At 56.4% G+C, this 57671-nt stretch carries 48 protein-coding genes and 1 pseudogene (2 of these 49 running past the window's edge); 20 read left to right on the forward strand and 29 right to left on the reverse strand.

Annotation, left to right across the window (positions count from 1 at the left end):
• The 4 genes from BMW97_RS14455 to bglX all read right to left on the reverse strand — a co-directional run.
• On the reverse strand, positions 1-885 hold the 5' portion of the coding sequence (locus BMW97_RS14455; RefSeq protein WP_045908662.1) for an ABC transporter ATP-binding protein. It extends 66 nt beyond the left edge of the window; only the first 885 of its 951 coding nucleotides appear in the window; its start codon is at positions 883-885; the stop codon falls past the left edge of the window.
• Entirely contained in the window at positions 878-2035 is a 1158-nt protein-coding gene (locus BMW97_RS14460; RefSeq protein WP_045908663.1) for an ABC transporter permease, read from the reverse strand. The genes BMW97_RS14455 and BMW97_RS14460 overlap by 8 nt, the downstream gene beginning before the upstream one ends.
• A gap of 12 nt (positions 2036-2047) precedes the next feature.
• Positions 2048-2965: a glycine betaine ABC transporter substrate-binding protein OsmF gene (locus BMW97_RS14465; RefSeq protein ID WP_021241490.1), complete on the reverse strand. Its 918-nt coding sequence runs from the start codon at positions 2963-2965 to the stop codon at positions 2048-2050.
• A 147-nt stretch (positions 2966-3112) separates the two neighbouring features.
• Positions 3113-5410: a beta-glucosidase BglX gene (gene bglX / locus BMW97_RS14470; protein WP_045908664.1), complete on the reverse strand. Its 2298-nt coding sequence runs from the start codon at positions 5408-5410 to the stop codon at positions 3113-3115.
• Positions 5411-5599: 189 nt separating this feature from the next.
• Here bglX and dld point away from each other — a divergent pair, with 189 nt between their 5' ends.
• On the forward strand, positions 5600-7348 hold the full coding sequence (dld, locus tag BMW97_RS14475) for a D-lactate dehydrogenase (protein WP_045908665.1): 1749 nt from the start codon (positions 5600-5602) through the stop codon (positions 7346-7348).
• Positions 7349-7460: 112 nt separating this feature from the next.
• Positions 7461-8015 carry a GNAT family N-acetyltransferase gene (locus BMW97_RS14480; protein WP_045908666.1) on the forward strand — a complete coding sequence of 185 codons (555 nt, stop codon included), beginning with the start codon at positions 7461-7463 and terminating at the stop codon, positions 8013-8015.
• Positions 8016-8111: 96 nt separating this feature from the next.
• Here BMW97_RS14480 and pbpG read toward each other — a convergent pair whose 3' ends face one another.
• Positions 8112-9035 (reverse strand): D-alanyl-D-alanine endopeptidase, encoded by a 924-nt coding sequence (pbpG, locus tag BMW97_RS14485; protein WP_090392958.1) that lies wholly within the window; start codon positions 9033-9035, stop codon positions 8112-8114.
• Positions 9036-9202: 167 nt separating this feature from the next.
• The gene (locus BMW97_RS14490) at positions 9203-9790 is read right to left on the reverse strand and encodes a Yip1 family protein (protein WP_023312454.1); all 588 of its coding nucleotides are present in this window, start codon (positions 9788-9790) and stop codon (positions 9203-9205) included.
• A gap of 157 nt (positions 9791-9947) precedes the next feature.
• Between BMW97_RS14490 and BMW97_RS14495 the strand changes: the two genes are divergently transcribed.
• Positions 9948-10520 carry a DedA family protein gene (locus BMW97_RS14495; RefSeq protein ID WP_008500905.1) on the forward strand — a complete coding sequence of 191 codons (573 nt, stop codon included), beginning with the start codon at positions 9948-9950 and terminating at the stop codon, positions 10518-10520.
• Between the two features lie 429 nt (positions 10521-10949).
• Here BMW97_RS14495 and BMW97_RS14500 read toward each other — a convergent pair whose 3' ends face one another.
• The 8 genes and pseudogenes from BMW97_RS14500 to BMW97_RS14535 form a co-directional block, all read right to left on the reverse strand.
• Positions 10950-11714, reverse strand: coding sequence for an SDR family oxidoreductase (locus BMW97_RS14500; protein ID WP_023615867.1), 765 nt, complete (start codon positions 11712-11714; stop codon positions 10950-10952).
• A gap of 50 nt (positions 11715-11764) precedes the next feature.
• Positions 11765-13183 (reverse strand): multidrug resistance outer membrane protein MdtQ, encoded by a 1419-nt coding sequence (gene mdtQ / locus BMW97_RS14505; RefSeq protein ID WP_090392960.1) that lies wholly within the window; start codon positions 13181-13183, stop codon positions 11765-11767.
• Positions 13184-13384: 201 nt separating this feature from the next.
• Entirely contained in the window at positions 13385-14779 is a 1395-nt protein-coding gene (locus tag BMW97_RS14510; RefSeq protein ID WP_045908670.1) for a glycoside hydrolase family 1 protein, read from the reverse strand.
• Between the two features lie 12 nt (positions 14780-14791).
• Positions 14792-16752: pseudogene (bglF, locus tag BMW97_RS14515) on the reverse strand (PTS beta-glucoside transporter subunit IIABC); the annotation flags it as partial.
• A 29-nt stretch (positions 16753-16781) separates the two neighbouring features.
• Positions 16782-17615 (reverse strand): BglG family transcription antiterminator LicT, encoded by an 834-nt coding sequence (licT, locus tag BMW97_RS14520; RefSeq protein ID WP_023616723.1) that lies wholly within the window; start codon positions 17613-17615, stop codon positions 16782-16784.
• 166 nt (positions 17616-17781) lie between these two features.
• Positions 17782-19071, reverse strand: a complete 1290-nt coding sequence (locus BMW97_RS14525) for a carbohydrate porin (RefSeq protein WP_254783057.1) — start codon at positions 19069-19071, stop codon at positions 17782-17784.
• Between the two features lie 359 nt (positions 19072-19430).
• Positions 19431-20363, reverse strand: coding sequence for a tRNA dihydrouridine(16) synthase DusC (gene dusC / locus BMW97_RS14530; RefSeq protein WP_045908673.1), 933 nt, complete (start codon positions 20361-20363; stop codon positions 19431-19433).
• Positions 20364-20425: 62 nt separating this feature from the next.
• Complete coding sequence (locus BMW97_RS14535; RefSeq protein ID WP_045908674.1) at positions 20426-21202, reverse strand: AraC family transcriptional regulator; 777 nt, start codon at positions 21200-21202, stop codon at positions 20426-20428.
• A 59-nt stretch (positions 21203-21261) separates the two neighbouring features.
• Between BMW97_RS14535 and BMW97_RS14540 the strand changes: the two genes are divergently transcribed.
• From BMW97_RS14540 to BMW97_RS14565, 6 genes are all read left to right on the forward strand, one after another.
• Positions 21262-21972, forward strand: coding sequence for a type 1 glutamine amidotransferase (locus tag BMW97_RS14540; RefSeq protein ID WP_045908675.1), 711 nt, complete (start codon positions 21262-21264; stop codon positions 21970-21972).
• A gap of 184 nt (positions 21973-22156) precedes the next feature.
• A complete protein-coding gene (locus BMW97_RS14545) occupies positions 22157-22552 on the forward strand; it encodes a CidA/LrgA family protein (RefSeq protein ID WP_045908676.1) in 396 nt (131 codons plus the stop codon).
• Positions 22549-23244, forward strand: coding sequence for a CidB/LrgB family autolysis modulator (locus BMW97_RS14550; protein WP_045908677.1), 696 nt, complete (start codon positions 22549-22551; stop codon positions 23242-23244). The genes BMW97_RS14545 and BMW97_RS14550 overlap by 4 nt, the downstream gene beginning before the upstream one ends.
• A 129-nt stretch (positions 23245-23373) precedes the next feature.
• Entirely contained in the window at positions 23374-24258 is an 885-nt protein-coding gene (gene cdd / locus BMW97_RS14555) for a cytidine deaminase (protein ID WP_045908678.1), read from the forward strand.
• 127 nt (positions 24259-24385) lie between these two features.
• Positions 24386-25102: an outer membrane permeability protein SanA gene (gene sanA / locus BMW97_RS14560; RefSeq protein WP_008500918.1), complete on the forward strand. Its 717-nt coding sequence runs from the start codon at positions 24386-24388 to the stop codon at positions 25100-25102.
• Positions 25103-25226: 124 nt separating this feature from the next.
• Positions 25227-26615: a glutamine synthetase family protein gene (locus BMW97_RS14565; RefSeq protein ID WP_090392962.1), complete on the forward strand. Its 1389-nt coding sequence runs from the start codon at positions 25227-25229 to the stop codon at positions 26613-26615.
• A 50-nt stretch (positions 26616-26665) separates the two neighbouring features.
• On the opposite strand, the gene mglC is transcribed toward BMW97_RS14565, so the two are convergent.
• The 7 genes from mglC to BMW97_RS14600 form a co-directional block, all read right to left on the reverse strand.
• Positions 26666-27676 (reverse strand): galactose/methyl galactoside ABC transporter permease MglC, encoded by a 1011-nt coding sequence (mglC, locus tag BMW97_RS14570; protein WP_008500921.1) that lies wholly within the window; start codon positions 27674-27676, stop codon positions 26666-26668.
• Positions 27677-27691: 15 nt separating this feature from the next.
• On the reverse strand, positions 27692-29212 hold the full coding sequence (gene mglA / locus BMW97_RS14575) for a galactose/methyl galactoside ABC transporter ATP-binding protein MglA (protein ID WP_008500922.1): 1521 nt from the start codon (positions 29210-29212) through the stop codon (positions 27692-27694).
• A 79-nt stretch (positions 29213-29291) separates the two neighbouring features.
• Positions 29292-30290: a galactose/glucose ABC transporter substrate-binding protein MglB gene (mglB, locus tag BMW97_RS14580; protein WP_008500923.1), complete on the reverse strand. Its 999-nt coding sequence runs from the start codon at positions 30288-30290 to the stop codon at positions 29292-29294.
• Between the two features lie 295 nt (positions 30291-30585).
• Positions 30586-31608, reverse strand: coding sequence for an HTH-type transcriptional regulator GalS (gene galS, locus BMW97_RS14585; protein ID WP_032675202.1), 1023 nt, complete (start codon positions 31606-31608; stop codon positions 30586-30588).
• A gap of 155 nt (positions 31609-31763) precedes the next feature.
• Entirely contained in the window at positions 31764-32921 is a 1158-nt protein-coding gene (gene yeiB, locus BMW97_RS14590) for a DUF418 domain-containing protein YeiB (RefSeq protein WP_090392964.1), read from the reverse strand.
• A gap of 19 nt (positions 32922-32940) precedes the next feature.
• Positions 32941-33609 (reverse strand): GTP cyclohydrolase I FolE, encoded by a 669-nt coding sequence (gene folE / locus BMW97_RS14595; RefSeq protein WP_008500927.1) that lies wholly within the window; start codon positions 33607-33609, stop codon positions 32941-32943.
• Positions 33610-33711: 102 nt separating this feature from the next.
• Positions 33712-34860: a YbfB/YjiJ family MFS transporter gene (locus tag BMW97_RS14600; protein WP_045908681.1), complete on the reverse strand. Its 1149-nt coding sequence runs from the start codon at positions 34858-34860 to the stop codon at positions 33712-33714.
• A 138-nt stretch (positions 34861-34998) separates the two neighbouring features.
• Here BMW97_RS14600 and fghA point away from each other — a divergent pair, with 138 nt between their 5' ends.
• A complete protein-coding gene (gene fghA / locus BMW97_RS14605; RefSeq protein ID WP_045908682.1) occupies positions 34999-35826 on the forward strand; it encodes an S-formylglutathione hydrolase in 828 nt (275 codons plus the stop codon).
• A gap of 103 nt (positions 35827-35929) precedes the next feature.
• Here fghA and cirA read toward each other — a convergent pair whose 3' ends face one another.
• The 3 genes from cirA to yieE all read right to left on the reverse strand — a co-directional run bounded on the left by cirA (position 35930) and on the right by yieE (position 40619).
• A complete protein-coding gene (cirA, locus tag BMW97_RS14610; protein WP_090392967.1) occupies positions 35930-37900 on the reverse strand; it encodes a catecholate siderophore receptor CirA in 1971 nt (656 codons plus the stop codon).
• Between the two features lie 224 nt (positions 37901-38124).
• Entirely contained in the window at positions 38125-39594 is a 1470-nt protein-coding gene (locus tag BMW97_RS14615) for an amino acid permease (protein ID WP_008500931.1), read from the reverse strand.
• 158 nt (positions 39595-39752) lie between these two features.
• Positions 39753-40619: a DNA-binding transcriptional regulator YeiE gene (gene yieE / locus BMW97_RS14625; protein WP_090392969.1), complete on the reverse strand. Its 867-nt coding sequence runs from the start codon at positions 40617-40619 to the stop codon at positions 39753-39755.
• Between the two features lie 97 nt (positions 40620-40716).
• Here yieE and BMW97_RS14630 point away from each other — a divergent pair, with 97 nt between their 5' ends.
• Both BMW97_RS14630 and nfo read left to right on the forward strand, forming a co-directional pair.
• Positions 40717-41763, forward strand: a complete 1047-nt coding sequence (locus tag BMW97_RS14630; RefSeq protein WP_045908685.1) for a YeiH family protein — start codon at positions 40717-40719, stop codon at positions 41761-41763.
• A 64-nt stretch (positions 41764-41827) separates the two neighbouring features.
• On the forward strand, positions 41828-42685 hold the full coding sequence (gene nfo / locus BMW97_RS14635) for a deoxyribonuclease IV (RefSeq protein WP_045908686.1): 858 nt from the start codon (positions 41828-41830) through the stop codon (positions 42683-42685).
• Positions 42686-42732: 47 nt separating this feature from the next.
• Here nfo and fruA read toward each other — a convergent pair whose 3' ends face one another.
• From fruA to fruB, 3 genes are read right to left on the reverse strand one after another with little or no spacing between them, the layout of a single operon-like run.
• Entirely contained in the window at positions 42733-44418 is a 1686-nt protein-coding gene (gene fruA / locus BMW97_RS14640) for a PTS fructose transporter subunit IIBC (protein ID WP_063622106.1), read from the reverse strand.
• A 16-nt stretch (positions 44419-44434) separates the two neighbouring features.
• On the reverse strand, positions 44435-45373 hold the full coding sequence (gene fruK / locus BMW97_RS14645) for a 1-phosphofructokinase (RefSeq protein WP_045908688.1): 939 nt from the start codon (positions 45371-45373) through the stop codon (positions 44435-44437).
• Positions 45373-46503, reverse strand: a complete 1131-nt coding sequence (fruB, locus tag BMW97_RS14650) for a fused PTS fructose transporter subunit IIA/HPr protein (protein WP_063622107.1) — start codon at positions 46501-46503, stop codon at positions 45373-45375. Before fruB ends, fruK begins: the two co-directional genes overlap by 1 nt.
• A gap of 361 nt (positions 46504-46864) precedes the next feature.
• On the opposite strand from fruB, the gene setB reads away from it, so the two are divergent.
• Positions 46865-48046 carry a sugar efflux transporter SetB gene (setB, locus tag BMW97_RS14655; protein ID WP_045908691.1) on the forward strand — a complete coding sequence of 394 codons (1182 nt, stop codon included), beginning with the start codon at positions 46865-46867 and terminating at the stop codon, positions 48044-48046.
• Here setB and BMW97_RS14660 read toward each other — a convergent pair.
• A complete protein-coding gene (locus BMW97_RS14660) occupies positions 48043-48297 on the reverse strand; it encodes a YkgJ family cysteine cluster protein (protein WP_045908692.1) in 255 nt (84 codons plus the stop codon). The genes setB and BMW97_RS14660 overlap by 4 nt on opposite strands.
• 164 nt (positions 48298-48461) lie before the next feature.
• Here BMW97_RS14660 and yeiP point away from each other — a divergent pair, with 164 nt between their 5' ends.
• Positions 48462-49034, forward strand: a complete 573-nt coding sequence (gene yeiP / locus BMW97_RS14665; RefSeq protein ID WP_008500940.1) for an elongation factor P-like protein YeiP — start codon at positions 48462-48464, stop codon at positions 49032-49034.
• A 117-nt stretch (positions 49035-49151) separates the two neighbouring features.
• On the opposite strand, the gene uxuA is transcribed toward yeiP, so the two are convergent.
• Positions 49152-50342: a mannonate dehydratase gene (gene uxuA / locus BMW97_RS14670; RefSeq protein WP_045414639.1), complete on the reverse strand. Its 1191-nt coding sequence runs from the start codon at positions 50340-50342 to the stop codon at positions 49152-49154.
• A 205-nt stretch (positions 50343-50547) separates the two neighbouring features.
• Between uxuA and BMW97_RS14675 the strand changes: the two genes are divergently transcribed.
• From BMW97_RS14675 to BMW97_RS14700, 6 genes are all read left to right on the forward strand, one after another.
• Entirely contained in the window at positions 50548-52014 is a 1467-nt protein-coding gene (locus BMW97_RS14675) for a mannitol dehydrogenase family protein (protein WP_045908693.1), read from the forward strand.
• Between the two features lie 122 nt (positions 52015-52136).
• Positions 52137-53123: a CobW family GTP-binding protein gene (locus tag BMW97_RS14680; protein ID WP_045908694.1), complete on the forward strand. Its 987-nt coding sequence runs from the start codon at positions 52137-52139 to the stop codon at positions 53121-53123.
• Positions 53124-53156: 33 nt separating this feature from the next.
• Positions 53157-53858 (forward strand): phosphatase PAP2 family protein, encoded by a 702-nt coding sequence (locus BMW97_RS14685; RefSeq protein WP_175481445.1) that lies wholly within the window; start codon positions 53157-53159, stop codon positions 53856-53858.
• Positions 53859-54285: 427 nt separating this feature from the next.
• Complete coding sequence (gene mepS / locus BMW97_RS14690) at positions 54286-54855, forward strand: bifunctional murein DD-endopeptidase/murein LD-carboxypeptidase (RefSeq protein WP_008500946.1); 570 nt, start codon at positions 54286-54288, stop codon at positions 54853-54855.
• A 127-nt stretch (positions 54856-54982) separates the two neighbouring features.
• Positions 54983-56539, forward strand: coding sequence for a cyclic di-GMP phosphodiesterase (locus tag BMW97_RS14695; RefSeq protein WP_045908696.1), 1557 nt, complete (start codon positions 54983-54985; stop codon positions 56537-56539).
• Between the two features lie 74 nt (positions 56540-56613).
• Positions 56614-57671, forward strand: the 5' portion of a protein-coding gene (locus BMW97_RS14700) for an extracellular solute-binding protein (protein ID WP_045908697.1). 748 nt of this gene lie beyond the right edge of the window; the window shows 1058 of its 1806 coding nt (coding positions 1-1058); the start codon lies at positions 56614-56616; the stop codon falls past the right edge of the window.

A 57671-nucleotide genomic window follows, 5' to 3' on the forward strand; every position in this document is an offset into this window, starting at 1 on the left:
CGCGCCCCGGGCATCCGCAACGGGCAATACCTCGCACTGGCGTGCGACAAACGCGGAGAGCGCATCCCGCAGGCTCATCTGCGCCTGCAGCGGTTCGCCGCTCACCGGCACCGCATCCCGACGCATATAGTCGCTGACCGTTCGCAGGGAGAGCAGCCTGACGCCCAGTTCGCTGCGGCCAAAAAACTCGCGCACAAAGTCGTTCTTCGGCCAGGTTAATAGCTCTAGCGGCGAGCCCTGCTGCACCACTTCGCCATGATCCATCAGCACCAGATGGTCAGCCAGGCGCAGGGCTTCATCAATATCGTGCGTCACAAGTACGATCGTGCGTCCGAGAATGCGGTGAATGCGGGTCATCTCCGCCTGCAGCGCCCCGCGCGTAACCGGATCCAGCGCGCCAAAGGGTTCGTCCATCAGCAACACCTGCGGGTTGGCCGCCAGCGCGCGCGCCACGCCCACGCGCTGCTGCTGCCCGCCGGAAAGCTGGTGCGGATAGCGATCGCGCAGCGCGGGCTCGAGCCCCAGCAGAGACATCAGCTCATCAACACGATCGGCGATTTTCGCCCGCGACCATTTTTCCAGCTGCAGCACGGTGGCGATGTTCTGCGCCACCGTCCAGTGCGGAAACAGGCCGATAGACTGAATGGCATAGCCCATCCGACGGCGCAGCTCCAGCACCGGCAGGCTGCGGATCTCTTCCCCGGCAAAGCGAATCAGCCCGCTGTCATGCTCAACCAGCCGGTTGATCATCTTCAGCGTGGTGGACTTGCCCGACCCCGAGGTGCCTATCAGCACGGAAAACGCTCCCTCGGCAAAGTTCAGGTTCAGGTGGCTCGCCGCCGGGCGACCGGCAAAGGTTTTACTGACATCATGAAATTCAATCATTGGCTCTTCTCCCGAGTAGCGCGAGCCATAAGGCAAACAGTGCGTCGACGACCACCGCCAGCGCAATCGTGGGCACCACGCCCAATAACACCAGATCCAGAGCACTGCTCAGCAGCCCCTGGAACACCAGTGCGCCAAAACCACCCGCGCCAATCAGCGCCGCAATCACCGCCATGCCAACGGTCTGGACCGCCACCACCCGCAGGCTACGCAGCAGCAGGGGCAGCGCCAGCGGGAGCTGAATTTTCCAGAAACACTGCCGCGCGCTCATTCCCATCGCATGGGCGCTTTCCAGCACGTCAGGTGCGACCTGGCCTAAACCTGCGACCACGCCGCGCACCAGCGGCAGCAGGGCATACAGCACCAGTGCGATAAGGGCGGGCGTTAGCCCCGTCCCGGCAACACCGAGCGTTCCGAGCACCGGGAATGACTTCACCAGCCCGGCCAGTGGCGCAATCAGCAGGCCAAACAGCGCAACGGAAGGAATGGTCTGGATAACGTTGAGCACGGCAAAAATCCCGCCCTGGCGTGAAGGATGGCGATAGCACCACATGCCAAGAGGGATCCCAATCAGGAGCGCCGGAACGAGCGTACCGAAGAGGATCGTCAGGTGCTGCGCGAGGGCATCATCAAACACCTCCTGACGGTTGGCGTACTCTTTTAACAGCGAGAGGTTGTTCAGTTCCCCGCTGAACAGCAGGAGTAAAGGAATACACCATATCTGCGCATTGAGCACCCAGCGCCAGACGGCACTGGCGATGAGTCGACGAATGGCATCGCTGCAGGCCAGCAGGCAGAGCGCCAGCCACAGCCACAGGCCGCTGCCGATAGTGGTTCTCGCCAGCGGACTTTCCGCCGAGGCCATATGCGTCGCCGTCAGCCCGGCGCTCCAGAACAGGAGGATAAACAACCCTTCAGAGAGGAACAGCGTCAGCCACTGCGCCGGGCGTCCCTGCCAGAGCGACAGGATCACCCACGCGCCCAGCGATGCCACAAGCCACCCCGGCGTAAACGACCAGACCTGCCAGAGCGCTTTGCCCTCCCCCGACATCAGGCGGTTTGGGGCAACGTTGACAAACGGTAACGCGACCGCTGCGATGGCCACACAGGCCAGCAGCAGCAGGACGCGGTTATGACATTTTATTGGCACAGCCTTTTCCCGTTACTTCACAAGCCCTTGTTGCTTCAGGAAGTCGGCGGCCACTTTTTTGGCATCCAGTCCCTCGACGGCAATGCTGGCATTCAGCTGCTGCAGCGTTTTTTCATCCAGCTTTTCGAAAACCGGTTTGAGCCATTCTGCAATGTCCGGGTACGCTTTTAGCACCGCCTCGCGCACCACCGGGGTCGGCGCGTAAATCGGCTGTACGCCTTTTGGATCGGTCAGGGTTTGCAGGCCAAGCGCCGCCACCGGGCCGTCGGTGCCGTAGGCCATTGCCGCGTTAACGCCAGAGGTTTGCTGTGCCGCCGCTTTGATGGTCACCGCGGTATCCCCGCCCGCCAGCGAGAGCAGCTGAGCCTGGTCGAGCTTGAAGTCGTAGGCTTTTTCGAACGCCGGGAGCGCATCAGGACGCTCGATAAACTCCGCGGACGCCGCCAGCTTAAAGTCGCCCTTCTCTTTCAGGTAGCGGCTGAGATCCGCCAGGGTGGTCAGCTTCCCTTTCTCCGCCACGTCCTTGCGCACGGCGATAGTCCAGGTATTGTTGGCCGGCGCCGGGGTCAGCCAGACCAGTTTGTTCTGTTCCGCGTCGAGTTTTTTAACTTTCTCATATCCGGCTTTGGCGTTTTTCCATGCCGGATCGTTTTCATCTTTGAAGAAGAATGCGCCGTTGCCGGTGTATTCCGGGTAGATATCCAGCTCGCCGGAGGTAATTGCGCCGCGCACAACGGGCGTGGTGCCGAGCTGGACTTTATTGACCGTTTTCACGCCGTGACTTTCCAGCACCTGCAAAATAATATTGCCGAGCAGCGCGCCTTCGGTATCGATCTTTGAGCCCACCTTTACCGGCTCCGCCGCCTGTAACGGCAGGCTCAGCGCCGCCAGTAACACCGCAGATCCCAACATCCCCTTTGCAATCGTCATTCCGCTATCCTCATTTTTTTGCTGCCTTTTTCAGAGGCTTGAGAGAAAAGCGTAGCTTAAAACGGCGGAATTAACCGTCAAAATGCCTTTTTAGCATAAGGTAAGACGCCTCCCCCGCAGGACGGGGGGAGGCAAAGGAGGGAAAGGTTACAGCAGCTCGAACTCGCCTTTATTCACGCGGGCGGAGTCCACGCCGATAAAGACGTTAAATTTGCCCGGTTCCGCATCATATTTCATCTGCTGGTTCCAGAACTTCAGCGCATCCACGTCGATCGGGAAGCTGATGGTTTTGGTTTCCCCCGGCTTCAGGTTGACCTTCTCAAAACCGCGCAGCTGTTTCACCGGACGGCTCATCGACGCGGTGACATCCTGAACGTACATCTGAATCACCGTTGCCCCTTCGCGCTTGCCGGTGTTGGTTACCTCAACGCTGGCGGTGACGTTGCCGTCACGCTTCAGGCTCGGCGACGACATTTTGACGTCAGAAACCTTGAAGGTGGTGTAGCTCAGGCCGTAACCAAACGGATACAGCGGGCCGTTAGCTTCGTCAAAGTAACGAGAGGTGTACTTGTTCGGCTTGTCGGCGTTGTACGGGCGACCAGTATTCAGGTGGCTGTAATAGACCGGGATCTGCCCGACGGAGCGCGGGAAGGACATCGGCAGCTTGCCCGACGGGTTGTAATCGCCAAACAGCACGTCGGCGATGGCGTTACCGCCTTCGGTACCAGCGAACCAGGTTTCCAGGATGGCGTCAGCCTGCTGGTCTTCTTTCACCAGTGCCAGCGGACGACCGTTCATCAGCACCAGCACCAGCGGCTTACCGGTGGCTTTCAGGGCGGCGATCAGATCGCGCTGGCTCTGCGGAAGGGTGATATCGGTCCGGCTGGAGGCTTCGTGCGCCATACCCTGCGCTTCCCCCACGACCGCGACAACGACGTCAGACTGCTTCGCGGCGTTCACCGCCTCGTCAATCATCTCCTTCGGCGTGCGCGGATCGACCTTGACCGCTTCCTCATACTGGTTGAGGAAGGTCACGATGTCTTTATCGTTGGTGATGTTCGCCCCTTTGGCGTAAACCACTTTGGCGTTTTCACCGACGGCACTCTTGATACCGGTCAGCACGGTCACGGACTGGTCAGCCACGCCCGCGGCAGACCAGCTGCCCATCACGTCGCGCTTGCTGTCGGCCAGCGGCCCCACCACGGCAATGGTGCCGGATTTTTTCAGTGGCAGCGTGTCGAGGCGGTTTTTCAGCAGCACCAGGCTTTCGCGCGCCACGTCACGCGCTTCTTTGCGGTGCAGGCGGCTTTCTGCATTGGTATCTGCCGGGTCAGACTCTTTCGGACCCAGGTGGCTGTACGGATCGTTAAACAGCCCCATGTCGTATTTCACGTTCAGCACGTGACGGGTGGCATCGTCCAGCTCCGCCATCGTCACTTTGCCGCTCTTCACCAGCCCCGGCAGGTATTTGCTGTAATACTCGTCGCTCATGCTCATGTTGATGCCGGACTTGAGCGCCACGCGCACCGCGTCTTCCGGGTCGGAGGCGGTACCGTGTTTGATTAGCTCTTTAATCGCGCCGTGGTCGGAAACGGTGATGCCCTTAAAGCCCCACTGGTCGCGCAGCACGTCTTTCAGCAGCCAGGAATCAGAGGTCGCAGGCGTGCCGTTCAGCGAGTTCAGCGCCACCATCACCGCGCCGCTGCCCGCATCCAGACCGGCCTTGTATGGCGGCATGTAGTCGTTGAACAGGCGCTGCGGGCTCATGTCGACGGTGTTGTACTCTTTACCGCCCTCCACCGCGCCGTAGGCCGCGAAGTGTTTGACGCTGGTCATCACCGAGTAGCGGTCCGCCGGGCTTTTGCCCTGCATCGCTTCCACCATGGTTTTACCCATCGTGGAGGTTAAATACGTATCTTCACCAAAGCCTTCCGAGCCGCGGCCCCAGCGCGGATCGCGCGAGACGTCCACCATAGGCGCCCAGGTCATGTTCAGGCCGTCGTCCGCCGCTTCATAAGCCGACACGCGCCCGACGGTTTTCACCGCGTCGAGGTTAAAGGAGGAGGCTAAGCCAAGGCTGATGGGGAAGACGGTACGCTGGCCGTGCACCACGTCATAGGCAAAAAACAGCGGAATTTTCAGGCGGCTGAGATCCATCACCTGGTCCTGCATCTTGCGGATATCCTGGCGGGTGACGGTATTAAAGATGGCCCCTACCTGCCCGTCTTTGATCATCTCGCGGATGGCCTCTTTCGGGTTATCCGGGCCGACGCTGATCAGACGCAGCTGGCCGATTTTCTCATCGACCGTCATTTTCTTGAGCAATTCCGTGACAAACGCATCCCGCGCTTCAGGCGTGAGCGGGTGATTGCCAAACAAATCCTCTGCCAGCGCAGGTTGCAGCGCCAGGCTGACGGCGACACCTACAGAACATAGCCATTTCATGTCGTTTTACTCTCTCATCAATAACCGCCGGACGATCTCGGCCATACCGTGCGAAAAGCGCAGTGTGCCACAAACCCTCCGATCGTTGCAGGGTTATTCTCTGATTTTTCTCGTGAATACTCGACCGCTTAACAGTTAATCGCGCTATGCTTTACAGCGAGAAATTTGCCCCACCACAAGGAGTGGAAGATGTCTTCTGTTCGAACTGACGATAACAAAACATTTATTAACGAACTGTCGCGCCTGGTTGGCTCCTCTCACCTGCTTACCGACCCGGCTAAAACCGCCCGCTACCGCAAGGGCTTCCGCTCCGGCCAGGGCGAGGCGCTGGCGGTGGTTTTCCCCGGCACGCTGCTGGAGCTGTGGCGCGTGCTGAGCGCCTGCGTCGCCGCCGACAAGATTATTTTAATGCAGGCGGCCAACACCGGCCTGACCGAAGGCTCTACGCCGAACGGCAATGATTACGATCGTGACATCGTGATTATCAGCACCCTGCGACTCGACAAGCTGCATCTGCTGGATAAAGGCGAGCAGGTGCTCGCGTTCCCCGGCACGACGCTCTACTCCCTCGAAAAAGCGCTTAAGCCGCTGGGCCGCGAACCGCACTCGGTGATCGGTTCCTCCTGCATTGGCGCCTCGGTGGTCGGTGGGATCTGCAATAACTCCGGCGGCTCGCTGGTACAGCGTGGCCCCGCCTACACCGAGATGTCGCTGTTTGCCCGTATTGACGAAAACGGCAAGCTGACGCTGGTGAACCATCTGGGAATCGATCTTGGCGTGACGCCGGAACAGATCCTCAGCAAGCTCGACGACGATCGCGTGAAGGACGAAGACGTTCAGCACGACGGCCGCCATGCGCACGACCATGACTATGTGACCCGGGTGCGCGATATCAATGCTGACACTCCTGCGCGCTATAACGCCGACCCGGATCGCCTGTTTGAATCCTCCGGCTGCGCGGGCAAGCTGGCCGTTTTTGCGGTGCGTCTCGACACGTTCCCGGCAGAGAAAAAGCAGCAGGTATTTTACATCGGCACCAACCAGCCTGAGGTTCTGACGGAGATCCGCCGTCATATTCTGGGCGAATTCACCCATCTGCCGGTGGCGGGCGAGTACATGCACCGGGACATTTACGACATCGCCGAGCGCTATGGCAAAGACACGTTCCTGATGATCGACAAGCTCGGCACCGACAAAATGCCGTTCTTCTTCACCATGAAGGGCCGTACCGACGCGATGCTGGAGAAAGTGTCGCTGTTCAAACCCCACTTCACCGACCGCTTTATGCAGAAGCTGGGCAACGTTTTCCCGGCGCATTTACCGGAGAGAATGAAAACCTGGCGCGACAAGTACGAACATCACCTGCTGCTGAAAATGGCCGGAGACGGGATCGCCGAAGCGCAGGCCTGGCTGACCGAGTTCTTCAAAACCGCCGAAGGGGATTTCTTTGCCTGTACGCCTGAAGAGGGCAGCAAAGCGTTTCTGCACCGCTTTGCCGCCGCTGGTGCCGCCATCCGATATCAGGCGGTGCATTCCGAAGAGGTGGAAGATATTCTGGCGCTGGATATCGCCCTGCGGCGAAACGACACCGAGTGGTTTGAGCACCTGCCGCCGGAAATCGACAGCAAGCTGGTGCATAAGCTCTATTACGGCCACTTTATGTGCTATGTCTTCCATCAGGATTACATCGTCAAAAAAGGGGTCGATGCACACGAACTGAAGGAGCAGATGCTCGCCCTTTTGCGTGAACGTGGCGCACAATATCCTGCGGAACACAACGTCGGACATCTTTATAAAGCCCCTGACGCACTTAAGCAGTTTTATCGCGAGAATGACCCTACAAACAGCATGAATCCCGGCATCGGTAAAACAACGCGGAAGAAATACTGGAAAGAGAGCGAAGACGCGGAGCAGCGCATAACGCAAGCGTCTGATTAATTCCTACAGCCAAATTTGAGAGATTGTTAAGCGCTCCTTAATCGTAATAGAGTAACTGCTCATCGCCGGAGAAACGTTTCTCCGGCATTCGATAACGAGGAGCAGGCACATCATGTCGGCTATTGATGTTTTATCCGAGACCGAGCTGGAAGTGCGCGACGCCCTTCCCGATGATGTGCATGCCATTGCCGCGATCTATGCCTGGCATGTACTTCACGGGCGCGCGTCATTTGAAGAAGTCCCCCCGACCATTGACGAAATGCGCCAACGTATGAAAAGCGTGACTGAGAACGGTTTACCGTGGCTTATCGCGCTGTACCGCGGCATTGTGGTGGGCTACTGCTATGCCACCCCTTACCGACCACGACACGCCTACCGCTATACCCTGGAAGAGTCGATTTACGTGGATGCCAGCATCACCGGGCGCGGTTTTGGCACGGCACTGATGGATGCGCTGATTGAACGCTGCGAGCAAGGGCCGTGGCGGCAGATGATTGCCGTAGTGGGAGATGGCAATAACAACGCCGGTTCGTTACGCCTGCATAAAAAACATGGTTTCGTGATTGTCGGTCAACTGCGCAGCGTAGGCTATAAGAAAGGAGACTGGCGGGATACGGTGATTATGCAGCGCCCGCTCAACGACGGTGACTGGACGCTGCCGGAATAAACGCAGTGCGGTCTGGTGCCCTCACCCCGGCCCTCTCCCACAGGGAGAGGGAGAAAACATAAAAAAAGGTAACATGCGTTACCGTTTTGCTTTTACCTAATCGTTCTGCGCCGTCGCCATCTGCTCGGCTTTCTGCTTTTTATATGTCAGTGCCGCGGCCGGGACAGGCTGCACTTTTCCTGTTTCAATCCAGGTACGCAGGCGGCTCGCATCCGCGAAGTGCGTGTATTTGCCGAAGGCATCCATCACCACCAGCGCCACCGGCTTACCGTTAAACACGGTGCGCATCACCAGACAGTGTCCAGCCGCGTTGGTAAAGCCGGTTTTGGTTAGCTGAATATTCCAGTTATCCCGGTAAACCAGATGGTTAGTATTGCGGAACGGCAGCGTATAGGCTGGGTTCGCAAAGGTCGCCATCTCTTCACGGGTGGTACTGAGCTGACCAATCAGCGGGTACTGTTTGCTGGCAATCAGCAGTTTCGTCAGATCGCGCGCCGTGGAGACGTTGTTGATCGACAGCCCCGTCGGTTCAACATAGTGCGTATTGTTCATCCCCAGCGCTTTGGCTTTGGCATTCATCGCGCGGATAAAGGCGTCGTAGCCGCCCGGATAGTGGTGCGCCAGGCTCGCCGCCGCGCGGTTTTCAGACGACATCAGCGCCAGCAGCAGCATATTCTTACGGCTGATCTCACTGTTCAGGCGCACGCGGGAGTAGATCCCCTTCATCTCCGGCGTGTGGCTGATATCCACTTTCAGTTTTTCGTCCAGCGGCAGATGGGCATCAAGCACCACCATCGCGGTCATTAATTTGGTAATTGAGGCGATCGGTCGCACCAGATCCGGATGGCTGGCGTAAATCACCTTATTGGTGTTGAGATCGACAATCATCGCGCTGCCGGAAGCAATTTGCGGCTGAGCGGCGGTAGCAGTCACCGCGGGCGTTTTGGCGTCGGCCGGCACGGCAGCGGACGCACCCAGCAACAGCGCCAGGCTAAGTAAAGAGACTCGGAATTTCAGCATGGTGAGACTTCTGATAATTATTCACGCACGTCATAACGTACACCGCCTGGGTCGACGGATAAACTCAGGCTGGCTTCGGCATCATAGCCGTCAGCGGGCGTTGTCGCCAGAGGATAATCGTGAACAGATGCTGCATTGCTGGCATTTACGCCAGCAATGCAGTGCGTTTAGAAGAGACGGTATCCATAACCCCAAAGAATTACCGTCAGCGCCAGTAGCGCCTCCAGCACCAGCACCCCGATGGCAAGCGTTGAACTGGAGAAGCTCAGGCCCTCTTCTTTATTGATATTCAGGAAGGTTGGAACCCCCAGATACAGCAGATAACCGGTGTAAAAGAGGGCAATAGTACCGATCAGCGCGCACAGCCAGACCAGTGGATAAAGCGCAACAATACCGCTTAAGAACAGCGGGGTTGCGACATACCCGGCAAAGACCATACAGTGCGCCAGCGATGGACGTTGCGGATAGTTACGCGCCATCCAGTGAATGACCCGCCCCATGACCGCCACACCCGCCAGCATCAGGCCATAAAAGACGATGGCCAGATAGAGTCCGGTAAACCAGGAAAGCTGAACCACGGTGCCGTCACCGAAGTTCCAGCCGATTTGTGTCGTTCCGATAAAAGCGCATATTACCGGCACCGCAGCCATCAGCAGCACGTGGTGCGTGTAATGATGCGAGACCGTTTCGTTCTCACTTTTAATGACATGCATTTCACGATCGGGATGGGAGAAAAGTCCCCAGACATGGTTCATAGCGCCCCCTTGTTGTCGGCCCGTCAGCGATACCTTAAGTATAATGCAGGCTTTAGATTATTTTATGTACAGTGGGAAATTTCCGTTGATTTCCCCGCTGTTGATTCATGGGGTATATGATTAAACGAGGCACGCAGAGGGAGATAACAGTTACGTAATGGATATTAACGCACTCATTGAGCAATATGGATATGCCGCGCTGGTGATCGGTAGCGTGGCAGAAGGTGAAACCATCACGCTGTTAGGGGGCGTCGCCGCGCATCAGGGGTTACTGAAATTCCCGCTGGTCGTCGCCGCGGTCGCGCTGGGCGGGATGATAGGCGATCAGCTGCTCTACTTTCTGGGGCTGCGCTTTGGACCAACGCTGCTAAAGCGTTTCGCAAAGCATCAGAAGAAAATCCGCCGCGCTCAGCGGCTCATTCAACGTCATCCCTATCTGTTCGTCATTGGCACCCGCTTTATGTATGGCTTTCGCATTATCGGGCCGATACTGATTGGCGCCAGCCATCTGCCGCCCAAAATTTTTCTGCCGCTCAATATTGTGGGCGCGATTGCCTGGGCGCTGATCTTTACGACACTCGGTTATGTAGGGGGCGAAGTGATTGCGCCCTGGCTGCATAATCTCGACCAGCACCTGAAGCACTGGGCGTGGTTGATTCTGGTGGTCGTGGCGGTGATTGCAGTTCGACTGTGGCTGAAGCATCGGGAAAAGACGCGGGATGAGGAGTAGCCTGGTTCAGCCTGATGCCCTCACCCACAGGGCTGAGGGTTCCCCAGTAATTTTTTTACCTGAAGCGATGAACACTGCTTCAGGTAAATTAATGACTTACAGCGACGCCCTGGTCCGGCTGTAAATCGCCGAGGCGTTTCCGTAGGGCCGGGGCGAGGCGCAGGGATGCGCCGAGAGGGCGTGGCCTGCAGGGATGCAGGCTCATGCCCGACCCGATAGCCTGAAGGAATAAGCTGAGGGTACCGCGAAGCGGCGATTTACCGCCGGGAGCCCGGGTCGCCAGGGTGGTGGCGATTGAGCCACCCTGGCACGTTCACCGGCCATGTCGTTACAGAGTAGCAAAGAACATGAAGTGAACGGAATGACCACTACAGTCGTATGTTCCCCCTCACCCCAGCCCTCTCCCTCAAGGGAGAGGGAGAAAGGTTACTACCCCTCCGGCTTAAACTGCGGGTTCGCCAGCATAAAGCCCCCGTCGACGATAAACGATTGCCCTGTTGTATAGCTGGCGTCGCTGTCACACAGCCACGCCACCAGGCTGGCAATCTCTTTCGTATGGCCCGGCCTTGCCAGCGGGATTTCCGGCATTGAGCCTTCCTTCACTTCGCTGTCGTCCATGTCATTCATTGGCGTGGCAATGGCACCCGGCGCGACGGCGTTCACCAGAATGTTGTGCTTAACCAACTCCATCGCCATGGATTTGGTTAACCCGCCGAGCGCGTGTTTCGCCGCCGTGTAGGCGCTGGCCTCCGGCAGGGGCGTGTGTTCATGTACCGAGGTGATGTTCACAATCCGCCCCCCTTCCCCCTGCTTCACCATCTGCCTTGCGGCTATCTGTGAACAGAGAAACGCCCCGTCCACGTCGACGGTGAAAATGTTTCGCCAGTCGTCAAACGGCATCTCGAGGAACGGCGCTTTGGTCATCGCCCCTGCATTATTGACCAGCACGTCCAGCCGACCAAAACGCGCAATCAGCGTTTCAATGGCCTCAGCACCTTCCGGCAGCGTGCTTAAATCAAGATGGATAGCCTCCGCACGCTGCCCCTGCGCTTCGACTTCGCGGCAGGTTTCCAGCGCCCCTTTCTCATCCGAGTGCCAGGTGACGCCAATATCAAACCCGCGCTCAGCCAGCATCAGGGCCGTGGTTTTCCCAATCCCGGAATCCGATGCGGTCACAATCGCTACTCTGGTCATACTCACCTCCTGAAAAACTGCAAAGAGGTAAGTATAGATAATGGCCTTTTTTAGCCATGATGATAGCCGCCGCCCAGCGCCGAGGTCAGCTGCAGGGTAGCGTCGACATATTGCCCCTTCAGCAGCACGCCTTCGAGGTGCTCTTTGAGGGCCGGTATTCTGGCTTCACTGACCCGGGAGCCCGCAATAATCCCCGCGCTGAAACGCGCCTGAGCCAGCGCCACGACCCGTGCCGCATCTTTTTCAACCTGCTGCTGATGGCTGTTCTTCGCCATTAGCGTTTCGACTTCGCTGGCCGTGCGTGCCACCTGATTGACGGCCTCCACTACCGCTTTGTTGTAGTTGGCAACCGAGAGATTGTTCTGCGCCTGGGCGATATCCAGGCTGGCGTTCAGCCTGCCGCTGTCAAAAATTGGCAGCGTCAACCCGGCGGTCACGCCCATCTGCTGCGCGGATGAACGGAACAGATCGCTCAGGTGGAGGGCATCCTGCTGTAAGAACGCCATCAGGTTCACGTCAGGATAGAACGCTGCTCTGGCGGCTTCCACCTCGCTCATGGAGGCGTCGATATACCAGTGCGCCTCCTGAAGATCCGGGCGGCGTGCCAGCAGTTCATAGCCGAGCGTCGACGGTAACGAGGCTTCCACCGTCGGCAGGGCGTGCCGCGTCAGCTTCACGGAGGGGGCGTTGGTCAGCGCGACCAGGCGCGCCTCTATTGCTTTCATCTTCCCGTTGACCCCGGCCAGCTGCTCTTCGGTTTTGCTGGCGTTGATGTCCGTTTCGACGCCCTCCACGGAGGAGGTGATGCCGTGTTGATACAGCTCGCGGTCGGCGCCGATAATATTGTCCTGCTCATGTTTGATCTGCGCGAGGACCTCCCCCACGGCGGCCTGCGTTTGCCATTCCCAGTAAAGCCGTGCCACGCTGCTGGCCAGCAGCTGACGGGTCTGCTCCAGCTCCGCTTTTTGCGCATTCACTTTGCCTATCCGGGCTTCGACCTGCGCACGATTTTTTCCCCACAGATCGAGATCCCAGCCAGCACTCAGGCCAAAGGTGCCGTTGGTGTACCACGGCCCGGTTGTTCCTGCCGCCGGGTCGGTAATGGCAAAGGGCCCCATCAGCCCTTCGGCGGACATTTTCTGGCGTTCAGCATCCGCTGAAAAATCGATCTGCGGACCGTCGGCAGCCATAGCCGCTTTGGCCTGGGCTTCAGCGAGCGTAATGCGCTGACGGGCAATCTGCATATCCGGCGCATCGATTAATGCTTTCGCAATCAGCGAATTAAGTTCGGGATCGTTATATGCTTTCCACCACTCATTTTTCGGCCAGTCCTGATGAGCCAGAACCGTCTTTACCGACGCCGCCATGGTTTGCGTTTTAATGGGAGATACCGTGGCATGTTCAGGCGCGCAGGCAGCCAGAATAAATGCAAAGGGAACACTCAGAGATAAAATAAAAGAACGTTTCATTACGCCATATACTCAAAAAATAAAGGCGCAAATTACGCTTGATTCTGTTTGTTTTTTTAGTAATGCGTGGCAAAGCGTAAATTGTCATAGATTTAAATATACGGAAAAGCATTCACCGAAATTATTATTTAAATTTAATTATGCAAATAAAAAATAATCAACCCGACAGCATGAACATCCCCTGTCAGGTTGATCGCGTTATTAAACTTTCAGCGACGCGCCTTTTGTCGCAATAACCTCTTTATACCAGTAGAAGCTTTTCTTGCGGCTGCGCGCCAGCGTACCTTTTCCACTGTCATCGCGATCGACGTAAATAAAGCCGTAGCGCTTAGAGAGTTCAGCTTTTGATGCGCTCACCAGGTCGATTGGGCCCCAGCTGGTATAGCCCATCACCTCAACGCCGTCTTCGATCGCTTCACGCACCTGCACCAGATGGTCGTTAAGGTAGCTGATGCGGTAGTCATCCTGCACCGTGCCGTCCGCGTCCGGTTTATCCTTCGCTCCCAGACCATTTTCCACGATAAATAGCGGCTTCTGATAGCGATCCCAGAGCACGTTTAGCAGGGTACGCAGGCCGATGGGGTCAATCTGCCAGCCCCATTCGGAACTGGCCAGATGCGGGTTTGGCACCATGCTCAGGATGTTGCCGCGCGCCTGCTGATTGAGGGCGTCGTCCGCGGTGACACAGCCCGTCATGTAGTAGCTGAAGGAGATAAAATCGACGGTCGATTTCAGCGCCTCGCGGTCGGCGTCCGTGACCTCAAGCTGAATACCGTTGTCGCGGAAGAAGCGCTGCATATACCCCGGGTAGGCACCGCGACACTGTACGTCACCAAAGAATTGCCAGGCGCGGTTTTCCTGCAGCGTCTCCAGAACATCTTCCGGCTTGCAGGTCAGCGGATACATCAGACCGCCCAGCAGCATATTGCCAATTCTGCCATCAGGAACGATCTCATGGCAGGCCTTCACCGCCAGTGCGCTGGCCACCAGCTGATGGTGGATCGCCTGATACACTTCGCCTTTGCTGCTGGTTTCCGGCAGGCCCACGCCGGTCATCGGCGCGTGCAGAGACATATTGATCTCGTTGAAGGTCAGCCAGAGCTTGACCTTTTCTTTGTAGCGCGCAAACACGGTACGGGCGTAGCGCTCGAAGAACCCAATAGTCTGGCGGCTGCCCCATCCGCCGTACTGCTTCACCAGCCCCCACGGCATTTCGTAATGCGACAGCGTCACCAGCGGGGTAATGTTGTGCGCGGCCAGCTCGTCAAACAGCCGGTCGTAAAACGCCAGCCCCGCCTCGTTCGGCTGCTGCTCGTCGCCGTTCGGAAAAATGCGGGTCCAGGCAATGGAGACGCGCAGGCAGCTAAAGCCCATCTCCGCGAACAGTTTGATGTCTTCCGGATAGCGATGATAGAAGTCGATGGCAACATCCTTGATGCCGCTGTCGCCCGCCACGCGCTCAACCACCGGGCCGAAGACCCCCTGCGGCTGAACGTCAGAGGTGGACAGCCCTTTCCCCTCCTCCAGATACGCGCCCTCTACCTGATTCGCGGCAACCGCGCCGCCCCATAAAAAATCGTCCGGGAAAGTTTTCATCACGTTCTCCTGTTATTGATGGCTTACGCTGAGTAACGGCGCACCAGCATTGACGGACGTTGCCGCCACGGTCACCACGTCGCGATACTCATCGCTGTTACTGATAATAATCGGGGTCGCCAGATCGTATCCGGCATCGATAATCGCCTGTCGGTCAAACTCCAGCAGCAGATCGCCGGGTTGCACCGTGTCACCGACCTTCACATGGGCGGTAAACGGCTTGCCGTCGAGCTTCACGGTGTCGATACCCACATGGATCAACACTTCGATTCCGCTGTTACTGAGCAGGCCGATGGCGTGTTTGGTCTGGAACAGCGAGGCCACCACGCCAGCAAACGGGGCAACCACTTTGTTATCGGAGGGAATAACCGCGGCGCCGCTGCCCAGCAGGCCGCTGGCAAAGGTGGTATCCGGCACCTGGTCGAGCGCAAGAACGGTACCGGTCATCGGTGATAGCACATCGTTTTCGCTCGCGGTGACCCCCCCTTCTGTCGCGGTGTTTCCTGGCATACCGGCGACCAGCGTCAGGCCGCAGCTCAGTACCAGCGCCACCACCGTACCGATAATGCCGCCCCACAGCGTGGCGTCCACGCCGCCCGGCGGGATCATCTGGGCGACAGTAAAGATATTGGCGAAGCCGAAAGAGTAAACGTGGGTGTCACTAAAGCCGACAATCGCTCCGCCGATAGCGCCTGCCACGCAGCCAAAAATAAACGGACGACGCAGCGGCAGGTTTACACCATACACTGCGGGTTCGGTGATACCGAAAAACCCTGCCGTCACGGATGAACCGGCCAGCATTTTCTGACGCGCATCGCGGGTACGCAGGAAAATGCCCAGTGCCGCCCCCACCTGGCCGAACACCGCAGGCAAGAGCATCGGCAGCATGGAGTCATGCCCCAGCACCGCCAGGTTGTTGATCATCAGCGGCACCAGCCCCCAGTGCAGGCCAAAAATGACGCAGACCTGCCACAGCGCGCCCATCGCCGCGCCCGCCAGCCACGGTGCCAGAACGTAAATACTCTGATAGCCGTTCGCCAGCATCTGGCTCAGCCAGGTCGCCAGCGGCCCGATAACGAGGAAAGTCAGCGGCACGGTCACGGCAAGACAGATCAGCGGCGCGAAGAAGTTTTTCATTGAGGAAGGCAGCAGCCTGGTGCTCTGCTTTTCCAGCCAGCAGCTCACCCACGCGGCGAGAATAATCGGGATCACCGACGAGCTGTAGTTGAACCAGGTGACGGGAATGCCCAAAAAGGCTTCCGACACCGCGCCCGGCTGCTGACTGGCGTTGAACGCCGCAATCATTACCGGATGGGTGAGCGCCCCGCCGATCACCATGGTAATGAATGGGTTTCCGCCGAACTTTTTCCCGGCGGTATAGCCCAGCACCAGCGGGAAGAAGAAGAACAGCGCGTCGCTGGCAGCAAACCAGATTTTATACGTGCCGCTCCCGGTCGTGAGCCAGCCGCACACCACGGCCAGCGCCAGCAGCCCTTTCAGAATACCGGACGCGGCCAGAATGCCGATAAACGGGGTAAAGATCCCGGAGACGATGTCAATCAGACGGCCGAACAGGTTACCCTTTTCACCCTTCTCTTCCACGACAGGGGCGTCATCGGTAAGACCTGCTTCATTGCGCACCGCCTGCCAGACGTCATGCACGTGGTTGCCAATCACCACCTGAAACTGGCCGCCGCTTTCGACCACCATGATCACGCCCGGATTTTTCTTGAGCCCTTCCGCATCCGCCCGTTGATTGTCTTTCAGTTTGAAGCGAAGCCGGGTTGCACAGTGCACAAGACTGACGATGTTCTCTTTTCCGCCAACGTGGCCGAGAATATCCTTCGCTAAAGCCTGGTATTCCATCTCGATTTCCTTACATCCGATGCCCGCAGGCACCTGTTGACTGAGTACAAAAAATAAAAAAACCCGAGAACGGCCTTCTGACGAAGGCCGCGCTCAGGTTTTGCCTGCGTAGTGCAGTAACAATCCTGTTTGAGGCTTAACGCCCCTCTTTTCTCACCCGCTCGATATGAATGGCGAGGAACATAATTTCTTCGGTTGTCAGCTCACGCTGATAGCTTTTGTTCAGGTGCTGTGCGATTTTCTCGGCGCATTTCCACGCCTTCGCGTAGTTGTCTTTGACTGCCGTATGCAGCGAGACATCGTCATCTTCCACCACGGTGCGGGTGAGCATCCGCTGGGCAAAAAATTTCAGGTGGGTGACAAAACGCTGATAGCTGAGCGACTCTTCGTCATACTCAAGCTGCAGCTGATACTTCACCAGCTGCAGGATCTCCTGCATCACCCGCGTCACGTGCATCACCTCCGGCATTTCGCTGTTCAGCTGCGCGGTGACCAGATGCAGGGCGATAAAACCGGCCTCATCCTCCTCCAGTTCGACGTTCAGGCGTCTGGCGATAATGGCCCGCGCCTCCTGCCCTAACTCGAACTCCTTCGGATACAGTCGTTTAATATCCCACAGCAGCACGTTTTTGATGGCCAACCCGTTCTTCTGCCGCTCAATCGCAAAGTAGCAGTGATCGGTGAGGGTGATATACAAGCTCTCCTGCAGCTTGCCCAGCCGCTGCGCCGCCAGCCCGATGATGCGGTCGCAGGTGGTCATCACCTCCAGCGGAATTTGACTCAGCAGCTCTCCGAGCCGACGCACCAGTTCATCGCTTTGTAACGCAAACACCTTTTCAACCAACGCGGTATCCAGCGCTTCACCGACGCGCTTCTGAAAGGCCAGCCCACGGCCCATCACCACCTGTTCGCGCCCGCGCTCATCCTGAACAACCACCACGTTATTATTGAGTATCTTGGCGATTTTCATCTGAACCCCAGAAACAAAAAAACCTGACCTCCGGCAGATGCCAGAAAATCAGGTTTTGCCTGCCTAAGCAGTAACAATCCAGTTCTGGCACTCTAACAGTTTCATTCGTAGCCTCAATGCGTCACGCGTCAGAAACGTGACGCGGATCGAACTTGCTACGGTGATATCAGAAGGTCACCACCGTTTTCAGCTCGGTGACCCAGGCATCCTGGGTGCGGCTGACCCCGCCGGGATGGTGCCAGTACTGAATGCCTGGCTGCAGTTCAAGCCATGACACCGGACGAAAACGGTAGTAAAACTCGCCGTTCAGGGAATGGCCCGGCACCGGGTGATACGCCGGATTGTCATAATCGCTTATGCCGCTCAGGCTGTTCAGGTAACGCTGGTTGCGGGCGTACTGGCTGCTCATATCAATCCAGGTTAAGCCAAAGCCAATCCAGTCTTCCGGTCGCGCATCAAACAGCCCGCGGTAGCGCAGCGAGGCGGCGTAAACCTGGTGCATGTAGTTACTGCTCTGATCCGCAAGGCTCATGCTGAACGAGGTACTCAACCCGCGATTCGGATCATCCTGATGCTGCGTTAGCTGCTGGTTCAGTCCGGCGTACATAAACCAGGTCCGGCTGTGCGTATCGAATCCGTCCGGGTCCGTCGCCCCCGCCCCACCCGATTTGCCGCGATAGAGATCGGTTTGCGGCGCGTTGGTAAACACCACGCCCAGGTTGTACGCGCCCGGCAGGCCGTTAATCAGCGGACGCGCTTCGATTTCAACCGGCAGTAAGATCCCTTTGCTGCCCTTCGTCGACCAGCTCCATGCATGGCTGCGGCTGGCGGCCTGCGGATTCTGCTCCATCACGCCGCCCTTCAGGGTTAGCGTCGGCGTGAGTTTATACGCAAGCGTGGTGCCCCAGGTGTGCACGTTCCAGTTGTTCCAGGTCAGCGAGTTGGCTGACTTTCCGCCGCACTGGGACAGCAGCTGGAAATCACAGGGGATAATTTGATCGAAGGTTTGTACCTTGTTCATCATCCCGATGCGCCAGGTCAGCCGCCGGTCGTCAAAGCTGCGGGCAAAGGTCAGCCAGCCCAGACGGGTAATCGACTGCCCGCCCCAGCTCTCCTGGGTCAGATCGTTGAAGTTGACGCGCGGATCCTGCACGCGTTTGGTGGTGAGATCGTCATTGTGGTTGCGGTTGACGATGTTCCCCTCAATACGCGCGTCCGGGATACCGGTCCAGCGCTCCAGATCCTGGTTGAAGGTCAGCGCGAACTGGTCAATATAGGCCACGTGGGAGTCGTGGTTATATCCACCGCCGCCGTTCCAGCCAATTTCATTCAGATATCCGAGATTATAGGTAAAACCGTTATCGTTAAGGATTTTACGTATGCCGAGCATTTCGCCGAGAACAGGCTCCGGCGGAGATTCAAACCCTAATACCGTTCCGTTCCAGTCTTGCGCCATCGACAGCGGGGATATCGCCAATAAGGCGAGCGCATAGAGTTTATTTTTATATGCCATAATAACAACCTGTGATTGAGTATTGAGTGCGTAACCGGCCGCAGGAAATTTTTCTATTTCCTGTCGAGAATTCATTTTTTAAAAAATCAGTAAAAGCGCTAAGCCAAATAACTCTCCTGCGTAAACGACAGGCAAAAAAAAACCTAAGCGCTCCACAGCGAAAATGCTGTGAAACGCTTAGGTTTTGCCTGTTAACCAGTAACAATCCTGCGTTGAAAACAGTGGCACCTTAACACCGTCGCGCCACGTTGAAAACCGGAACTGTTTTCTGTTTTAAAAAAGTGTGAGCAATTTAACGCTTATTATTTGGACTGAATCACCCGCGCAATATCAGCCGACGTCTGTAATGTACGAATCTCCTGAAATAACCCCAGCGCTTCATCGTACTCTTTGCGTAAATAACTCAGCCACTGCTTAATTCGCGCGACGTGATACAAACCGGTGTCGCCCTGCTTTTCCAGACGGCTGTATTTTTGCAGCAGCGTGACGACGTCTGCCCACGGCATCCGCGGTTCGTTATATTTCACCACCCGGCTGAGGTTAGGCACGTTCAGCGCGCCGCGGCCGATCATTACCGCATCGCAGCCGGTGGCGTTCAGACAGGCCTGCGCGCTCTCGTAGTCCCAGATTTCGCCGTTGGCGATCACTGGAATGGTGAGGCGTTTGCGGATCTCACCGATCGCCTGCCAGTTAATGCGATCGGCTTTGTAGCCATCTTCTTTGGTACGGCCATGCACCACCAGCTCGGTGGCGCCGGCCTGCTGCACCGCATCGGCGATTTCAAACTGCCGCGCATCGCTGTCCCACCCGAGGCGAACCTTAACCGTCACCGGCAAATGCGCGGGTACCGCCTCGCGCATGGCTTTCGCGCCGCGGTAAATCAGTTCAGGATCTTTCAGCAACGTCGCTCCGCCGCCGCTGCCGTTCACCAGCTTAGACGGACAGCCGCAGTTGAGATCTACCCCGTAAGAGCCCAGCTCAACCGCGCGGGCGGCGTTTTCCGCCAGCCATTCCGGATACTGGCCGAGCAGTTGAATACGCACCAGCGTGCCGGAAGAGGTCCGGCTCTGGTTGTGCAGCTCGGGGCAAAGCCGGAAGAAGGATTTTACCGGCAACAGCATATCGACCACGCGCAGGAACTCCGTCACGCAGAGATCGTAGTCGTTCACCTCGGTCAGAAGCTCGCGCACGAGGGAGTCGAGCACGCCTTCCATTGGGGCCAGTAAAACACGCATAGCAGTACCTGTGAAAAAAGACGCGCTATAGTAGCCGCTCTCTATATCGCTGGGAAGCGCTTCTATTCAGGCAGAAAGTCACCCGGCGTTGCCCCAACAATGGCGCGAAACGCCGCCGCAAATGCCGCCGGGCCGGAAAAGCCCAGCATCCAGGCCACCTGCTTTACCGGGTATCCGTTGGCAAGCAGATCCAGCGAGGCACAAATCCTTGCACGCTGTCGCCAGGCCCGGAAGCTAAAGCCGGTATCGTTGATAAACGCGCGTGAAAACGTGCGTTCAGACATCGCGGCCCGTTCCGCCAGCCTTTCCAGAGAAAGATCCCAGAGATTGTTGGCAATGATGTCACAGGCAATGCGATGTAAGCGCTCATCCACGGGAATCGGTAATTCGGCCGAGATTTGCTGAGCTTCACTGAGGATATCGAGCAGCAAAACGGCCATGCTGCGCTGACTGGCTGGCCGGTATTCCGCGCTGAACAGCCCGGCAATCAGCTCTTTGAACAACGCTGTGGCCATAATCACGTGAACCTCGTCTTTCCGCTTAAAAGGCTCGCATTGCGCTATCAGCGCCGGGCTAAACCAGACCGCGCGCAGCTCCGTTGTGGATAACACGCTGTAGGTATGCTCCTGAAAGGGAGGGATCCACAGCGCGCGCTGTGGCGGTATGACCCAGCGTTTGCTGCCGGTTTCGACCAGCATGACCCCTTTGATGGCAAACAAAAGTTGTCCCTGCGAATGCTGGTGAGGCGGATCGACTTCGCCGCGCGTATAGCGAATTGCCCCTCTTGACCATCCGATAGCATCGTCGTGAATTGGCGTTTTATCGATAACGGTTGGCATTTCACATTCCCCCCTTCCTCTTATGATGCTGCTTGTACACGTAACCAGAGAGAGACGCAATGCACATCCATTTTATTATTCATGAACATTTCGAGGCACCTGGCGCCTATGAAATCTGGGGGAAAAGTCGCGGCTGCAGTCTGAGCTACACCAGAGTGTATCAGGGCGATTCGTTACCTGAGGAACTGGAGAACATAGACCTGCTTATCATCATGGGAGGCCCGCAGTCCCCCGCCACCACGCGTGAGGAATGCCCCTGGTTTGATGCGCAGGCGGAAAAGGCACTCATCAGCCGCGCGATAGAGGCAGGTAAAACGGTGATAGGCGTTTGTCTGGGCTCGCAGCTTATCGGTGAAGCGCTGGGCGCAGCGTTTTGCCACAGCCCGGAAAAAGAGATCGGCAAATTTCCCGTCAGGCTCACAGATGCAGGCAAGGCGAACCCGCTGTTTGAGGACTTTGGCAGCGTGCTGAACGTCGGTCACTGGCATAACGATATGCCTGGGTTGACGCCGCAGGCTAAGGTTCTGGCTTACAGCGAGGGCTGTCCCCGCCAGATCGTGCAATACAGCGAACGGGTTTACGGTTTCCAGTGCCATATGGAGCTGACGCCGGAGGTGGTAGAGTTGCTGATTGAGCATTCGCAGAGTGACCTCCGCCGCGCGGGTGAATTCCGTTTTGTCGAAACGGCGGAAAAACTCCGCTCGCATGATTATCGCGAAATGAACCAGGTGCTGTTTTCTTTTCTCGATAAACTGACAGCCTGTCGCTGATACCTTCTCTGGCACGCCGTTTCGCCAGCGCAATCCCTTTCCTCTAAACTGTAGCCTGCACCGGTAAGGTGATACCGGACGTTCCATTCCGGAATGTCTGGTATGCTCAAAATTCATGATGTGATCCATGGCACATTTTTAGGTTTAATTGTATGATGAATGCGTTTCAGCAAGGACTTTCACCATGAGCAAATCATTGAACATTATCTGGCAATATCTGCGCGCATTCGCCCTGATTTACGCCTGCCTGTATGCCGGGATTTTCATCGCGTCGCTGCTGCCCATCACCATCCCCGGCAGCATTATCGGCATGCTGATCCTCTTCGTGTTGCTGGCGCTGCAAATTCTGCCCGCAAAGTGGGTCAACCCCGGCTGCTTCGTCCTCATTCGCTATATGGCGCTGCTTTTCGTGCCTATCGGCGTGGGCGTCATGCAGTATTTTGATTTGCTCAAAGCCCAGTTCGGCCCGATTGTGGTCTCCTGCGCGGTCAGTACGCTGGTGGTTTTCCTGGTGGTGAGCTGGAGTTCACATCTGGTGCATGGCGAACGTAACGTGATTGGGGAGAAAACAAAAAAATGATGGACAATATCTGGTGGTCGCTGCCGCTCACCCTGGCTGTGTTCTTCGCCGCACGTAAGCTTGCCGCGCGTTTCAAAATGCCCTTGCTGAACCCCCTGCTGGTGGCGATGGCGGTGATTATTCCGTTCCTGCTGCTCACCGGCATTCCTTACGAACGCTACTTTGCTGGCAGCAAAATCTTAAACGACCTGCTCCAACCCGCCGTCGTGGCGCTCGCCTTTCCTTTATACGAGCAGTTGCACCAGATCCGCGCCCGCTGGAAATCCATCATTACCATCTGTTTTGTGGGTAGCCTGGTGGCGATGATCACCGGTACGTCGGTGGCGCTGTTGATGGGGGCCTCGCCGCAAATTGCCGCCTCTATTCTGCCTAAATCGGTGACCACGCCTATCGCGATGGCGGTTGGGGGCAGCCTCGGCGGTATTCCGGCCATCAGCGCGATGTGCGTCATTTTCGTCGGTATTCTCGGCGCGGTGTTTGGCCACACCCTGCTGAACGCGATGCGTATTCATACTAAGGCGGCTCGGGGGCTGTCGATGGGCACCGCCTCGCACGCGCTGGGCACCGCCCGCTGCGCGGAGCTGGATTATCAGGAAGGGGCGTTTAGCTCCCTGGCACTGGTGATCTGCGGGATTATTACCTCCCTGCTGGCCCCGTTCATTTTCCCGCTTATTCTGGCGGTGATGGGCTAAAATTTGCGATGCGTCGCGCAAATTTCATTTTGATTTCATAAGTTGCATACATAATGAGAAGTGGATCACATATAAAGCCCTGACGGCTCCGTAAACTACCGATCCATTAACCTTTATGAGGCAAACGCCATGCACCCACGTTTTCAAGCTGCTTTCGCCCAGCTTGCAGAGAATTTGCAGTCAGCCCTTGCTCCCGTTCTGGCAGATGCGCACTTCCCCGCCCTGCTGACCGCGGAGCAGGTCACGATGCTGAAACAGGCAACGGGACTGGACGAAGACGCGCTGGCTTTCTCACTGCTTCCTCTGGCTGCCGCCTGCGCGCGGGCCGATCTCTCCCACTTCAACGTCGGGGCCATTGCGCGCGGCGTCAGCGGCACCTGGTACTTCGGCGGCAACATGGAGTTCCTGGGCGCAACTATGCAGCAAACCGTGCACGCCGAGCAGAGCGCTATCAGTCACGCCTGGCTGCGCGGTGAAAAAGCGCTGAGCGCCATTACCGTTAACTACACTCCGTGCGGCCACTGCCGTCAGTTTATGAACGAGCTGAACAGCGGGCTGCAGCTGCGCATCAATCTGCCAGGTCGCGCGCCGCACACGCTGGCGGATTACCTGCCTGACGCGTTTGGCCCGAAAGATCTGGAGATCAAAACCCTGCTGATGGACGAGCAGAACCACGGTTTCGCCCTGTCCGGCGATGACCTGAGCCAGGCGGCGATTGCCGCCGCCAACAAGAGCCACACGCCGTACAGCAAGTCCCCGAGCGGCGTGGCGCTGCAGTGCCGCGATGGCCGAATCTTCACCGGCAGCTATGCGGAAAACGCCGCGTTTAACCCAACGCTGCCGCCGCTGCAGGGCGCACTCAACCTGCTGAGCCTGAACGGCTATGATTATCCTGACATTCAGCGCGCGATTCTGGCTGAAATTGCCGATGCGCCGCTGATTCAGTGGGATGCCACTGCCGCAACGCTTAAAGCGCTGGGCTGTACGACGATTGACCGCGTACTGCTGGCGTAATCCTTCCGGCGGGCAGAAATGCCCGCCAGTTTGCTGAAAAACCCCTCAGTTGAGTCGCTGTTTCTTGCGCTAACCAGGCGGGTAAAGTAGCCTGAGTTAAATTTCACCTTCGGTACGAGCCATCTGCATGTTAAAGCGCGTTTTTTACAGCCTGTCTGTCCTGGTCGGCATACTGCTGTTGATCGTGCTCGGTCTCGACCGCTGGATGAGCTGGAAAACCGCCCCCTACATCTTTGATGACCTGCAGGACCTGCCCTATCGTCAGGTTGGCGTGGTGCTCGGCACCGCCAAGTATTACCGCACCGGCGTCATCAACCAGTATTACCGTTACCGCATCCAGGGCGCGCTGAATGCCTACAACAGCGGCAAGGTGAACTACCTGCTGCTGAGCGGCGATAACGCGCTGCAAAGCTACAATGAACCGGTGACGATGCGTAAGGACCTGATTGCCGCAGGCGTGGATCCAGCCGATATCGTGCTCGACTACGCCGGGTTCCGCACCCTGGACTCCATCGTGCGCACGCGCAAGGTCTTCGACACCAACGACTTCATCATCATCACCCAGCGCTTCCACTGCGAGCGTGCGCTGTTTATTGCCCTGCATATGGGTATTCAGGCGCAGTGCTATGCGGTGCCGTCGCCAAAAGATATGCTGAGCGTGCGCGTGCGCGAGTTCGGCGCCCGCTTTGGTGCCCTGGCCGATCTGTATATCTTTAAGCGCGAACCACGCTTTTTAGGCCCGCTGGTGCCGATTCCGGCGATGCACGAAGTGCCGGAAGACGCGCAGGGTTACCCGGCCGTCACGCCTGAGCAGCTGCTCGATATGCAGAAAAAAGAGAAATAGCGGAACCGCCTTTATACTTTCTTTACGCCGGGCCTGACGCTTTTTATCTCCCCTTTACGTCGGCTCTTTTAAGCTGAGTTCATTGCCGCTACGGCTTCATTGAAGAATGACTATGAACTCGATAATGAATGCGTTTTTCCTCAAAAGTCTCCGTCCGTACTTTAACTTTCCCGGCCTATCACTCCCTGGCGCACTCCATTCTGGTCTCTGGCTGGATGAAAAAATTGACGCCCTGCAGCACAACGTTGCCGTGGAAGTGGCCGATTATCTGGAACGTTACCCGCAGACGAAACATGTTGACGTTTACCTGAACGATATCAACGGCACGATGCGCGGCAAGCGCCTCTCGGTGGAGAGCATGCTGAGTCTGGAAAAAGGCTGTTATTTTCCGCTTTCCGTCTACTCAATGGATCAGAAGGGAAAAATCGCCGCCCCGCTTTATGATGAACCCGATCGGCTGTGCGTCCCGGTCGCCGGTTCTCTGCGCCCCTGTCCGCAGGATCCGGAGCACACCGCGCAGATCCTGCTGACGATGAATGACAGCGACGGTAACCCCTGCCCGCTTGAGCCGCGCGCGATACTGCAGAACGTCGTGGCCCGCTTCCACCAGCACGGCCTTTTCCCGGTCATTGCCCCGGAAATTGAGTTTTACCTGACGGGACAGGGCGAACGCGTTCCGCAAAATCAGGGCTGTTTTCACATGGATACCTCGTCGGCGCATGCGGCGCTGTTTGACGAGCTGGAACAGCTGGCGCACCTGCAGCGCATCCCGCTGTCAGGGGTTGTAGCGGAAGCCGAGTCCGGACAGTACGAATTAAACCTGAAGCACAGCCAGCGCGTCGTTGAGGTCTGTGATAACGTGCTGGCCCTGCGCCGCCTGACCCGCTATGTCGCTGAAAAGCACGGTCTTCAGGCCAACTTTATGGCTAAGCCTTTCAGCCAGCTGTCCGGCAGCGGTTTGCACATCCATTTCAGCCTGAACAACAGCCGTGGCGAAAATGTTTTTGCCTCGCCGGTGAACGCGCTGAGCAGCATGATGCGTTTGTGCATCGCGGGCCAGCTGGCGCTGATGCCCGCCTCCGTCGCCATTCTTGCGCCGGGGGTCAACGCGTTTCGTCGCCTGCGTAAAAACCTGACGGAACCCGTCTTTAACTCCTGGGGCTATAACACCCGCTCCGCCGCCTTGCGTATTCCCTGCTCGGATGACGGCAATCGTCGCATTGAGTACCGGCTGGCCGGGGCCGATGCGAATCCGTATCTGGTGGCGGCCACTATCCTGACTGGCATGCTGTACGGGCTGGAACATGTCGACGAGGGGGATCTCCCTGAGCCGCAGCATGACCAACCCGAACTGCCGCTGTTCCAGCAGGAGGCGATTGAGGCCTTTGCCCGCTGTCAGTATCTCACCGACAGCCTGGGCGACGCCTTTTCCGAACAGTGGGTTGCCTGCAAGCTTTCAGAACTCGACTGGTTTGAGCGCATTGTGACGCAGGAGGAGTCCCATCTGGCATAGGGCATAAAAAAAGCCCGCTCGGTGAGCGGGCCGGGTATGGCGAGTGACGATTACTTCTTACGGGCGTACTTCAGTGAATCCAGCGCAACCGCGAAGATAATGATGGCGCCCTTGATGATGTACTGCCAGTACGGGTTCACGCCGATGTAGGTCAACCCGTAGTTGATGACGGTGAAGATGATCACACCGGTCACCACGCCGAGCACCGTCCCCACGCCGCCGCTGAAGGAGACGCCGCCCACCACGCAGGCTGCGATCGCATCCAGTTCGTACATGAAGCCAAGGTTGTTCGTTGCAGAGCCGATACGGCCCGCTTCCAGCATCCCGCCGAAGGCGTAGAACACCCCGGACAGGGCATAGATGATGAGCAGGTTCAGGGCAACGTTTACGCCAGAGACTTTCGCTGCTTCCGGGTTACCGCCGATAGCGAAGATGTTTTTGCCAAAGCGCGTTTTGTTCCACAGGATCCAGACGAAGGCGACCGCAATCAGCGCATAGAAGGTGATGTACGACAGACGGAAGCTGCCCAGCGCGATAAACCCTTGCGTAAAGGTCGAGAAGCCGCTGTCAAAGCCCGAGATGGGCGAAGCACCGACGAAGTCGTAGTACAGGGAGTTGATACCGTAAACGATGATCATCGTACCCAGGGTGGTGATGAATGGCGTCACGTTCAGGTAGGCGATGATAATACCGTTGATCAGACCAATCACCGCACCGATGGCGCAGACAATCAGGATCACCACGAAAATCGGCATGGTGGCCATTTCCGGGAAGACCTTGTTGGCGTTTTCCATCGACTGCAGCAGGGTTGCCGCGATAACCGCCGCCAGACCTACCTGGCGACCGGCAGAAAGGTCCGTCCCCTGGGTCACGATCAGGCCCGCCACGCCCAGCGCAATGATAATACGCACGGAGGACTGGGTCAGAATGTTACTCAGGTTCAGCAGGCTTAAGAACGTAGGGTCCTGAAAAATGATGATTGCCAGCAAGACTAAAAGAACAACGTAAATACCGCCTTCTTTCAGGTAAGTGAGAAAACTTTTTTTATTTAACGCACTCATGAGGAGCCCCTGATCTTAAAGGTGCAAAGACGCAAGACGCAAAATTTCATTTTGCGTTGTCGTTTTGGTGTCAACAATACCGGCGACGAGACCATTGCTCATAACCAGAATACGGTCCGTGATCCCTAACAATTCCGGCATTTCGGAAGAAATAATAATGATCCCTTTATTCTTTTTCGCCAACTCGGCAATCAGCTGATAAATTTCAAACTTCGCACCGACGTCAATACCGCGGGTCGGCTCATCCAGCATCAGAATTTCTGGCTGGGTTAATAACCAGCGGCCGATAATGACTTTCTGCTGGTTACCGCCTGACAGCGAACCAATCTGGGTGCGGTGGCCTGGCGTTTTCACGCGCATGGAGTCAATTACCCATTGGGTATCGCTCTTCATGCGGGAGTTATCCAGCAGCCCGACTTTGTTTTTGTAATTGCGAATGTTTGAAATTAACGAGTTAAAGTTAATATCCAGATAAGCATAAATACCGGTCGAACGACGCTCTTCCGTCACCAGCGCAAAACCATTATTAATGGCTTCGTTGGCGTTGTGGTTATTGATTTTCTTACCGTGCAGCGTAATGGTGCCTTCGGCTTTCTCACGAATGCCAAACAGGGTTTCCACGATATCGGTACGCTTTGCCCCCACCAGCCCGGCAATCCCCAGGATTTCACCCTTGTGCAGGTCGAAGGAGACATCGCGAATAGACGGCTGACGCAATGAGGTCAGATTGCGCACTTCCAGAATCACTTCACCCGGCTTGTTTTCTTTGTCCGGGAAGCGCTGGTTCAGGGAACGGCCGACCATCATGGCGATGATCTTGTCCATGTCCAGCCCTTCCAGCGGCTGCGTGGCAATCCACTGGCCGTCGCGCAGGATGGTGATCTCATCGCACAGCTGGAAGATCTCTTCCATTTTGTGGGAGATGTACACAATGCCGCAGCCGCGATCTTTCAGCTTACGAATAATGGTAAAAAGGTGGTTAACCTCTTTTTCCGTTAATGACGATGTCGGTTCGTCCATGATGACGATTTTCGCATCATAGGAGAACGCTTTGGCAATTTCGATCATCTGCATCTGGGAGACGGATAATGTTCCCACGCGGGCGCGCGGATCGATATCAATATCCAGCTCGTCGAAAATCGCCTTGGTGTCGCGATACATTTTATCCTGATCGACAAAGACACCTTTGGTGGGATAACGCCCCAACCACATGTTATCCATGACTGAACGCTGCAGCACCAGGTTTAATTCCTGGTGAACCATCGAGATACCGTTTTCCAGTGCTTCTTTCGCTGAATGGAAATCGATCTCTTTCCCCTGAAAAAGAATGCTGCCAGAATCTTTTTGATAGATCCCAAAAAGGCATTTTAATAATGTTGATTTACCCGCACCGTTCTCCCCCATTAAGGCATGAATAGAGTGAGGACGCACTTTTAAATTAACATTATCGAGTGCCTTAACGCCGGGAAATGACTTGTTGATACCGCTCATTTCCAACAGGTATTCACCGGATGACTGAGTTGTTGTGCTGACCATAATTATACCTTGTTGGCCTCGCATATCGCGTTATAAAAGGGCGCAACGAATTGCGCCCAGTGGAGACAGTACCGCTTACTTATTTACCGATAAACTCAGCCAGGTTGGACTGGTCTACGCCCACGTAAGGTACGCGAACGATTTTGTTGTCAATTTTCCAGTTAGTGCCATCTGCCGCACCTTTGCCATCGGCCAGGTTTTTCGCCAGATCGAAGGTCGCTTTCGCCTGGTTGTTGGCATCGTTCAGCACGGTACCGGCCATCGCACCGGATTTAACCAGCGCCAGCGCTTCTGGCAGCGCATCCACACCGAATACCGGGATAGAGGACTTGTTGTGTGCTTTCAGCGCTTCTACCGCACCCATTGCCATCGCATCGTTGTTGGCGATAACCACTTCGATTTTGTTGGCGTTAGGGCCGGACAGCCACGCGTCCATCTTATCTTTCGCCTGAGCGGTATCCCACATCGCGGTATCTAACGCCAGCTGCTGGGTTTTCAGGCCCTTGTCGTTCAGCTCTTTGATAACGTAGGTGGTACGCGCTTCAGCATCCGGGTGGCCAGGTTCGCCTTTCAGCAGCACGAACTGAATCTGACCGTCTTTGTTCAGGTCCCAGTTCGGGTTCGCCGCCCAGTGTTTCGCGATCAGATCGCCCTGAATAATACCGGACTCTTTGGAGTCGGTACCGACGTAATACGCTTTATCGTAGCTATCCAGCGCCTTACGGGAAGGTTCTTTGTTGAAGAAGACGATCGGCACGTTCTGGCCGCGCGCTTTTTCAATAACCGTGCCTGCTGCAGCCGGGTCAACCAGGTTGATGGCCAGGGCTTTCACGCCTTTCGCCAGCAGAACGTCGATCTGGTCGTTCTGTTTGGACTGGTCATTCTGGGAGTCGTTCATCAGCAGCTGAACGTCTGGCGCTGCTTTCGCATCTTTCTCAATCGCTTTACGCACAACAGACATGAAGTTGTCGTCGTATTTATAGATGGTCACACCAATACGGGTATCCGCAGCGTGCGCTGCTGCACCAAAAAGCATGCTTGCCATTACAGCAGACAGGGTCAACACCTTCTTATTCATGGTATCTCCGGTTTTTTTTATGCAGGGTAGTTCTTGTGAATAACGAGCGGCGGGCAGATGTTAATAAAACGTTACTGACAGCCGAGGTTCACTTATAAAATTTCTCTCTTCCGTGTTCGGTAACGCTCCAGAAATGCGTTTTATTCGTTGTTTGCGGCACATTGGCTATAGTGAAAGTGAATAATCACTGTTACATAGCGTTTCAGCCCCTAAAACGCTGACATCATAGTCAGCGCCTTGTTAAGATACTGTGAATTTACTCACAGATTGAAAACGGTTACATCACCACATGTAATCAGTTAGTGATCGGAACCACAGTTTGCCGGGCCGCGACGGAGTGGCGACGCACTAAAGTCGGCATGAAACAGTGTGTTGCCCCCGGATCCAGCATGCCAGCAGCCCCCTGTAACGCCAGCTCAGTCGCCAGTTTCGCCATAGAGGCAATGGGATAACGCACGGTTGTCAGCTGCGGGTCGGTGTAACGGGCAATCGGGATATCATCGAAACCAATGAGTGATAAATGCTGTGGCACCGCAATCCCGTTATCTTTCAGCGCCGTCAGGGCGCCTGCCGCCATGCTGTCGTTATAGGCAAACACCGCAGACAGCTGCAGATTGCGGCCCAGCAGCTCTACCATCGCCGCTTCACCGCCCTGCATGTCCGGCGTGCCGGTCCCCACCCAGCTTTCGGATGGCGTAATGCCGTGCTCTTTCAGGGCGTTTTGCCACCCTTCGCGCCGCAGTTCGTCATCTTCAATCTGATGGCTGGAGGCCAGATAACCGATCCGCTGATGTCCATTGTTGATGAGCATTTTCGTGGCCATCATGGCGCCGCTAACGTTATCCAGCCCGACGCAGCGGTGGGCATAGCCGGGGACGATGCGGTTGATCAGCACCATACCCGGGATCTGCTCCATCAATCCGGTTAGCTCTTCATCGCTCAGGGCTTTTGAATGGACAATCAAGGCGTTACAGCGCTGGCGGATCAGCACTTCAATGGCATGACGTTCTTTTTCCGCCTCATGATAGCTATTGCCGATCAGGACATATTTCTGATGCTGCTGGGCGACCATATCGACCGCTTTCACCAGTGCGCCGAAAAAGGCATCTGAGACATCCATCACCACCACGCCGATGGTGTCGCTAACCTGCGTCGCAAGCGCCTGAGCATTGGCATTTGGCCGGTACCCGAGCTGGGTCACGGCCTTCATTACGGTTTCACGGGTTTCAGGGCTGACCAGCGCGCTATTGTTGAGCACGCGTGAGACGGTAGCCACAGAAACGCCCGCCTGACGGGCGACGTCACGAATGGTGATCATATTCACCATCCTTCAAAGGATTGCAGCAACTCACAGACACCCCCTGTGTTTAGCAAGGTGGCTATTTTGGCAGCGAGAGAAAGGGGACTACGTGAAGAAGCTCACAGTCATGAAAACGCTTACATCCGTTTTGTTAATGATTGTGATCCAGATCGTTATCTGGATGTATTTTTCAATGATATCCCTGAAGCACGTGCGGTTAACTGACGCCATACCCACTCCAGCGGTCCCTGGCGGAAATAGCGTAGCCAGAGCACAGAAAACGCCAGGTTTACCGCCCAGACCGGAATAACAAACGCCAGCAGCGTAAGGCGGTCGAATTTCATAAACAGGCCAAAGCGATAGAAAAGCGTGGTGCAAATCAGCGTTTGCAGGAGGTAATTGCTTAACGCCATGCGGCCCACGCAGGCGATAGCGCTGACCATCCACAGACGAGAAAGCGAGGGCCAGAAGCCGTAGATCAGCGCCGCGTAGCCGATGGTCTGAAACGGCGCGCTCAGTTCACGCGGCACCTGGAGCAGGAACGCGCACCAGCGGTAATCCCAGTGGATGTGCCACTGCACCATCACCGCCGGGAGATTAATCAGCACGCCGAGCAGCACCAGACCGGCGCCGGTGCGACGATAGTGACGCAGGCTGAATTCCCCTTTCAGCCAGCCGGTGCGCATCAGTGACGCGCCCATCAGCATCATGCCCGCCTGCTGCCAGCCGTATTGCGCGCCCAGCGCAAGGAGGTTGTCCCCCAGCATATCCGCGCGGTTGCTTATCGCTTCCGTACCGCCCTTCAGCTTCCAGAACTGCTCGTACTGCAGGTTAGCGGCATCCGGGATCCAGGCACGGTTTGTCGTCTCGCCGGAGATCATCCCCAGCAGCAACAGCACTCCCAGCCCCATGACATAGAGCATCACCCCGGTGTTGAACAGGCTTTTAACGCTGTGCGCATCGCGAATGAGGCGCCAGCAGATGAGCCCGACTAACCCATAGGCAAGAAGAATATCGCCGTCCCAGAAGAACAGGCCATGGATAAAGCCGAGGATAACCAGCAGCGTCAGGCGCGACTGGATCCAGCGCGTGCCGCGTTTGAGGAGAAGCTGCAGGCCTGCGCCAAACAGCAGGGCAAAGAGCGTGAGGAATTTGACCTGCGCAAAGAGATCGAGGATTGCCCAGGTCCAGGCATCACTGCGGGTAATGTCGCCATACCACGCGGGATTGAGATACGCCGCCTTCGGCAAACCGAAGGCGGTGATATTAAGCAGCAGGATACCGAGAATGGCGACGCCGCGAACAAAATCGAGCGTGACGTTTCGCTCCATGGTCCCTGCCCTGTAAGACTTAGTTGTGGTGACGTACGGCGCGCAGGAACTCCTGGCGGGTATTCTGGCTCGATTTAAACAGACCGCCCAGCGAGGTTGTAGTGGTCGCACTGGTGGCATCGCGCACGCCGCGCGCTTTCACGCAGTAGTGAACCGCGTCGATAGAGACGGCCACGTTATTGGTGCCCAGCAGCGTTTGCAGCGCGGTCAGGATCTGCTGGGTCAGACGCTCCTGCACCTGCGGACGCTGAGCGAAGAACTGCACGATGCGGTTGATCTTCGACAGGCCAATCACCGTGTCTTTAGGGATATACGCCACGGTCGCTTTACCGTCGATGGTCACGAAATGGTGTTCGCAGGTGCTGGTTAGCGTGATATCGCGAACCGTCACCATCTCATCCACTTTCATCTTGTTTTCAATGACGGTGATTTTCGGGAAGTTGGCGTAATCCAGGCCCGAGAAAATTTCGTCGACGTACATTTTTGCGATGCGGTGCGGCGTCTCCATCAGACTGTCGTCACTCAGATCGAGATTCAGCAGCTCCATGATGTCGGTCATATGACCGGCAATCAGACGCTTGCGGGTTTCATTGTCCAAGTCCTGTACGGGCGGACGCAGTGGCGTTTCAAGACCGCGCGCAACCAGGGCTTCGTGGACCAGGGCAGCTTCTTTACTGAGTGATGACATTTTGTTCTCCTGCAGGTGTGGCGTCTTTTGCCCTCGTTGTGGCAAAAGTATGCGTTCATTGTGCGTGAGGCGGCGCACATAATCCAGTATTCACGACGATAATTATTGCAATTGCTGTTGCCTTTCAGCGTGACGATTCCAGACCAGGGCTCCTCCAACGAACAGCGCCACGCCCGCCAGCCCCAGCGCCGGCTCCAGCCGGTGGGTAAGCCAGGTTGATAACGCCGAAGTGACGGGGCCAATCAATTGCCCAATCGCATACCCGGTGGTGAGCAGGCCCGCCATATAGCGCGTGTGGTTTGGCGCCAGCTCGCGACCGTATAAAAGAGAGAGCTGCACGGCACACAAAAAGCCGCCGCCCACCAGCAGTCCGCCCGTCAGCAACCCGCCAATCCCCGGCAGCAGCCAGGCCGCCAGCACGCCCGCCCCCTGTAACCACAGTACGATAGCCAGCCTGCGGTTAGCCGTTGAGGTATGGCGTAACAGAATACTGAGCGCAATCCCCACCACGGCGGCGAGACCAAAAATCGGCCAGACAAACTGGGCAAACAGGCTGCCGGGAAAACGCACGGCCGCCATTTGCGACAGGAAGGTCGCCGGGAGGATATAGCCAAACCCGGCCAGGCTGTAGCTCCAGACCAGACGCGTCAAATCCGCCGTCAGCACCAGCGGCTCCGGCGCGGTGCCGGGTCGATGGAGCTGCCCGGATCGCGGCAGGTAGCGCGCCACCAGGGCAATCAGCACCAGCGCCAGCACGCCGTAGATTTGCCATGCCGCCCCGGCCGACAGGGACTTCGCCTGAATATAGACGGCGAGCAGGCCGCTCAGCGCAATGCCTGCCCCCGGCCCGGCAAATACGGCAGCGCTCAGACCCGGTTTACCCAGCTGTCCCAGCCGTTCGTTAGTCCAGGCGGCAATGAGAACCATCGACCAGCCGCTCATGCAGCCGATGACAAAACGCAGCAGGCCGTGCACGACGGCGTTCTCCGCCGCCGCGGAGAGCAGCGTCAGCGCCACCGCGCCGGTGATGCCAAGCCAGAGGCGCGTTTCAACGAAGCGGTGCGCACGCATCGCATCCCACGCGCCCACCAGATAGCCCAGATAGTTCATCGCCGCCACCAGACCCGCGCTGGTCAGCGTAAGCTGTCCGGCAGCAATCATCAGCGGCACCTGGGGCGTAAAGGCAAAGCGCCCTATCCCCATCGCCACCACCAGCACGACAAACCCACTGAGCGCAATACGCAGCGCCATGACCGCTCCAATTGTTAAAGAAAAGTAAATTTATGATGCAGCATCTCGCCGTCTGGCGAAAGTGAAAGTTACTCACAGGTCAATGAAAAGGCTGTATTATGGTTTTTATGAATACGCATTCTCATTAAGGAGCCCTGCATGGAACTGCTCGAAGAGCACCGTTGTTTTGAAGGTCGACAGCAGCGCTGGCGGCACGACTCCACCACCCTGAACTGTGCAATGACGTTCAGCATTTTCCTGCCGCCGACGGAAAATCCACCGGTTCTGTTCTGGCTTTCCGGCCTGACCTGCAACGACGAAAACTTCACCACCAAAGCGGGCGCGCAGCGTATTGCCGCCGAGCTGGGCATTGCGCTGGTGATGCCAGACACCAGCCCGCGTGGCGACGATGTGGCCGACGATGCCGGATACGACCTGGGCAAAGGCGCCGGGTTTTATCTCAATGCGACCGAGCAGCCCTGGGCGCGCCACTACCGCATGTATGATTACCTTCGTGATGAACTTCCTGCGCTGGTGCAGTCGCAGTTTGCGGTCGGCGAGCGCTGCGCAATCAGCGGCCACTCAATGGGCGGACACGGCGCGCTCATCATGGCGCTGAAAAATCCGGGGAAATACGTCAGCGTGTCGGCATTTGCACCGATTGTGAACCCAACACAGGTGCCGTGGGGGCAGAAAGCCTTCACACACTATCTGGGTGAGGATGCGGAAAAATGGCAGGCATGGGACAGCTGCGCGCTGATGCTGGCCAGCAAAGCTGAAGAGGCCATTCCCACCCTTATCGATCAGGGTGATGCGGACCAGTTCCTCGCCGGACAGCTACAGCCTGCGGTGCTGGCAGAAGCGGCACGCCAGAAAGACTGGCCGCTGACGCTGCGCATTCAGCCGGGATACGATCACAGCTATTACTTCATTGCGTCCTTTATTGAGGATCATCTCCGCTTCCATGCGGAGCATTTATTTGCATAAGCGCTGCCTGTTTTGCCCGGTGGCGCTTCGCTTACCGGGCCTACGGGCCTGTGCCCTTATGTAGGCCGGGTAAGGCGCAGCCGCCACCCGGCACATTACCCCATCAGAACTTATAATCCACACCGACAAAGTAGCGACGGCCATCTTCCGTGTAGCTGTAATCGTCGCGGCTCAGATCTTTGTCCAGCAGGTTCTGCACGCCCGCACGCAGCTTCACGCTTTTCGTCGCCTGCCACGCGGCGCCGGTATTCCAGATAACATAACCACCCGGCGTTGGGTCGCTGCTGGTCAGCGCGCGTTTCTCACCGGTGTAGTTGCCCTGAACATAGAACGACCAGTCCTGCGTCGCCTTCCAGTCAACGGTCCCGTTGGCGGTATGGAACGGCAGATCGGACAGCGGCTTGTTGCCACCGTTGCTGATATCACGACCGTCGTTGTAGGTGTAGTTCAGCGTCACTTTCCAGTCGTCCGCCAGCGGGAATTTCAGCTCGGTCTCCACCCCGCGGATGCGCGCCTTGTTGACGTTGTAGTAGCGGAATATCGGTTCACCGTCCGCATTCAGGCCAACATAGTTAGGGTAGCTCTGCGCCTGCTTCGCATTGGCCGTACGGCTGATGCTGATGCGGTCATCGACGTTATTCTGGAAGGTGGTCACGCTGGCCTGCACGCCCTCTAACCAGCCCTCTTCCCCGCTGTAGTACAGACCGAACTCGAAGCTCTCGCTGGTCTCCGGTTTCAGATCCGGGTTACCGACAATCTCACAGGCACCGCGGCACGAGCCGGTGATCCAGTCCGGGCTCAGCTGCAGCAGTGACGGCGCTTTAAACGCGGTCGCCCAGCCCCCTTTCACCGTTACGGTATCGGTCGCGTTGTAGACCAGATAGGCGCGCGGGCTCCAGTGGTTGCCGTAGGTATCATGGTCATCCATACGGATGCCGGTGGTCAGCGCCAGAGGTTCAAAGATACGCCACTCGTCCTCCAGGAACAGGGCATACTGGCTTGTCGACGTACTGCTGCCGGAACCGCCCGTCAGGTTGACCGGATCCTTCAGCTTATCGTGACGCCATTCGCCGCCGAAGGTCATCAGCTGGTTGATGTCGCCCAGCGGCAGCACGTATTTCCCGTCCACCGCGTTGCTCTCGGAGGTGATCGTATTGCTGTTGCCCGGGTTTTTGTTATCCACCTTCTCGCCGTACACCTTCAGCTCGCTGTTGCCGACGCCCCAGCGGCCGTTGTGGCTGAGAGAGTAGTTCTGACGCTCAAGGCGGTTTTTGTCGAGAGAATCCGAGTCACGATCCTGACGGTCGAAACCGTAGCCCGCCGTAAAGTCATGATTTTCAGACGGCGTCCAGGCGAACTCCACATTCGCATCGCGGCTGGTGAAGCCTTCAATGCGCGGTGTTTCACCGCTCGCCGTGGTAGAGGACTTCTGCTGACCGTCTTTCTCACGCTTTGCGAGGCTACCGTAGGCTTTCAGCCCCAGCAGACCGTCCACCAGCGGACCGCTGGTATAGAATTGACCGTTGTAGGTGTCTCCACGGTCGCGATGTTCCTGAATTGTGGAATCGGCGCTCAGAGTACCCGTCCATTTCTGGCCGATTTTTTTGGTGATAATGTTTACCACGCCGCCCAGCGCATCGGAGCCGTAAAGAGAAGACATCGGCCCACGCACCACTTCAATTCGTTCGATGGCGTCAACCGGCACCCAGTTGAGGTCGAAATCATTATGGCGGAACACCGCGTTACGGGAATTGACGCGCTTGCCGTCGATCAGGATCAGCGTGTAGCTGCTGTCCAGTCCGCGAATACTTACCCCTTTACGGTTGTCCCCTTCGCTCGTGAGCTGCACGCCCGGCACATCCCGTAACACATCTTTCAGGTTCTGAACGGGTTTGCGCTGCAAATCTTCCTGGGTGATGACGCTGATGCTTGCCGGTGCGTCTTTCAGGTTTTGCTCGGTCGCGGAGGCCGTAACAACCATTGTGTCGCCGGATTCCGCTGCGATAACAGGCAGGGCCAGGGACATTGCGGACGCGCAAAGTCCTCCCCTGACGAAGGGATTCAACCTAAACATTCCATATCTCCATGAGGTAAATACAACTCAATCAAATCATCATTGCTCACAGCGTCTTCCTGGCCGCCCACATCTCCGGTGGGTCGGTGACACGCTTATTTTTGATAACGATAAAGCAAACGATAATTATTATCAATTAAATTGTTAAGAAATATATCTTTGTTTCAGGGGGCGGGAATAAAAAAGCCCGCTCAAACGAGCGGGCTAATAGAGAGGAAGTGCGGTTATTGTTTAAATCGTTCCGGGAATTCCATTTCACTGTAGCGAACGAAGTGTGTTCCTTTCGTCAGCTTGTAACCAAACCAGATGACGAGGAACAGCGGAATGCCAATGTAGGTTGCCGTGACGGCGCCCCAGTCAATGGTGTCCGCCAGGAACGCTTCATAGTTCTGTCCCAGCGTAATGATCAGGCACAGAATGAAGGCGAAAATGGGACCCAGCGGGAAGAAGCCGGAGCGATACGGCAGCTGGTTAACGTCATAACCCTGTTTGACGTAGCCACGGCGGAAACGATAGTGGCTAATGGCAATCCCCAGCCAGGCAATAAAGCCCGTCATCCCGGAGGTGTTAAGCAGCCACAGGTACACCGTCTGGTTGCCAAACATAGAGGTCAGGAAGCACAGACCGGCGATCACCGTAGTGGCGTATAGCGCGTTACGCGGTACGCCGCCACGGGACAGCTTCGCGAAAATACGCGGTGCTTTACCGTCGCATGCCAGCGTGTAGAGCATACGGGTGGACGCGTACATCCCGGAGTTACCGGCTGACAGTACAGCGGTCAGGATAACGGCGTTCATCACTGCCGCGGCAGAAAGCAGACCGGCGTGCTGGAAGACCAGCGTGAACGGGCTAACGCTAATGTCTTTAACGTCATTACGCAGCAGGCTTGGATCGGTGTACGGAATGATCAGGCTGATAATCAGGATCGCGAACACATAGAACAGCAGGATACGCCAGAAGACCTGACGAACCGCGCGCGGAATATTCTTCTCCGGGTTCTCTGACTCACCGGCAGCAATGCCAATCAGCTCGGTTCCCTGGAAGGAGAAGCCGACAATCATTGCCACGCCAATCATTGCCGACAGTCCACCGGCAAACGGCGCATCGCCTATTGTCCAGTTACTCCATCCCGCAGGTTCTGCGCCTTTGAAAATACCAACGATCATCGCCACACCGACGACGATAAAGATGATGACGGTTGCCACTTTGATCAAAGAGAACCAGTATTCCGCTTCGCCGAAACCGCGCACGGAGATGTAGTTCAGCAGGAAGATGACGGCCAGGAACAGGGCGCTCCAGATCCAGCCCGGCGTATCCGGGAACCACCAGTTCATCACCAGCTGTGCGGCGACAAGGTCAACGGCGATGGTGACCGCCCAGTTGTACCAGTAGTTCCAGCCCAGCGCGAAGCCGAAGCCTTCTTCAACGTATTTTTGACCGTAGGTCGAGAACGAACCGGATACCGGCATGTACGCGGCCAGTTCGCCGAGACTGGTCATCAGGAAGTACACCATCAGGCCAATCAGGATATAAGAGAAAAGTGCCCCACCCGGGCCGGCTGCCGAAATCGTTGCGCCAGAGGCAACGAAAAGACCTGTACCGATTGAGCCGCCAATGGCGATCATCGTCAGGTGACGCGCCTTGAGTTCACGACGTAGCGTGGGCGCTTCTGTGGTTTTAATTTCTGAAACCATATGAAAATGCTGTCCATTTAATAAATGAGGCGCGATTGTAGCAGACGATCCGCGTTCCTTCCGGCAGAAATACTCAGTTATAAGAGAGCTTCATGACGCGGCCAGGATTATAAGTAAAGCATAATTTTTCCCTCTCCCCTTTGGGGTGAGGGACGCTGTCAGATTTCGCAATAGCGCAGAAAACGCTGCAGGGAGCTGGAAAGGTGTTTCTGACGATGATGAATGCACCACAGCGTGCGCACCAGCTTCGGCAGCGGGATGGGGATTTCAACCAGCGATCCGGTTTCAAGCTGTTCGGCAATAACGCGCCGGGAAAGACAGCTGATGCCCAGCCCGTGGCGCACGGCGTGCTTAATGGCCTCAGAGTTCCCAAGCTCCATCCCTAACTGGAAATGCGGCAGATGGGAAAGCAGCAGATAATCGACAATTTCACGCGTGCCGGAGCCCTGCTCGCGCAGGATCCACTGCGCCTGCGCCAGCCTCTCCAGCGTCACCTCTCCCTGCAATAACGACGAGGCCGGGGACGCAAACACCGCCAGCTCGTCTTCCAGCCAGGGCTCGGCAATGATATCAACGTTATGGCAGGGACCTTCGATGAGGCCGATATCCACACGGAAGTCGATCACTGCGTTGATGACGTCCTGGCTATTGCCCACGCTCATCTCCAGCGGCAGGCTCGGGAAATCCCGGCGGTAGCGGGCAATCACTTCCGGCAGAATGTAGTTCCCGATGGTGCTGCTGGCGTAAACGCGGATCGCACCGTTATCTTCGCGGAACAGCTGCTCGATTTCGATTGCCTGCTCGAGCAGCGCCAGCGCGCGCGGATAAAGAAGACGACCGTGCTCGTTGACCACCAGACGCTTGCCTACCCTGTCAAAAAGCTGAACGCCCAGCTGTCCTTCAAGATCGGTTAACGCCGCGCTGACCGCAGACTGTGAGAGCGCCAGCATTTGTGACGCCTGGGTCGTCGAGCCGCTTTTCAGCACCTCGGCAAAGACTTCCAGCTGACGCAGAGTAATGTGCATGGTTGCTTACCACTTATATAGATTGATTATAAGTATATAATCAATTTTATTTTTAAGCCAGAGCGCCGTAACCTTTAGCCAGACAAAGGAGAAGGTTATGTCAGAAATCACCTTACAACATCATCGTACAGTGTGGCACTTCGTGCCGGGTCTTGCGCTCAGCGCTGCAGTCACCGCCGTAGCGCTATGGGGCGGCAGCATCCCGGCCATCGCAGGCGCAGGTTTCAGCGCGCTGACGCTCGCCATTTTGCTCGGCATGGTCGTGGGTAACACCGTTTACCCGCATATCTGGAAATCCTGCGACGGCGGCGTAATCTTTGCCAAGCAGCATCTGCTGCGTCTTGGGATCATTCTTTACGGCTTCCGTCTTACCTTTTCGCAGATTGCGGATGTGGGTGCGAGCGGGATCGCCATCGACGTTCTGACCCTGACCAGCACCTTTTTACTGGCCTGTTTTATCGGCCAGAAAATGTTTGGCCTGGACAGGCAAACCAGCTGGCTGATCGGTGCCGGGAGCAGTATCTGTGGCGCAGCGGCGGTGCTGGCCACGGAACCCGTCGTGAAGGCCGAAGCCAGCAAGGTAACGGTGGCGGTAGCGACGGTGGTGATCTTCGGTACGCTGGCGATTTTCCTCTACCCGGCCATGTATCCGCTGGTTGCCCACTGGTTCAGCCCGGAAACCTACGGCATCTATATCGGTTCGACCATGCACGAAGTGGCCCAGGTGGTCGCTGCAGGACATGCCATTAACCCGGACGCCGAAAACGCAGCGGTGATTGCCAAAATGCTGCGCGTGATGATGCTGGCCCCGTTCCTGATTTTCCTGGCCGCACGGGTTAAACAACTGGCTCCGGCGGGCGGCAGCGAGAAAAGTAAAATCACCATTCCGTGGTTTGCGATCCTGTTCATTGTTGTGGCGATTTTTAACTCCTTCCACCTGCTGCCGAAAGCGGTGGTGGATATGCTGGTGACGCTGGATACCGTACTGCTGGCGATGGCCATGGCGGCACTGGGGGTGACCACACACGTCAGCGCGCTGAAAAAAGCTGGTGCGAAACCGCTGCTGATGGCGCTGGTACTCTTCATCTGGCTGATTGTTGGCGGCGGCGCGATTAACCTCGCGGTCCACAGCCTGATGGCATAAACCACTACATCCTTCTCCTGTTAACCCGCTATCATAAGCATTTCGGGTTAACAGGAGTCCCTTTATGAAATATGTTGGAGCGCACGTCAGCGCTGCAGGTGGCCTTGCGAATGCCGCCATTCGTGCCGCCGAAATTGAGGCGACCGCTTTCGCCCTGTTCACCAAAAATCAGCGCCAGTGGCGCACCGCACCGCTCACCGCTGAGGTGATTGATGATTTCAAAGCCGCCTGTGAGAAATACCGCTACGGGCCCGGCCAGATCCTCCCCCACGACAGCTACCTGATCAACCTCGGTCACCCGGTTGAAGAGGCGCTGGAAAAATCCCGCGAGGCGTTTCTTGATGAAGTACAGCGCTGCGAACAGCTGGGGCTGACGCTGCTGAACTTCCATCCGGGTAGCCATCTGATGCAGATCGACGAAGATGCCTGCCTGGCGCGCATTGCCGAATCCATCAACATCACCCTGGACAAGACCAAAGGCGTTACCGCGGTGATTGAGAATACCGCTGGTCAGGGCAGCAACCTCGGCTTTAAGTTCGAACATCTGGCGGCGATTATCGACGGCGTGGAGGATAAATCCCGCGTGGGCGTGTGCATTGATACCTGCCACGCGTTTGCCGCCGGTTATGACCTGCGCACCACCGAGGCAACGAAAAACACGTTTGATGAGTTCGAGCGCATTGTGGGCTTTAAGTACCTGCGCGGAATGCACTTAAACGATGCGAAAAGCGCCTTTGGTAGCCGCGTTGACCGCCACCACAGCCTGGGCGAAGGCAACATTGGCCACGATGCGTTTCGCTTTATTATGCAGGACGCCCGCTTCGACGGTATTCCGATGGTGCTGGAAACCATTAATCCGGACATCTGGGCAGAAGAGATTGCCTGGCTGAAGGCACAGCAACCCGCTGAACAGGCGGCATAAAAAAAGCCGGGTGCGTAATGCAACCCGGCTTTTTTGTTGTTTATCGCTTACGCTGCTTTTGCCACAACTTCCGCTTCCGGACGTTTCAGCACCGCGTAAGAGAGGCCCGCCACCAGCGTACCGGCAACAATCGCCAGCAGGTAGCCCAGTACCGGGGTGATGGCGCCAGGGATCAGCAGCACGAACAGACCGCCGTGTGGTGCCATCAGCTTCGCACCGACAGCCATAGAGATCGCCCCCGTTACCGCACCGCCTACGATACAGCACGGCAGCACACGCATTGGGTCACGCGCCGCGAACGGAATCGCCCCTTCGGTGATGAAGCACAGACCCAGCACCAGCGCGGCTTTACCGCCTTCCTGCTGCGCTTTATCGAACTTACGACGGGCAATAATCGTCGCCAGACCGAGCGCCAGCGGAGGCACCATACCTGCCGCCATGATCGCCGCCATTGGCGCGTAGGTCTGGGTACTCAGCAGGCCCACACCAAAGGCGTACGCCGCTTTGTTCACCGGACCACCCATGTCGGTACACATCATGCCGCCGAGGATTGCACCCAGCAGAACCGCATTCGCGGTACCCATGGTTTGCAGCCAGTGAGTCAGACCCGCCAGGATGCCCGCAACCGGCTTACCAATCAGGTAAATCATCGCCAGACCGACCACCAGGCTGGAAATCAGAGGGATGATCAGGATCGGCTTCAGCGCTTCCATACTCTGCGGCAGCTTCAGCTTCGAGCTAATCAGCTTCGCGACGTAACCGGCGAGGAAGCCCGCGATGATACCGCCGATAAAGCCGGAACCGGTGCTCACGGCCAGCATGCCGCCGATAAGACCCGGCGTCAGGCCAGGACGGTCAGCAATGGAGAAGGCAATAAAGCCCGCCAGAACCGGCACCATCAGGGCGAAGGCTGAGCCACCGCCGATCTGCATCAGCGCAGCCGCCAGCGTACCTTGTTCTTTAAACGCGGTGATACCAAACGCGAACGAGAGCGCGATACACAGACCGCCCGCGACCACCATCGGCAGCATGTAAGACACACCGGTCAGCAGGTGGCGATAGGCGCCAGCGGACTCTTTCTTCCCTTCCGTCGCGGTCTGACGCGCGCCGGTTGCCTGATACGGCTTCGCTTCTACCAGCGCTTTATCAAACTCCTGCGCGGTCTTTTTCAGCGCCAGGCCGGTGGAGGTACGGTACATTGGCTTACCGGCAAATTTCGCGAGGTCCACTTCGATATCCGCCGCCACAATCACCAGATCGGCCTCCGCCACTTCTTCAGGGGTGATCGCGTTGCCGGCACCGACGGAGCCGCGTGTTTCAACTTTTACCCACCAGCCGCGTTTTTTCGCTTCGGTTTCAATGGCTTCAGCCGCCATAAAGGTGTGAGCCACCCCCGTCGGGCAGGCCGTCACCGCCACAATGCGTTTCGGGCCCGTGGCCGTAGCCGGTGCCGTCGCGACAGGCGCGCTGTAGACAGACGCATGACCTTTCGCTTCGCTCAGGAACAGTTCCGGGTGTGCCACCGCGCGATTAATATCGCCCAGCCACACTTTTTTGCCGTTCAGCGCACTGTCAGCCGGGATTTTGTCGCCCAGGACAATGGCCAGTTCTGCATCGCCTGGATTATCGATAATCTCCAGATGTGCTTTTTGTGCCGCCGCGCCTAGCAAGGTCTTCGCCATATAGGCGCGAGCCTGTCCGAGACCGGAGTCAATGATCAGCAGCGTTTTCATTATTCCTCTCCTGCTGTTAGTTAAAAGGTTTTAAGTCAACGCGCGCCATCATCGCGGCTAACTGGGTACGATCGGTAATACCGACATTGCTCTGGCTGACGGCCAGGGCAGCAACGGCAGTGGCAAGACGTAAGGTATGTTCACTGGATTCCCGCATCAGCAGACCATAAATCAGGCCGCCAACCATGGAATCCCCTGCGCCAACGGTACTCACAACTTCCATTGACGGCGGTTTGGCGATCCATTCGCCAGACGCGTTAACCCACAACGCGCCTTCTGCACCAAGCGAGATCACCACGTGAGCGATACCCTGCTCGCGCAGCGCATGGGCAGCGTCAATCACATCTTTTAATTCTGGCAGCTTACGACCCGCCCAGATCTCCAGCTCGCGGCGATTCGGCTTCACCAGCCACGGTGAGGCTTTCAGGCCCGCAACCAGCGCGTCACGGCTGCTGTCAAAAATGATGCATGGGCACTGGCTGCGCAGGCGCGTCATCCAGTCGGTAAAGGCTTCCGGGCTCACGCCGGACGGCAGGCTGCCGCTGACGCAGACCATGTCAAACTGCCCCAGCCAGGTCAGCGAGTCGTTGACAAAGCGCTCCCAGTCAGACGCCGTCACTTCGAAGCCCGAGAAGTTCAGATCGGTTACTTCACCGTCTTTTTCCGTCAGCTTAACGTTGATACGGGTACGGCCCTGAACAACCTGAAAACGGTTGGCAATGCCCAGCTCGCTGAACAGCTGCTGGAAACCGTCCTGATTGTCTTTACCGAGGAATCCGCCCACGGTGACATCAATACCGAGATCCTTGAGCACTTTCGCGACGTTAATCCCTTTGCCCGCAGCATGCAGGCCGGTGGTACGCACGAGGTTGACTTCGCCGCGCTCAATTTCCGGGCAAAATCCTACCAGGTCATAAGCCGGGTTCAGCGTAATAGTCGCAACACGTCTGCTCATTATGCGCCCTCCCCCAGACCTGCCGCGATGGCATCGCCAATCGCTTTCAGCGCCTGTTCAGCATCGGCACCCTGCGCGGTGAAACGCAGACGATGGCCTTTCTTCACGCCCAGCGCGACCACTTTCATCAGACTACGGCCGTTGGCCGGTTTGCCCGTGCCGTCAAGATTCGCCACGGTAATCTCACTCTCGAATTGTTTAATGGTATTCACCAGCATGGTGCCCGGACGGGCATGCAGGCCGTGTTCGTTACGCACCACGAACTCCGCGGTTTGCACGTCATCCGTCAGCGCATCATCACTGGTCAGCAGTGCCAGCACGGTGGAGGCATCAGCGTTCAGCAGCTTTTCAGCTTTGTTGTTCAGCAGCAGGTCGCCCAGACGCTTCAGCACGGAAACCGGCTGTTCATCAGCCATCGCCACGGTCACCAGCATGGCCGCGCGTTCGCCTTCTACGTCAAATGCCGTGGCCGCACGGCTCACGGCAATCGCACTGCGCAGGTTGCCTTCAGCACTGTCGTTCAGCCAGATACCCTGACCCAGATTCAACGGCTTATCGTTAATCACGCGCGTCACAAAGGTGGCATCCGCCGCGCCGGCTTCTTTCAGGCGGCCCGCGTTCAGCGCCTGCAGCGTCACCAGATCGGAAGCAACTACATCCAGCGTCAGCGTTTCATTATCCAGTTTCAGCGCTTCACTCTGTTTTTCGCCCATCAGCAAGGCGCGCAGCTCTTCCGCGGTGGTGGCGGATTTAAGCTGTTCAGCCACCGCGTCATCGCTCAGGACATGCGTCAGCTGACGCAGCAGACCTAAGTGTTCGTCGCTGCTGGCCGCGATACCGATGGCCACATAGGCCACCTGACCGTCTCCCCAGAGAACGCCCTGCGGGAACTGGTAAACCTTAACGCCGGTTTTCAACACCTGATCGCGGGTGTCGGTGGTGCCGTGCGGAATGGCGATCCCATTGCCGAGGAAGGTTGAGGTCTGCTGCTCGCGCGCCAGCATGCCGTTGACATAGCCGTCCGCGACGTTACCCGCCTGCACAAGCGCAGCGGCAACCTGGCGAATAGCCTCTTCTTTATCCCCGGCCTGAGCGCCCGGGTGGATATCCTGAACAGATAACTGGAACATGGTTCTCCACTCCTGCTGAACTTGAATCGTTTCAGCTTTAATGAGAAAAAATGCGCTAGCCTGCTCCGTTTGTTAAAACAAGATAGCGCTGAAACGTTTCAAAAAGTCTTGCGCTTTCTGCAATGCCTTGCAAGAAAACTCGTATTTCAGATTGCAGAATTTAGAGATACAGCACATTTCTTCTTCGTTCAGCTGAATTTTGCTGAAGTTCAGCAAGTCAGTTTCAGCTAAGGTCAGCCGATGTGGATGCAAGATGAAATGCCATTTTGATTTTTCGTGGCATCATTGACCGCACCCACTGTTTATTTTTTAGCTGACGGCGTACACTCCGCCCCTCTCTGCTACTCGCTAATTATAAAACATGCATAACATCCCTGCGGCTGCCTCGCCGAAGCCCTTTGATTTGACCTCAGCGGCCTTCCTGATTGTTGCCTTCTTCACGGGCATTGCCGGTGCGTTACAGACGCCGACGCTGAGCTTATTTTTGACCAATGAGGTTCATGTTCGTCCGGCGCTGGTTGGCTTCTTTTTTACCGGAAGCGCCATCATCGGCATCCTGGTCAGTCAGTTCCTGGCGGGGCGGTCCGACAGAAAAGGCGATCGTAAAAGCCTGATCGTTTTCTGCTGCCTGCTGGGGGTTTTGGCCTGCGTTCTGTTTGCCTGGAACCGCAACTACTTCATTCTGCTTTTCGTCGGGGTATTCCTGAGCAGCTTTGGTTCGACGGCGAACCCACAGCTGTTCGCGCTTGCCCGCGAACACGCCGACCATACCGGACGTGAAGCGGTGATGTTCAGCTCTGTCCTGCGTGCACAGGTGTCGCTGGCGTGGGTGATTGGCCCGCCGCTGGCTTACGCGCTGGCGATGGGTTTTGGCTTTACGGTGATGTACCTGAGCGCGGCGGTCGCGTTTGTGGCGTGCGGCGCGCTGGTGTGGTTCTTCCTGCCGTCCATGCGCAAAGAGCCCAAAGTGGCAACGGGCGTGCTGGAAGCGCCACGCCGTAACCGCCGCGATGCCCTGCTCCTGTTCGCGATCTGCACGCTGATGTGGGGCACCAATAGCCTCTATATCATCAATATGCCGCTGTTTATTATTAATGAACTGCACCTGTCGGAGAAGCTGGCGGGCATCATGATGGGCACCGCGGCCGGGCTTGAGATCCCGACCATGCTTATCGCAGGCTATTACGCAAAGCGCTTCGGGAAACGTTTTTTAATGCGCATCGCCGCCGTCGCCGGTCTGCTGTTCTATCTCGGCATGCTGACGGTAAATACGCCTGAGCTATTGCTGGCGTTACAGCTGCTGAACGCCATCTATATTGGCATTCTCGCCGGGATAGGCATGCTCTATTTCCAGGACCTGATGCCGGGCCAGGCAGGCTCTGCCACCACCCTTTATACTAATACCACCCGCGTGGGCTGGATTATTGCCGGCTCAATGGCCGGTGTTGTGGCCGAAATCTGGAACTATCACACGGTGTTCTGGATTGCGCTGGTGATGTGTACGCTGACGATGGGCTGTCTGGCGAAGATTAAAGACGTTTAAGGTGCGGTGAGCGATTCAAGCTCAAGAAGGTACGTCATCGCCTGCTCGCGCGTGCTGCCACACATTTCGGCCGTGGGCTGAAGCCCGGAGCAGACCTTCGGACGCAGCGGTGAGCCAAAGATCATGCACAGGTTGGTTTCCGAGAGCTGAACGCAACGGGTATTGGCAGGTTTGCCCTCGGGCATTCCTGGAATGGGGCTTGAAATGGACGGTGCAGTACAGCACGCGCCACAATCGGGACGGCAATCCATAAATGCTCTCTTTCGCTGGCGGATGCTCGTACAGTCGGGCATCGCGCGCACAGTAACACCTTTTGCGTATTGATAGCAAAAGCCACGAATTCCTCTTGCCTGAAAGGCCGCGCGCGAGTAATTTGGCGCGATATTTTTTACCTCCCGTAAACAGGATTACTGCAATGCCAAGAGCGAACGAAATTAAGAAAGGTATGGTACTGAATTACAACGGCAAACTGCTGATTGTGAAAGATATCGATATTCAGGCACCAAGCGCCCGTGGTGCAGCTACGCTGTACAAAATGCGTTTCGCCGATGTGCGTACCGGCCTGAAGGTGGAAGAGCGCTTTAAAGGTGACGATATCGTCGATACCGTCACCCTGACTCGTCGCTATGTTGATTTCTCCTATATCGACGGCAACGAATATGTGTTCATGGACAAAGAAGATTACACCCCGTACATCTTCACCAAAGATCAGATTGAAGAAGAGCTGCTGTTCATCCCGGAAGGCGGTATGCCAGACATGCAGGTTCTGACCTGGGACGGCGTGCTGCTGGCGCTGGAACTGCCTCAGACGGTCGATCTGGAAATCGTTGAAACGGCACCTGGCATCAAAGGCGCATCCGCAAGTGCCCGCAACAAACCGGCGACCCTGACAACCGGCCTGGTTGTGCAGGTACCGGAATACCTCTCTGCTGGCGAGAAGATCCGCATCCATATCGAAGAAAAACGCTATATGGGCCGCGCTGACTGATTGTGGCATTTGTCGGGTGGCGCTACGCTTACCCGACCTACGAAAAAACCGGCCCTGAAGCCGGTTTTTGTGTTTTTGTAGGCTGGGTAAGGCGAAGCCGCCACCCGGCAATTCCGGTTACAGCAGCTCCGGATACTTCGTCATCTTCAGCGCCAGCTCAACGCCGCGCACTTCCGCCATCCCTTTAAGACGGCCAATCGCCGAATAACCCGGGTTAGTTTTCTTACGCAGATCGTCCAGCATCTGGTGGCCGTGGTCAGGACGGAACGGAATAGGACGCACATCACCAATCTGCTTGCGACGCGCCTCTTCCGCCAGAATGGCGTCTACCACCGCCACCATATTCACATCACCGCCCAGGTGCGCCGCCTCGTGGAAGGTTTTTGGGTTCTCTTCGCGGCAGGTCGCTCGCAGATGCGTGAAGTGGATACGATCGCCGAAGGTTTCAATCATCCGCACCAGGTCGTTATCCGCCCGCACACCATAGGAGCCGGTACACATGGTGAAGCCGTTATAGATGCTGTCGACCGTCTCTTTCAGCCACTGCATATCTTCAATCGTGGACACGATACGCGGCAGGCCGAGGATTGGGCGCGGTGGATCGTCCGGATGTACGGCCAGGCGAACCCCTACCTCTTCCGCAACCGGCACGATAGCGCGCAGGAAATACGCCATGTTTTCACGTAGCTGCTGCTTATCAATATCGCCGTATTCTGCCAGGCGGGCGCGGAACTGATCCAGCGTATACCCTTCTTCAGCCCCCGGCAGGCCCGCAATAATATTACGGGTCAGCTTTTCGATATCTGCGTCACTGGCGGCGTTAAACCACGCGAGCGCCTGCTGCTGCTCTTCCGCGGTGTAATCCGCGTCGGCGCCAGGGCGTTTCAGAATGTGCAGTTCGAATGCCGCAAAGGCAATCTGATCGAAACGCAGCGCTTTCGAGCCGTCCGGCATCTGATATTCAAGGTCAGTTCGCGTCCAGTCCAGGATAGGCATGAAGTTGTAGCAAACCGTATCAATGCCGCAGGCCGCAAGGTTACGGATGCTCTGCTGGTAGTTAGCAATCCAGGTCTGGTACTCCCCTGAATGGGTTTTGATATCTTCATGAACCGGAATGCTTTCTACCACAGACCAGGTTAATCCCTTCTCCGCCAGCAGCGCCTGACGCGTCTGTATTTCCTCTACCGGCCAGACCTGACCGTTAGGAATATGATGCAGCGCCGTGACGACACCCGTTGCGCCAGCCTGACGCACATCATCAAGAGAAACCGGATCGTTCGGCCCGTACCAACGCCAGGTTTGTTCCATTGCCTCACCCTCTTAAGTTGTTATACCAATATGTGCTACTGCAATGACGACTACCATACATGTTTGCCGTGAAGGGTCAATACACCGCCACACATTGATTGATCAAACTCACATAACGGGGATATTTACGGCTCACCAATTTTATTTGCTGTCATATAACTTTACACTGGCATTGTTAATTAATGGTTAATCAGGTGTGTATCTCATGAAGACAATTGCCTCCACCGCCCTTCCTGCCCGGGTTCAGCAACCTCGCTACGATCGCCAGTCATTACGCTCCCGCATCGTCCACTTTGGCTTTGGGGCGTTTCACCGTGCGCACCAGGCATTGTTAACAAATCGGGTGCTGAATGAAAAAGGCGGCGACTGGGGGATTTGTGAGATTAGCCTTTTCAGCGGCGATGTGCTGATGAGCCAGCTGCGCGCGCAGGATCATCTGTTCACCGTGCTGGAAAAAGGGGCTGAAGGAAATGAGGCCATTATCGTCGGTGCCGTTCATGAATGCCTGAACGCAAAGCTGGACTCCTTGCCCGCCATTATTGAGAAATTTTGCGAGCCTCAGGTTGCGATTGTCTCGCTCACCATCACGGAAAAAGGCTATTGCATCGATCCCGCGACCGGAAAACTCGATCTGAATAACCCCCGGATCGTCCACGACCTTGAAAACCCCTCCGAGCCACATTCGGCCCCTGGGATCCTGGTCGAAGCCCTCCACCGCCGCCGCGAGCGCGGCTTGCCTGCATTTACCGTGCTGTCCTGCGACAATATCCCTGACAACGGGCACGTGGTGAAAAACGCGGTGCTGGGCATGGCGCAAAAACGTTCCGCAGGGTTATCTGAATGGATTGATAGCCACGTGAGTTTCCCGGGGACGATGGTCGACAGGATTGTGCCCGCCGCAACGGAGGCCTCGCTGGCGGAAATCACCGACGCACTCGGCGTGGAAGATCCGTGCGCCATCAGCTGCGAGCCGTTCATTCAGTGGGTCGTGGAAGATAATTTTGTCGCCGGGCGTCCCGAGTGGGAAGTGGCGGGTGTCCAGATGGTGCAGGATGTGCTGCCTTGGGAGCAGATGAAATTACGTATGCTCAACGGCAGTCACTCTTTCCTGGCGTATCTGGGGTACCTCGCGGGCTACGCCCATATAAATGAATGCATGGAGGACGCGGCGTTCCGTGAAGCCGCCCGTCGGCTGATGCTGGACGAGCAGGCCCCCACGTTGCGCATCAAGGATGTCGACCTCACGGCATACGCCGATAGCCTGATCGAACGCTTTGCCAACCCGGCCCTCCAGCATCGGACCTGGCAAATCGCGATGGACGGTAGCCAGAAGCTGCCCCAGAGAATGCTGGACGGGATCCGCGTTCATCTTGAGCGAAATACGCCGTGGTCGCTGCTGGCCCTGGGCGTGGCCGGCTGGATACGCTACGTCAGCGGTACCGACGAACGCGGAAACGCGATTGACGTTCGCGATCCCCTCAGCGATAAAATCCGCGCCATCGTCAACGCCAGCAGCGACGCCAACCGCGTCCACGCGCTGCTGGGGCTGAGTGAGGTCTTCGGGCACGATCTTGCGCATAATCGCGTTTTTGTGGAGGCTGTCAGCCAGGCCTATGAGCGCATTACCCGCCACGGCGCGCGTCAGGCTGTTATCGAAACGTTAAATCTTTAACGATTATTGCGCTTAATGCGAACGGATGAGGCCTCCGTTCGCCCTTCCCCTTCTCACGGGGCCCATTTTTCGCCAGGATAGAGAACAGTGTTATAGCATCACAATTCTCATCCGGAGCGCACGTGACCAAAACCAACCTCATCACCGGTTTTCTCGGCAGCGGTAAAACCACCTCAATTCTCCATCTGCTGGCGAATAAAGATCCGGCCGAGAAGTGGGCCGTGCTGGTCAATGAATTTGGCGAGGTGGGCATTGACGGCGCGTTGCTGTCATCCAGCGGTGCGATGATTAAAGAGATCCCTGGCGGATGCATGTGCTGCGTTAATGGCCTGCCGATGCAGGTCGGGCTCAATACCCTGCTGCGTCAGGGCAAACCTGACCGCCTGCTGATTGAACCTACCGGGCTGGGTCACCCGAAGCAGATCCTCGATTTATTGACCGCACCGGTTTACGAGCCGTGGATCGATCTGCGCGCCACCCTGTGCCTGCTCGATCCGCGTCAGCTTCTGGATGACAAGGCGGTGGCCAACGAGAACTTCCGCGATCAGCTCGCCTCGGCGGACGTTATCGTCGCCAACAAGGAAGATCGCGCCACGCCAGAAAGCCAGGCCGCGCTGGAGGCGTGGTGGCAGCATTTTGGCGGCAATCGCACGCTTGTGCAGGCCACCCAGGGGAATATTGATAACGCCCTGCTTGACCTGCCTCGTCTGAACCTCACCGAGCTGCCCGCCAGCGCGGAGCATGCGCACAGTCACCCGGTTAAGCAGGGTCTGGCAGCCCTGAGTCTGCCGGAGCACCAGCGCTGGCGTCGTAATCTGAACAGCGGTCAGGGATATCAGGCCTGCGGATGGATTTTTGATGCTGAAACCGTTTTTGACACCATTGGGATCCTGGAGTGGGCCCGCCTTGCGCCCGTCGATCGCGTGAAAGGGATCATGCGCACGCCGGACGGACTGGTGCGGATCAACCGCCAGGGCGACGATTTCTTTATTGAAACGCAAAACGTGGCGCCGCCCGACAGCCGAATAGAGTTAATTAGTGCGGTTAACGCCGACTGGAATGCCCTCCAGTCCAGCCTGTTGAGGATTCGTTTAAGTTCGGGCGGCTAACGTTGCCCCAGTTTTCACTCTATGCAGAACGTTATGACAACTCGATTTCTCCTGATATTACTGCTTAATGTCGCCGGTCTGGCACTTTTCTTCTCCTGGTATATCCCGGTGAATCATGGTTTCTGGTTCCCACTGGATTCTGCCCTCTTCCACTTCTTCAACCAGGAGCTGGTGAAGAGCAAGGCGTTCCTGTGGCTGGTGGCCATCACCAACAACCGCGCCTTTGACGGCTTCTCGCTGCTGGCGATGGGCTGCCTGATGCTCTCTTTCTGGCTGAAAGAAGATAAAGCAGGACGCCGACGTATTCTGATTATCGGTCTGGTGATGCTGCTGTTTGCTGTCATCATTAACCAGCTGGCCACCGCGATTATTCCGGTTAAGCGTTCCAGCCCAACGCTCTTTTTCACCGATATTTATCGCGTCAGTGAGCTGCTGCATATTCCAACAAAAGATGCGTCGAAGGACAGTTTCCCTGGCGATCACGGCATGATGCTGCTTATTTTTTCCGCAATTATGCTTCGCTATTTCGGCAGAAAAGCGTTTGCCATAGCCCTGATTATTTTTGTGGTTTTTGCCTTCCCGCGCGTAATGATTGGCGCTCACTGGTTCACCGATATTGCCGTCGGTTCGCTTTCCGTTGCGCTGATTGCGCTGCCGTGGTGTTTGATGACCCCACTGAGCGACAGGATAATAGCGCTGTTCGATCGCTACCTTCCCGGTAAAGCGCAACAATAATTGAACAAATAACTAACCTAAATTAACGTGAGCTATCAGGGATCGACATGATCCCCGATAGCCTTCCCGCCACGATCTTTTCCCCGTGTCATATTCTTGTCATCACATTCATGATAAAAATGAAGCAATTGCGCGATAAAGCCTCGGATCTGACCGCATTTTAAGCAATTACGGATTTTTACTTTCTGTATCACATTTTCTTATAAAAAAAAGGCTTTTTTTACTCGCAATACCCCTGGCAATCGGTTAATCTCGAACTCGTTTTGCCCCATAGGGATAATTATTTCGATGGTGAATAATTTTGTGCGCTACGCCACAAATGTGACCAGAAAGAATTGTCTCAATGTGAACAGATAATTAGTCTCGTCACGTTTGGCATTTTTATAACGATATTTGTCGTTAAGGACTTCAAGGGATAATAAACAAAATGGTCAAATCTCAACCGTTTCTGAGATATATCTTACGGGGGATCCCGGCGATAGCAGTCGCGGTACTGTTATCTGCATGTAGTACATCGAACACCGCAAAGAATATGCATCCTGAGACGCGTGTTGTGGGAATGGAAGATTCCTCTTCACTGCAAGCCTCTCAGGATGAATTTGAAAATATGGTACGTAATCTGGACGTGAAGTCCCGCATTATGGACCAGTATGCTGACTGGAAAGGCGTGCGTTATCGTCTTGGCGGCAGCACGAAAACAGGTATTGATTGTTCCGGTTTTGTACAGCGTACGTTCCGCGAGCAATTTGGGTTAGATCTTCCGCGTTCGACCTATGAACAGCAGGAGATGGGCAAGTCGATTTCACGTACCAAACTGCGCACCGGTGATTTAGTTCTGTTCCGTGCCGGTTCGACAGGTCGACATGTTGGCATCTACATTGGTAATGACCAGTTTGTACATGCTTCCACCAGCAGCGGTGTGACCATTTCCAGCATGAACGAACCGTACTGGAAGAAGCGTTATAACGAAGCGCGCCGCGTACTGACCCGCAGTTAATATCGCTATTGTATCGTTGGTTATCCCTTGGCTGGCGATATGATGAAAAAAAGCACTGCTTCGGCAGTGTTTTTTTTTGCCCGTTACACTGAATACATCCAGCGGCTTTTCAGGAATCACGACGTCTATGCTTACCCGCTACTTCTCCAGTAATCGCAAGATACTGATCCTCAGTATTATCACTGGTCTCATTACCGCCCTGCTCCTGGGTTCCCTGCAATTTTCCTGGAGTTACCACAAGCGAGAAGTCAAATTCGACACCCTGGTGAATGATGTGAGCGCCTACATGGGGAGCTATTTCGACGATTTAAAAAAAGCGGTCAATGTTCTCCAGCCCCTCACGCTAAATACCTGCCACGACGTCAATCAGGAACTCACCTCACGCGCGGCCTTCAGCATTAACGTTCGCGCCTTCCTGCTGGTCAGAGACAAGATGGCGTTCTGCTCTTCCGCGACAGGCCCGATGAATGTCCCGATGAAGACGCTGATACCTGAGCTGAACATCGATAAACAGATCGATATGGCCCTGCTTCCGGGTACCCCCATGCTGCCTGATGAGCCTGCGATTGCGATCTGGTACCGCAACCCATTAGTAAAGGATGGCGGCGTGTTTACGTCAGTGAATATTAATCTGACGCCTTACCTACTCTACACGGAGCGCCAGGACGAGTTCGCGGGTATCGCCATCATCATCGGCGATAACGCGCTGTCGACGCGGTCCAGCACCCTGGTTCATGCACACGAACTGCATGACATCCCGGTCCGCACGGCGACACTGAAAGACGTCCCCCTGACCATCAACCTGTATGCGGACGCATGGACAGGCGATGAAATCCTCTATGCGCTGTTTTTCGGGCTGGTATGCGGTATTTGTGCCGGATCGCTTAACTACTACATCCTCAGCATTCGGCTTAACCCGGGTAAAGAAATTTTAAGCGCCATCAAGCGCGGTCAGTTTTATGTGGTCTACCAACCCGTCGTCGATGCCAAATCGCTCAGGATGACCGGGCTTGAGGTCCTGATGCGCTGGAAACACCCGACAATGGGGGAAATTCCGCCGGACGCGTTTATTAATTTTGCCGAAGCGCAGAAGCTGATTGTCCCGCTCACGCTGCATCTCTTTGATCTTATCATTCACGACGCTCCCGTATTACAAACGCTGTTACCTCCGGGCGCCAAGGTGGGCATTAACATTGCGCCGGGGCATCTGCATGCGGAAAGCTTCAAGGACGATATGCGCACCTTCAAAGCCTTACTGCCGCCGGATTATTTCCAGATCGTGCTGGAAATTACCGAGCGCGATATGCTTAACCATCGGGAAGCCAACAGCCTCTTCGAATGGCTGCATAAAGAAGGGTTTGAAATCGCCATTGATGATTTTGGAACCGGCCACAGCGCGCTGATTTATCTTGAGCATTTCACCATGGACTACCTCAAAATAGACCGTGGTTTTGTTAATGCGATCGGTACTGAGACCGTGACGTCGCCGGTGCTGGATGCCGTTCTGACGCTGGCAAGACGACTGAATATGTCGACCGTCGCCGAAGGGGTAGAGACGCCGGAACAGGCGGCCTGGCTACGCGAACACGGCGTTAACTTCCTGCAGGGATACTGGATTAGCCGTCCCATGCCGCTGGCGCAGTTCCTCGAATGGCGGCCTGATATTTCGCCCGAGGGCGATTAATTTCACATTGTCCGCGACGTCACTTATTATTCAGCTTAACCGAGCCGGTCTGTAAAAGAGGGAGCTGCCGCGAGATGCTTATGCGCTTTATGTTGCTGATGTTGGCATTCACGAGCCTGTCCAGCCAGGCGCAAGCCATCAAAGAAAATATCGCTTTCGCGGTGATTGGCGAGCCGAAATACGCGGTCAATTTTACGCACTTTGATTACGTCAACCCTGCCGCGCCGAAGGGCGGTAAGGTCACGCTTTCCGCCACGGGAACCTTCGACAACTTCAACCGCTACGCCCTGCGCGGCGTGGCGGCCGCGCGGACGGAATCCCTTTACGATACGCTCTTTGTCACCTCCGATGACGAGCCCGGTAGCTATTATCCGCTGATTGCCGAGAACGTGCGCTACGCCGATAACTTCGCCTGGGCGGAAATCTCGCTGAACCCGCGAGCACGTTTTCACGATGGCACGCCGGTTAAGGCCAGCGACGTCGCCTTCACCTTCCATAAATTCATGACCGAAGGCGTGCCCCAGTTCCGCATCGTATATAAAGGCGCGTCGGTCAGAGCCATTGCGCCGCTCACCGTGCGCATCGAACTGAGCGACCCCAACAAAGAGAACATGCTGAGCCTGTTCTCGCTGCCGGTGATGCCGGAATCGTTCTGGAAAGATCATAAGCTGAGCGACCCGCTCTCCACGCCACCACTGGCTGGCGGCCCCTACCGCATTACCGACTGGCGCATGGGGCAATATGTCGTCTATTCCCGCGTCAAAGACTACTGGGCGGCCAATCTGCCGGTAAACCGCGGGCGCTGGAACTTCGACACCCTTCGTTATGATTACTACCTCGACGATAACGTGGCGTTTGAGGCGTTCAAAGCCGGGGCCTTCGATTTGCGCGTCGAGAGCAGCGCCAAAAACTGGGCGACCCGCTATATCGGCAAAAATTTTGCTAAAGGCTATATCGTCAAAGACGAGCACAAAAATGCGTCTGCGCAAGACACGCGCTGGCTGGCGTTTAATATTCAACGTCCGGTATTTAGCGATCGCCGGGTGCGGGAAGCCATCTCCCTGGCCTTTGATTTTGAGTGGATGAACAAAGCGCTGTTTTACGGTGCCTACAGCCGCGCCAACAGCTATTT

It is taken from the genome of Enterobacter sp. NFIX58 (assembly GCF_900110475.1).
Classification (GTDB): domain Bacteria; phylum Pseudomonadota; class Gammaproteobacteria; order Enterobacterales; family Enterobacteriaceae; genus Enterobacter; species Enterobacter quasiroggenkampii.

Excerpts from the sequence above, each read along its gene's own strand:
- BMW97_RS14535 (WP_045908674.1), bottom strand. The coding sequence starts at position 21,202 with ATGCCAACCGTTATCGATAAAACGCCAATTCACGACGATGCTATCGGA.
- sanA (WP_008500918.1), top strand. The coding sequence starts at position 24,386 with ATGTTAAAGCGCGTTTTTTACAGCCTGTCTGTCCTGGTCGGCATACTG.
- BMW97_RS14510 (WP_045908670.1), bottom strand. The coding sequence starts at position 14,779 with ATGAAAACTTTCCCGGACGATTTTTTATGGGGCGGCGCGGTTGCCGCG.
- BMW97_RS14540 (WP_045908675.1), top strand. The coding sequence starts at position 21,262 with ATGCACATCCATTTTATTATTCATGAACATTTCGAGGCACCTGGCGCC.
- yieE (WP_090392969.1), bottom strand. The coding sequence starts at position 40,619 with ATGCACATTACTCTGCGTCAGCTGGAAGTCTTTGCCGAGGTGCTGAAA.
- cirA (WP_090392967.1), bottom strand. The coding sequence starts at position 37,900 with ATGTTTAGGTTGAATCCCTTCGTCAGGGGAGGACTTTGCGCGTCCGCA.
- licT (WP_023616723.1), bottom strand. The coding sequence starts at position 17,615 with ATGAAAATCGCCAAGATACTCAATAATAACGTGGTGGTTGTTCAGGAT.
- BMW97_RS14550 (WP_045908677.1), top strand. The coding sequence starts at position 22,549 with ATGATGGACAATATCTGGTGGTCGCTGCCGCTCACCCTGGCTGTGTTC.
- BMW97_RS14500 (WP_023615867.1), bottom strand. The coding sequence starts at position 11,714 with ATGACCAGAGTAGCGATTGTGACCGCATCGGATTCCGGGATTGGGAAA.
- mepS (WP_008500946.1), top strand. The coding sequence starts at position 54,286 with ATGGTCAAATCTCAACCGTTTCTGAGATATATCTTACGGGGGATCCCG.
- nfo (WP_045908686.1), top strand. The coding sequence starts at position 41,828 with ATGAAATATGTTGGAGCGCACGTCAGCGCTGCAGGTGGCCTTGCGAAT.
- mglA (WP_008500922.1), bottom strand. The coding sequence starts at position 29,212 with ATGGTCAGCACAACAACTCAGTCATCCGGTGAATACCTGTTGGAAATG.
- BMW97_RS14465 (WP_021241490.1), bottom strand. The coding sequence starts at position 2,965 with ATGACGATTGCAAAGGGGATGTTGGGATCTGCGGTGTTACTGGCGGCG.
- cdd (WP_045908678.1), top strand. The coding sequence starts at position 23,374 with ATGCACCCACGTTTTCAAGCTGCTTTCGCCCAGCTTGCAGAGAATTTG.
- uxuA (WP_045414639.1), bottom strand. The coding sequence starts at position 50,342 with ATGGAACAAACCTGGCGTTGGTACGGGCCGAACGATCCGGTTTCTCTT.
- fruA (WP_063622106.1), bottom strand. The coding sequence starts at position 44,418 with ATGAAAACGCTGCTGATCATTGACTCCGGTCTCGGACAGGCTCGCGCC.
- yeiP (WP_008500940.1), top strand. The coding sequence starts at position 48,462 with ATGCCAAGAGCGAACGAAATTAAGAAAGGTATGGTACTGAATTACAAC.
- fruK (WP_045908688.1), bottom strand. The coding sequence starts at position 45,373 with ATGAGCAGACGTGTTGCGACTATTACGCTGAACCCGGCTTATGACCTG.
- dld (WP_045908665.1), top strand. The coding sequence starts at position 5,600 with ATGTCTTCTGTTCGAACTGACGATAACAAAACATTTATTAACGAACTG.
- setB (WP_045908691.1), top strand. The coding sequence starts at position 46,865 with ATGCATAACATCCCTGCGGCTGCCTCGCCGAAGCCCTTTGATTTGACC.
- BMW97_RS14565 (WP_090392962.1), top strand. The coding sequence starts at position 25,227 with ATGAATGCGTTTTTCCTCAAAAGTCTCCGTCCGTACTTTAACTTTCCC.
- mdtQ (WP_090392960.1), bottom strand. The coding sequence starts at position 13,183 with ATGAAACGTTCTTTTATTTTATCTCTGAGTGTTCCCTTTGCATTTATT.
- BMW97_RS14630 (WP_045908685.1), top strand. The coding sequence starts at position 40,717 with ATGTCAGAAATCACCTTACAACATCATCGTACAGTGTGGCACTTCGTG.
- mglB (WP_008500923.1), bottom strand. The coding sequence starts at position 30,290 with ATGAATAAGAAGGTGTTGACCCTGTCTGCTGTAATGGCAAGCATGCTT.
- pbpG (WP_090392958.1), bottom strand. The coding sequence starts at position 9,035 with ATGCTGAAATTCCGAGTCTCTTTACTTAGCCTGGCGCTGTTGCTGGGT.
- BMW97_RS14480 (WP_045908666.1), top strand. The coding sequence starts at position 7,461 with ATGTCGGCTATTGATGTTTTATCCGAGACCGAGCTGGAAGTGCGCGAC.
- BMW97_RS14615 (WP_008500931.1), bottom strand. The coding sequence starts at position 39,594 with ATGGTTTCAGAAATTAAAACCACAGAAGCGCCCACGCTACGTCGTGAA.
- BMW97_RS14545 (WP_045908676.1), top strand. The coding sequence starts at position 22,157 with ATGAGCAAATCATTGAACATTATCTGGCAATATCTGCGCGCATTCGCC.
- bglX (WP_045908664.1), bottom strand. The coding sequence starts at position 5,410 with ATGAAATGGCTATGTTCTGTAGGTGTCGCCGTCAGCCTGGCGCTGCAA.
- folE (WP_008500927.1), bottom strand. The coding sequence starts at position 33,609 with ATGTCATCACTCAGTAAAGAAGCTGCCCTGGTCCACGAAGCCCTGGTT.
- BMW97_RS14685 (WP_175481445.1), top strand. The coding sequence starts at position 53,157 with ATGACAACTCGATTTCTCCTGATATTACTGCTTAATGTCGCCGGTCTG.
- BMW97_RS14695 (WP_045908696.1), top strand. The coding sequence starts at position 54,983 with ATGCTTACCCGCTACTTCTCCAGTAATCGCAAGATACTGATCCTCAGT.
- fruB (WP_063622107.1), bottom strand. The coding sequence starts at position 46,503 with ATGTTCCAGTTATCTGTTCAGGATATCCACCCGGGCGCTCAGGCCGGG.
- galS (WP_032675202.1), bottom strand. The coding sequence starts at position 31,608 with ATGATCACCATTCGTGACGTCGCCCGTCAGGCGGGCGTTTCTGTGGCT.
- BMW97_RS14490 (WP_023312454.1), bottom strand. The coding sequence starts at position 9,790 with ATGAACCATGTCTGGGGACTTTTCTCCCATCCCGATCGTGAAATGCAT.
- mglC (WP_008500921.1), bottom strand. The coding sequence starts at position 27,676 with ATGAGTGCGTTAAATAAAAAAAGTTTTCTCACTTACCTGAAAGAAGGC.
- fghA (WP_045908682.1), top strand. The coding sequence starts at position 34,999 with ATGGAACTGCTCGAAGAGCACCGTTGTTTTGAAGGTCGACAGCAGCGC.
- BMW97_RS14660 (WP_045908692.1), bottom strand. The coding sequence starts at position 48,297 with ATGGATTGCCGTCCCGATTGTGGCGCGTGCTGTACTGCACCGTCCATT.
- BMW97_RS14525 (WP_254783057.1), bottom strand. The coding sequence starts at position 19,071 with ATGGCGCAAGACTGGAACGGAACGGTATTAGGGTTTGAATCTCCGCCG.
- BMW97_RS14675 (WP_045908693.1), top strand. The coding sequence starts at position 50,548 with ATGAAGACAATTGCCTCCACCGCCCTTCCTGCCCGGGTTCAGCAACCT.
- dusC (WP_045908673.1), bottom strand. The coding sequence starts at position 20,363 with ATGCGTGTTTTACTGGCCCCAATGGAAGGCGTGCTCGACTCCCTCGTG.
- yeiB (WP_090392964.1), bottom strand. The coding sequence starts at position 32,921 with ATGGAGCGAAACGTCACGCTCGATTTTGTTCGCGGCGTCGCCATTCTC.
- BMW97_RS14600 (WP_045908681.1), bottom strand. The coding sequence starts at position 34,860 with ATGGCGCTGCGTATTGCGCTCAGTGGGTTTGTCGTGCTGGTGGTGGCG.
- BMW97_RS14495 (WP_008500905.1), top strand. The coding sequence starts at position 9,948 with ATGGATATTAACGCACTCATTGAGCAATATGGATATGCCGCGCTGGTG.